Origin of the sequence: Streptomyces sp. NPDC051217 (genome assembly GCF_044455465.1) — a bacterium.
GTDB lineage: Bacteria > Actinomycetota > Actinomycetes > Streptomycetales > Streptomycetaceae > Streptomyces.
Genome location: NZ_JBITEV010000012.1, coordinates 177,487 through 235,157, shown reverse-complemented (window position 1 = coordinate 235,157; position 57,671 = coordinate 177,487). Strand labels below are relative to the sequence as shown.

29 protein-coding genes and 4 pseudogenes (2 of these 33 only partly in view) are annotated in these 57,671 nt (G+C 69.1%); 26 read left to right on the top strand and 7 right to left on the bottom strand.

Annotated features, from left to right (window positions below; translation table 11 throughout):
- The 3 genes and pseudogenes from ACIBBB_RS25760 to ccrA form a co-directional block, all read left to right on the top strand.
- A pseudogene (locus ACIBBB_RS25760) lies at window positions 1-4,640 on the top strand (beta-ketoacyl synthase N-terminal-like domain-containing protein); its annotated part reaches 874 nt to the left of the window's first position; the annotation flags it as partial.
- Between the two features lie 29 nt (window positions 4,641-4,669).
- Complete coding sequence (locus tag ACIBBB_RS25755; protein WP_398985870.1) at window positions 4,670-11,236, top strand: type I polyketide synthase; 6,567 nt, start codon at window positions 4,670-4,672, stop codon at window positions 11,234-11,236.
- 44 nt (window positions 11,237-11,280) lie between these two features.
- Window positions 11,281-12,597, top strand: a complete 1,317-nt coding sequence (gene ccrA / locus ACIBBB_RS25750; protein WP_398985868.1) for a crotonyl-CoA carboxylase/reductase — start codon at window positions 11,281-11,283, stop codon at window positions 12,595-12,597.
- 1,002 nt (window positions 12,598-13,599) lie between these two features.
- Here ccrA and ACIBBB_RS25745 read toward each other — a convergent pair.
- Window positions 13,600-14,328 carry a TetR/AcrR family transcriptional regulator gene (locus ACIBBB_RS25745; protein WP_398985867.1) on the bottom strand — a complete coding sequence of 243 codons (729 nt, stop codon included), beginning with the start codon at window positions 14,326-14,328 and terminating at the stop codon, window positions 13,600-13,602.
- A gap of 257 nt (window positions 14,329-14,585) precedes the next feature.
- Here ACIBBB_RS25745 and ACIBBB_RS25740 point away from each other — a divergent pair, with 257 nt between their 5' ends.
- From ACIBBB_RS25740 to ACIBBB_RS25675, 14 genes and pseudogenes are all read left to right on the top strand, one after another.
- Window positions 14,586-16,808 (top strand): MMPL family transporter, encoded by a 2,223-nt coding sequence (locus ACIBBB_RS25740; protein WP_398985943.1) that lies wholly within the window; start codon window positions 14,586-14,588, stop codon window positions 16,806-16,808.
- A 107-nt stretch (window positions 16,809-16,915) separates the two neighbouring features.
- Window positions 16,916-17,698 (top strand): SDR family NAD(P)-dependent oxidoreductase, encoded by a 783-nt coding sequence (locus ACIBBB_RS25735; protein ID WP_398985865.1) that lies wholly within the window; start codon window positions 16,916-16,918, stop codon window positions 17,696-17,698.
- 169 nt (window positions 17,699-17,867) lie between these two features.
- A complete protein-coding gene (locus ACIBBB_RS25730) occupies window positions 17,868-18,200 on the top strand; it encodes a putative quinol monooxygenase (protein WP_398985863.1) in 333 nt (110 codons plus the stop codon).
- Between the two features lie 24 nt (window positions 18,201-18,224).
- Window positions 18,225-18,398: a hypothetical protein gene (locus ACIBBB_RS25725; protein WP_398985861.1), complete on the top strand. Its 174-nt coding sequence runs from the start codon at window positions 18,225-18,227 to the stop codon at window positions 18,396-18,398.
- Window positions 18,399-18,484: 86 nt separating this feature from the next.
- Window positions 18,485-18,880, top strand: coding sequence for a phosphopantetheine-binding protein (locus ACIBBB_RS25720; RefSeq protein WP_398985859.1), 396 nt, complete (start codon window positions 18,485-18,487; stop codon window positions 18,878-18,880).
- A gap of 25 nt (window positions 18,881-18,905) precedes the next feature.
- The gene (locus ACIBBB_RS25715) at window positions 18,906-23,282 is read left to right on the top strand and encodes an SDR family NAD(P)-dependent oxidoreductase (protein WP_398985941.1); all 4,377 of its coding nucleotides are present in this window, start codon (window positions 18,906-18,908) and stop codon (window positions 23,280-23,282) included.
- 197 nt (window positions 23,283-23,479) lie between these two features.
- Window positions 23,480-26,575 (top strand): amino acid adenylation domain-containing protein, encoded by a 3,096-nt coding sequence (locus tag ACIBBB_RS25710; RefSeq protein WP_398985857.1) that lies wholly within the window; start codon window positions 23,480-23,482, stop codon window positions 26,573-26,575.
- Complete coding sequence (locus ACIBBB_RS25705; protein ID WP_398985855.1) at window positions 26,572-27,795, top strand: cytochrome P450; 1,224 nt, start codon at window positions 26,572-26,574, stop codon at window positions 27,793-27,795. Before ACIBBB_RS25710 ends, ACIBBB_RS25705 begins: the two co-directional genes overlap by 4 nt.
- Window positions 27,796-27,891: 96 nt before the next feature.
- Complete coding sequence (locus tag ACIBBB_RS25700; RefSeq protein WP_398985853.1) at window positions 27,892-28,098, top strand: MbtH family protein; 207 nt, start codon at window positions 27,892-27,894, stop codon at window positions 28,096-28,098.
- A 446-nt stretch (window positions 28,099-28,544) separates the two neighbouring features.
- A pseudogene (locus tag ACIBBB_RS25695) lies at window positions 28,545-28,725 on the top strand (hemolysin III family protein); the annotation flags it as partial.
- Window positions 28,726-29,145: 420 nt separating this feature from the next.
- Window positions 29,146-29,349, top strand: a complete 204-nt coding sequence (locus ACIBBB_RS25690; protein ID WP_398985851.1) for a cold-shock protein — start codon at window positions 29,146-29,148, stop codon at window positions 29,347-29,349.
- 317 nt (window positions 29,350-29,666) lie between these two features.
- The gene (locus ACIBBB_RS25685; RefSeq protein ID WP_398985849.1) at window positions 29,667-31,178 is read left to right on the top strand and encodes a DEAD/DEAH box helicase; all 1,512 of its coding nucleotides are present in this window, start codon (window positions 29,667-29,669) and stop codon (window positions 31,176-31,178) included.
- A 46-nt stretch (window positions 31,179-31,224) separates the two neighbouring features.
- Complete coding sequence (locus tag ACIBBB_RS25680; RefSeq protein ID WP_398985847.1) at window positions 31,225-31,629, top strand: CBS domain-containing protein; 405 nt, start codon at window positions 31,225-31,227, stop codon at window positions 31,627-31,629.
- 55 nt (window positions 31,630-31,684) lie between these two features.
- A complete protein-coding gene (locus ACIBBB_RS25675) occupies window positions 31,685-31,996 on the top strand; it encodes an SCO5918 family protein (protein ID WP_398985845.1) in 312 nt (103 codons plus the stop codon).
- Between the two features lie 107 nt (window positions 31,997-32,103).
- Here the strand turns inward: ACIBBB_RS25675 and ACIBBB_RS25670 are convergent, their stop codons facing one another.
- Complete coding sequence (locus ACIBBB_RS25670) at window positions 32,104-32,463, bottom strand: hypothetical protein (RefSeq protein WP_398985843.1); 360 nt, start codon at window positions 32,461-32,463, stop codon at window positions 32,104-32,106.
- 387 nt (window positions 32,464-32,850) lie between these two features.
- On the opposite strand from ACIBBB_RS25670, the gene ACIBBB_RS25665 reads away from it, so the two are divergent.
- Entirely contained in the window at window positions 32,851-35,061 is a 2,211-nt protein-coding gene (locus ACIBBB_RS25665; RefSeq protein WP_398985841.1) for an RHS repeat-associated core domain-containing protein, read from the top strand.
- 727 nt (window positions 35,062-35,788) lie between these two features.
- On the opposite strand, the pseudogene ACIBBB_RS25660 reads toward ACIBBB_RS25665, so the two are convergent.
- Window positions 35,789-36,946 (bottom strand): annotated as a pseudogene (locus ACIBBB_RS25660) (tyrosine-type recombinase/integrase); the annotation flags it as partial.
- 105 nt (window positions 36,947-37,051) lie between these two features.
- Between ACIBBB_RS25660 and ACIBBB_RS25655 the strand changes: the two are divergent.
- Window positions 37,052-37,561, top strand: a pseudogene (locus ACIBBB_RS25655) (helix-turn-helix domain-containing protein); the annotation flags it as partial.
- 300 nt (window positions 37,562-37,861) lie between these two features.
- Here the strand turns inward: ACIBBB_RS25655 and ACIBBB_RS25650 are convergent.
- The 4 genes from ACIBBB_RS25650 to ACIBBB_RS25635 all read right to left on the bottom strand — a co-directional run bounded on the left by ACIBBB_RS25650 (window position 37,862) and on the right by ACIBBB_RS25635 (window position 39,763).
- Window positions 37,862-38,242, bottom strand: coding sequence for a hypothetical protein (locus ACIBBB_RS25650; protein WP_398985839.1), 381 nt, complete (start codon window positions 38,240-38,242; stop codon window positions 37,862-37,864).
- On the bottom strand, window positions 38,239-38,496 hold the full coding sequence (locus ACIBBB_RS25645; RefSeq protein WP_398985837.1) for a hypothetical protein: 258 nt from the start codon (window positions 38,494-38,496) through the stop codon (window positions 38,239-38,241). Before ACIBBB_RS25645 ends, ACIBBB_RS25650 begins: the two co-directional genes overlap by 4 nt.
- 278 nt (window positions 38,497-38,774) lie before the next feature.
- A complete protein-coding gene (locus tag ACIBBB_RS25640) occupies window positions 38,775-39,137 on the bottom strand; it encodes a DUF6907 domain-containing protein (RefSeq protein ID WP_398985835.1) in 363 nt (120 codons plus the stop codon).
- Window positions 39,138-39,388: 251 nt separating this feature from the next.
- Window positions 39,389-39,763 (bottom strand): thioesterase II family protein, encoded by a 375-nt coding sequence (locus tag ACIBBB_RS25635; RefSeq protein WP_398985833.1) that lies wholly within the window; start codon window positions 39,761-39,763, stop codon window positions 39,389-39,391.
- A gap of 672 nt (window positions 39,764-40,435) precedes the next feature.
- Here ACIBBB_RS25635 and ACIBBB_RS25630 point away from each other — a divergent pair.
- The 7 genes from ACIBBB_RS25630 to ACIBBB_RS25600 form a co-directional block, all read left to right on the top strand.
- Window positions 40,436-40,660, top strand: a complete 225-nt coding sequence (locus tag ACIBBB_RS25630; protein ID WP_398985831.1) for an MbtH family protein — start codon at window positions 40,436-40,438, stop codon at window positions 40,658-40,660.
- A 147-nt stretch (window positions 40,661-40,807) separates the two neighbouring features.
- Window positions 40,808-41,518 (top strand): LmbU family transcriptional regulator, encoded by a 711-nt coding sequence (locus ACIBBB_RS25625; RefSeq protein ID WP_398985829.1) that lies wholly within the window; start codon window positions 40,808-40,810, stop codon window positions 41,516-41,518.
- Window positions 41,519-41,611: 93 nt separating this feature from the next.
- Window positions 41,612-43,198: an amino acid adenylation domain-containing protein gene (locus tag ACIBBB_RS25620; protein ID WP_398985827.1), complete on the top strand. Its 1,587-nt coding sequence runs from the start codon at window positions 41,612-41,614 to the stop codon at window positions 43,196-43,198.
- Window positions 43,199-43,233: 35 nt separating this feature from the next.
- A complete protein-coding gene (locus ACIBBB_RS25615) occupies window positions 43,234-43,464 on the top strand; it encodes an acyl carrier protein (protein ID WP_398985825.1) in 231 nt (76 codons plus the stop codon).
- A 145-nt stretch (window positions 43,465-43,609) separates the two neighbouring features.
- A complete protein-coding gene (locus tag ACIBBB_RS25610) occupies window positions 43,610-44,797 on the top strand; it encodes an NAD(P)/FAD-dependent oxidoreductase (protein ID WP_398985823.1) in 1,188 nt (395 codons plus the stop codon).
- Between the two features lie 43 nt (window positions 44,798-44,840).
- Window positions 44,841-53,498, top strand: coding sequence for an amino acid adenylation domain-containing protein (locus ACIBBB_RS25605; protein ID WP_398985821.1), 8,658 nt, complete (start codon window positions 44,841-44,843; stop codon window positions 53,496-53,498).
- Window positions 53,495-57,671: the beginning of an amino acid adenylation domain-containing protein gene (locus ACIBBB_RS25600; RefSeq protein ID WP_398985819.1), read on the top strand. 4,697 nt of this gene lie beyond the right edge of the window; only the first 4,177 of its 8,874 coding nucleotides appear in the window; it begins with the start codon at window positions 53,495-53,497; its stop codon lies beyond the right edge, outside the window. The genes ACIBBB_RS25605 and ACIBBB_RS25600 overlap by 4 nt, the downstream gene beginning before the upstream one ends.

The window sequence follows — 57,671 nt, the reverse complement described above, 5'->3', positions numbered from 1 at the left end:
CGGCGGTGAATCAGGACGGTGCGTCGAATGGTCTGACGGCGCCGAACGGTCCTTCTCAGGAGCGGGTGATCCGGGGGGCGTTGGCGAGTGCGGGGTTGGGGTCCGCGGATGTGGATGTGGTGGAGGCGCATGGTACGGGGACGACGCTGGGTGACCCCATTGAGGCGCACGCGTTGATGGCGACGTATGGGCAGGGCCGGGTGGAGGGGCGGCCTTTGTGGCTGGGGTCGCTGAAGTCGAACATCGGGCACGCGCAGGCCGCGGCGGGTGTCGGCGGCATCATCAAGATGGTCGAGGCGATGCGGCACGGTGTGATGCCTCGGTCGTTGTACGCGGACGATCCGTCGCCGCATGTCGACTGGAACGCGGGTGCGGTGCGGTTGTTGGCGGAGTCCGTGCCATGGCCGGAGGAGGGCCGTCCGCGCCGTGCCGCGGTGTCCTCCTTCGGATTCGGCGGGACCAACGCGCACGTGATCATCGAAGCGGGCGAACCGGAGGCCGAGTTGCCTGCCACACGGCCCTCCGGGACGGACGTTCCCGTCGTATGGCCGATCTCCGGCAGTGATGAGACAGCACTGCGTGCCCAGGCCGCCAGGCTCCATCGTCACCTCAGCGAGCGGCCCGAGTACGACCTTGTGGATGTCGGCTACTCGCTGGCCACCACCCGGGCCGCCCTGGCGCACCGCGCCGTCGTACTGGGGTCCACCCGCGAGGAGTCACTGGCCGGCCTGACCGCACTGGCCAACGGCGACGATATGCCGGACCGGCCGCCGGGCAGAGTCGTGAACGGAGGCAGGACCGCTTTTCTGTTCACCGGCCAGGGAGCCCAACGGGCCGGTATGGGAAGGGAGTTGCACCAGGCCTTCCCGGTGTTCGCCAAGGCGTTCGACGCGGTGTGCGACCTGCTGGACCCGTCGCTGCCACGCCCGTTGCGGGAAGTGATCGAAGCCGGTGACGGGCTGGACGAGACCGGCTACACCCAGCCGGCGCTCTTCGCGGTCGAGGTCGCGCTGTTCCGCTTGGTCGAATCGTGGGGAATACGCCCGGACTTCGTCGCCGGGCACTCGATCGGCGAGGTGACCGCGGCCCATGTGGCGGGGGTGCTGTCCCTGCACGACGCCTGCACGCTGGTGGCGGCCCGTGCACGGCTGATGCAGGCGTTACCGGCCGGTGGCGCGATGGTGGCGGTGGAGGCGACCGAGGAAGAGGTGCTGCCCCTGCTGGCCGACCGTGACCGGGTGGGTGTGGCGGCGGTGAACGGCCCACGGGCGGTGGTGGTTTCCGGCGAGGAGGCCGCCGTGCTGGAGGTGGCCGCGGAGCTGCGGGCGCGAGGCTCCAGGACCCGGCGGCTCGCGGTGTCGCACGCGTTCCACTCACCGCTGATGGAGCCGATGCTGGAGGAATTCGGCCGGATCGCCGCCGGGCTGGACTACCGGCCACCGCGCATCCCCGTCGTGTCCAACCTCACCGGCGAACTCGCCGATGACGCCCAACTGGCGAACGCCGACTACTGGGTCAGGCACGTCAGTGAGCCCGTCCGCCTCGCCGACGGACTGCGGACGCTCTCGGAGCACGGCGTCACGACGTTCGTCGAGATCGGCCCCGACGCGGTTCTGACCGCGCTCGCCCACGACACCCTCGAAGCGGACGACGGCGAGCACACCGCACTGGCGCTGCTCCGGCGCGAACGGTCCGAGCCCGGCACCCTCCTGCACGGGGTGGGCAGGCTCCACGTCCGCGGCGTTCCGGTGGACTGGCAGGCTCTCCACGCCGGGAGCGGTGCGCGCCGCGTAGACCTGCCCGCGTACGGCTTCCGGCGCGAACGTTACTGGCTGGACACGGCCACGGTCCATGCCGCCACCGGACCCGGGCCGGACCCCACGGGCCATCCGCTCCTCGGCACGGCACTGGCTCTGGCGGGCGGCGAAGACCTCCTGTTCACCAGCCGCGTATCGACGCGTACCCACCCGTGGCTGGAGCACCACACGGTGCTCGGGAACGCCGTCCTTTCCGCCGCATCCCTCGTCGAGCTGGTCCTTCGGGCCGGGGCCGAGGCCGGAACGCCGGTGCTGGAGGAACTGTCGCTGACCGCCCCGCTCGTGCTGCCCACCGGGGGAGCGGTACAGCTCCAGGTGCGGGTCGGCGGAACGGACGCCGAAGGACGGCGTTCCGTCACCGTGTACGCGCGCCCCGAAACCGAGCACGGACAGGCACCGTGGACCGCGCACGCCCAGGGCGGTCTCGGCCCGGACAGCGCGGTCGCGACCCGGCCGGACGGCGGCGTCGCCCGTGACGCGGCCACCGCCACCGAAGTCCGGCTGCCCGCCGAACTCGGCGGGGAAGCGGACCGGTACGGGCTGCATCCGGCGCTCCTCGACCAAGCCCTCCTCGGCCACCGCTTCCCCCGGGGGGAAGGCACCGTGACCGTACCCGCCGCATGGCGCGGCGTGCGGCTGCACACCGCGGGCGCCACCGCGGTACGGGCCGTGCTGACCGAGACCGGCGACCGCACCGTCGCCGTGGAACTGACGGACGAACAGGGCCGGCCGGTGGCCGGTGTCGAGTCCCTGACGTACCGGGAGATCCCCGAGGAACTCTTCGAGGCCACCCCGGGCGGGGCGGACGATGTGCTGCTGCGGGTGGAGTGGACGCCCGCCGCCGTGACCGGGCCCGCGGAACCGACGGGCTGGGCGGTCCTCGGCACCGAGGAGTACCCGGACCTCGCCGCGGTCGGCAGCGCCGCCGACTCCGGTGTGCCGGTCGACGCCGTGCTCGTTCCCTGGGCCCCGCCCGACGACGGCGGCACATCCGCAGCCCTGCACGAAGCCACGCGAGGCGCGCTGGCCGTCGTGCGGCAGTGGCTGGCCGACGAACGCCTCGGTGGAACCAGGCTGGTGGTGGTGACCCGTGGCGGCACGGCGGCCGGCGAAGGAGACCGGGGGGACGTCACCGACCTGTCGGCCGCGGCGGTCCGTGGACTGCTGCGCTCGGCACAGCCGGAGGCTTCCGGACGGATCGTCCTGGTGGACGCGGATCCGCACGCCGACCGGCTCTCCGATCCGCTCGCGGATCTGCGCGCCCTTCCGGGCCAGGATCCGGAGGCCGCGACGTTCCTCGGCGTGCCGTTCGCTCTCCTGACCTCACTCCTCGCCTCCGGCGAGCCCGAGGCGGCCGTACGCCGGGACCGGCTTCTCCTGCCCCGACTGACGCGGGTGCCCGCTGCCACCGGCCGTGACGTCCCGGTCCTCGACCCCGACGGAACTGTGCTCGTGACCGGCGGGGGCGTCGGCGACGGCGGGTTCTTCGCGCGGCGTCTGGCCGCCCGTCACGGCGTGCGCCGCCTGCTGTTCGTCGGCGATCAGGGTGACCGCGAGCCCGGTGCGCGGGAGCTGACCGCGGATCTGGCGGCGCTCGGCGCCGACGTCACCTTCGAGACCTGCGACCTCGCGGACCGACAGGCTCTCGCGGCGGTTCTGGCGCGAGTCCCCGGCCGGCACCCCCTCACCGCGGTCGTCCACGCCACGGACATCGCGGACAGCGGCACGGTCCATGAGCTGGACCCCGACCGCCTGGACGGCGCACTGCGGGCGGCCGACAGCGCGCGGCACCTGCATGAGCTGACCGAAGGCTCCCCCCTGGCCGCCTTCGTCCTGTTCTCGTCCACGGCCGGGACCGTCGGCGAGCCGGGCGGGGTGTGCCGGGCCGCGGCGGACGCGTACCTGGACGCCCTCGCCGTACGACGCGCCGCGCGCGGGCTGCCGGCCCTGTCACTCGCCTGGGGCCCGCATGAGCTGACCGGGCACGGGAACGGCACCGGCCGGGACCGATCGCCCGGCGCCGCCTTCCGGCCGCTGACGGCCGAACTCGCGGCGGCGGCCTTCGACGCCGCACTGGGGGTGACCGGTCCCGGCCGGACGCCGGACACGCCGGCTCCGGATCCGGTGCTGCTGGCCGCCGTGGCCGCCCCGTCCGCACTGCGCGCCCGCGACAACGGCGTCCCGCCGCTGTTCCGCACCCTGGTCCGGGGGCCGCTGCGCCCCGCGCCCGAGGCGGCGCACCCCGACAAGGGGCCCGGCCCCGGGGCCTGGGCGCTGCGGCTGGCCGCGCTGGACGACGACGAGCGCCACACGCTCGTACGGCAACTGGTCCGCACCGAAGTGGCCGCCGTGCTCGGACACACCGACCCCGGCGCCATCGGTCTCGAACGATCCTTCCAGGAGGCGGGGTTCGACTCGATGACCGCCGTCGACCTGCGCAACCGGCTCACCACGGCCACCGGGCTGCGGCTGCCCGCCACCCTCGTCTTCGACCACCCCACGCCCGCCGCGCTCATCCGGCTCGTCCTCGACGAGGCCGCCGCGGCGGAGCAGCCGGCCGGGACACCGTCCAGAGGGTCCCTCCTCACCCAGCTCAAGGCACTGGAGGCGACCGTGGCCGGACTCGGCCCACGCAGCCAGGATCTGGACCGGACCATGATCACCACACGGCTGAAGACCCTCCTGGCCAGACTGAGCCCCTCCGCCGCGGAAGAAGGGTCCCAGCACGGCTCCGAGGACGCTCTGAGCAGGATCGCCGGCTCGTCGGCCGACGAGATCTTCGACTTCATCGACACCGAACTCGGCCGCGGGCCGGGCCGGTGACGGCCCACCGGAAGGAGAGCGGGGAGCACATGTCCAAGGAAGAGAAGCTGGTCGACTACCTGAAGTGGGTCACCGCCGACCTGGAGAAGACGCGTCGGCGCGTCACCGAACTGGAGGCGGGCCGGCAGGAACCCGTCGCGATCGTCGGCATGTCCTGCCGTTTCCCCGGCGCGGAGAGCCCCGACGAGCTGTGGCAACTGGCCGTCGGGGAACGCGACGAGATCTCCGACTTCCCCACGGACCGCGGTTGGGACGTGGACGCCCTCTACGACCCGGACCCGGCCAAACCCGGCAGCATGTACATCCGTCAGGCCGGATTCCTCAAGTCCGCGACCCGTTTCGACGCGGCCTTCTTCGGCATCTCGCCGCGCGAGGCGCTGGCGATGGACCCCCAGCAGCGCGTGCTTCTGGAGAGTGCCTGGGAGGCACTGGAACACGCCGGCATCGACCCGCTCTCCCTGAAGGGCAGCAGAACCGGGGTCTTCGCCGGCCTGGTGGAACAGAGCTACCTGGACCTGGACAGCCCCGAGGAGTTCGAGGGCTACGGCATGACCAGCAAACTCAGCTGCATGGCATCCGGCCGCATCGCCTACGTTCTCGGCCTCGAAGGTCCCGCGGTGTCCATCGACACAGCCTGCTCCTCGTCGCTGGTGGCCCTGCACCTGGCGGCCCAGTCGGTGCGGTCGGGGGAGTCCGCACTCGCGCTCGCGGGTGCCTCGTACATCTCCGCGCACCCCTGGGGATACGTCGACGCCAGCAAACAGGGGGCACTCTCCGAGAACGGCCGCTGCAAGCCGTTCGCCGCCGCGGCCGACGGCATCGGCTGGTCCGAGGGCGTCGGTCTGCTCGTACTGGAGAAGCTCTCCGACGCGCGCCGGCACGGCCACCGGGTGCTGGCGGTCGTGCGCGGCAGCTCCGTCAACCAGGACGGCGCGTCCAACGGACTGACGGCACCGAACGGGCCGTCGCAGGAGCGGGTCATCCGCCAGGCGCTCGCCGCCGCCGAGCTGACTCCGGGCGAGGTCGACGCCATCGAGGCCCACGGCACCGGCACCCGGCTCGGCGACCCCATCGAGGCCCAGGCCCTGCTCGCCACCTACGGTCAGGCACGGCCGGAGGGCCGGCCGCTCCTCGTCGGCTCGCTGAAGTCCAACATCGGACACGCCCAGGCGGCCTCGGGCGTCGGCGGTCTCGTGAAGATGGTGCAGGCCATCCGGCACGGCATCCTTCCCAGGACGCTGAACATCGACGAGCCCACCCCGTTCGTGGACTGGTCGGCGGGTGAGGTCGAACTGCTCACCGAGACGCGGCCGTGGCCAGAGACCGGAGCGCCCCGGCGCGGGGCGGTGTCCGCCTTCGGCGCGAGCGGCACCAACGCCCACGTCATCCTGGAACAGGCCCCGCCGCAGGAACCGGCGGAACCGGCGGAGACGGGCGCACCGGCCGTCCACCGAACTTCCGCCCTGCCGACGGCCGCCCTGCCGTGGCCGGTGTCGGCCAGATCCCCGCGGGCACTGCGCGCGCAAGCGGCACGCCTCGCGTCGTACCTGCGGGAAAAGACTACGGAGGAGGACCACCGCCCGCTGGATCTGCCCTACTCCCTGGCCACCACGCGCGCCGCCCTGGAGCACCGCGCCGTGATCGTCGCCCGCGGCAGGGAGGAGGCTCTCTCCGGCCTGGACGCGCTGGCCGCCGACGAGTCCGCGAGTACGGTCGTCCGAGGCGTCGCGGGTGAGACCGGCAGGACCGTCTTCGTCTTTCCCGGACAGGGCAGCCAATGGGCCGGTATGGCGACTTCTCTGCTCGACACGTCGGAGGTGTTCGCCGGACGGATCGCCGAGTGCGCCCAGGCTCTCGAACCGTTCGTGGACTGGTCACTCGAAGACGTGCTGCGCGGCGCCGAGGGAGCGCCCTCGCTGGAACGACTGGACGTCATACAGCCGGTGCTGTTCGCCGTCCACATCTCTCTGGCGGCGCTGTGGCGCTCCTACGGACACGAACCCGCGGCCGTCGTCGGACACTCCCAGGGCGAGATCGCCGCGGCCTGTGTCGCGGGCGGGCTGAGCCTCGGCGACGCCGCGCGTGTGGTGGCCCTGCGCAGCCGGATCGCTCTCTCGCTCCAGGGCGCGGGAGGCATGGGCGCGGTCGCGCTGTCCCGTGAAGAGGTGGAACGGCGGCTGCGTACCTGGGACGGCCGTCTGTCGGTCGCCGTGGAGAACGGCCCCAGTTCGGTGCTCGTCAGCGGCGACCGGGAGGCCCTGGGGGAGTTTCTCGCGGAGTGTGCCGCCGACGGCACCCGGACCAAACAGCTCCCCGCAGACTTCGCGTCCCACTCCGCCCAGATCGAGCCCGTCCGGGAGGAGCTGCTGGCGGCCATGGCCCCGGTGCGGCCCCTGGCGGGTTCTGTCCCGTTCTTCTCCACGGTGACCGGTGACTGGCTGGACACCACCCGTCTGGACGCGGCGTACTGGTACGCCAACATGCGGCAGCCGGTGGAGTTCGCGGGCTCCGTCCGGGCCCTGGCCGAACAGGGCTACGGGGTCTTCACGGAGGTCAGCGCCCACCCGGTGCTGATCTCGTCGCTCCAGGAGAACCTGGGCGACGGCGTCGTCGTCACCGGCACCGTCCGCCGGGACGAGGGGGGCATGGACCGCTTCCTCACCTCGCTCGCCGAGCTCCAGGTGCGCGGCGTCCGGATCGACTGGGTGGGCGCCTTCGCCGGTTCAGGGGCGCGGCAGGTCCCGTTGCCGACGTACGCCTTCCAGCACGAGCGTTTCTGGTACTCCACCGGCACCCGCGCGCTGGACGCCGCCGGACTGGGGATGGCCTCGACACAACACCCGCTGCTGGGCGCCGCGGTGGCCGTGGCGGGGACCGACGAGACGCTGTTCAGCAGCCGTGTGTCTCTCGGCGGCCACCCGTGGCTCGCCGACCACGAGGTGTCGGGCACCGTCGTACTGCCGCCGTCGGCGCTGGTCGAACTGGCGATACGAGCCGGTGACGAGGTCGGCTGCACCGCCGTCGACGAGCTGGATCTGCTGACACCGCTGGTACTGCCCTCGCAGGGCGGGGTGCAGACACAGGTGAGGGTGGGGCCGCCGGAGGAGCGGGGACGCACGGTCGCCGTGTACGCCCGGCCCGAGGACGGGGACATGGAGTGGACCAGGCACGCCGAGGGGCGACTCAGCCTGCGTGGACCGGCCGCCGTCGCTCCGCTCGGCCAGTGGCCGCCGGCGGACGCCGGGGACGTGACACTGGACGGCGCCTACGAGCGGCTCAACGAAGCGGGTCTCGGGTACGGGCCGCGGCTGCGGTCACTCACCGGCCTGTGGAGATCGGCGTCGGGGCCGGAGGTGTTCGCCGAGGTGTCGCTGGACGAGCAGACCGTGGCGGACGGGGCCCGGTTCGGACTGCACCCGGCCCTGCTCGAAGGAGTGGTGCAGGCGGCGCTCCTCACTGGCGCCGGCGTTGGAGCGGGGTCCGGTGTCCGGCTCGCGGCCCGGTGGAGCGGTGTCCAGTTGTACGCCACGGGCGCGACGGCGTTACGGGTACGACTCACCCCTGGGGAGGACGGCGCGCTGGCCGTCCTTCTGGCGGACCGGACCGGACAACCGGTCGCGACGATCAGCTCCCTGGTCCTCGTTCCCTTCACGGCCGGCGAACTGGACAGCGCCCGCAGAAGGGACCATGACGCGCTGTTCCGCACCGACTGGACGCCGATCGCCGCCTCCGAGCCCGTCGAGCCCGTTCGCTGGGCGGCCATCGGCGCCGGGGACTACAGCGACACCGGTGAACTGGCCAAGGCCGTCGAGGCGGGCAGCCCTGTGGACGCGGTCCGCTGCGACATCGGTGTCCCGGCGGTCCCCGCCGACGGGGACGGGGCTACCGCCACCGATCCCGTGGCCGCCGCGTACCGGCACACACACCGGGTGCTGGCCCTGGTCCAGGACTGGCTGGCCGACGAACGACTCGCCGGTATCCCTCTGGTCCTGGTCACACGCGGTGCGGTGGCCGCCGGATCCGGGGCGGTGACGAATCCGGCCGCGACGGCGGTGTGGGGACAGATCCGCTCGGCACAGTCCGAGAACCCCGGCCGCTTCGTGCTGATCGACCTCGACGACGTCAATGACGTCAATGACGTCAACGACCTCGGCGACCACGGGGCTCCCGCCGCCCCCGCCACCTCGGCGGCGCTCTCCGCCGTGGTGCGCTCCGGCGAGCCCCAGGCCGCGATCCGGGCCGGCCGGGTACTGCTGCCGCGTCTGCGGAGGCTGCCCGCCGACACCCCGACAGCACCGTCGGGCCGCTGGGCGCCGGACGGCACCGTGCTGATCACCGGCGGTACCGGCACGCTCGGCGCGCTGTTCGCCCGTCATCTGGTGACCGAGCACGGGGTGAGCGATCTGCTGCTCACCAGCCGCCGCGGTCCCGACGCCCCGGGAGCCGGGCGACTGGCGGCCGAACTCACCGCTCTCGGCGCCCGCGTCACCGTCGCGGCCTGCGACGCGTCCGACCGGGCCGACCTGGCCGGGCTCCTGTCCCGTATCCCGGCGGACCGGCCGCTGACCGCGGTGGTCCACGCGGCGGGCGTCCTGGACGACGGGCTGATCATGTCCGTCACCCCTGAGCGTCTGGCCAGAGTCCTGCGGCCGAAGATCGACGCGTCGTGGCATCTGCACGAGCTGACCCGCGACCTCGACCTGTCGGCGTTCGTGCTGTTCTCCTCGCTCGCCGGTGTCATCGGCGGCGCCGGTCAGTCCAGTTACGCCGCCGCGAACACGTTCCTCGACGGTCTCGCCGAACACCGGGCGGGCCTGGGACTACCCGCGACCTCGCTGGCCTGGGGGTTGTGGTCACAGACCGGTATGACGGGCGATCTGAGCGCCGCGGACGTGGACCGCATCGCACGCTCCGGCTACCCGCCCATCGAGTCCGACCGGGGACCCTCGATGCTCGACGCCGCGCTCGCCTCCGGCCCGGCCACGGTGCTCGCGGCGCCCCTGGACCTCACGGCCCTGCGTGATCAGGCCCAACTGGCGCCACCGGTGCTGGGCGCACTGCTGCGGGTCGTCTCCCGCCCCTCCGTACGCGACACCGACGCGGCCACGGACACCTTCGGCGCCGACCTGGCGGCTCTGCCGGAGGAGGAGCGGCGCACCCGGATCCTGGAGACCGTACGTGCCGAGGCAGGGGCCGTTCTCGGGCATGTCGGTCCGGGAACGGTCGATCTCGACCAGCGCTTCTCCGACATGGGCTTCGACTCCCTCACGGGCGTCGAGTTCCGCAACCGCCTCAGCGCCCTGACCGGACTGAGACTGCCGACGACCCTGGTGTTCGACCATCCCACCCTGGCCGCGCTCACCGACTTCTTTCTCGACCAGCTCGGCGGGACGGGGCCGGACACGAGGGCCGACCAGCCGTCCGTGGACTTCGCCGCCGAGATACGCCTGGCCGACGACATCCGGCCGGCCGGCGAGGTCCTCCGCGTGGTCGAGGATCCCCGGGAGGTACTGCTCACCGGTGCCACCGGATTCCTCGGTGCCTACCTCCTGCGTGACCTGATGCGGACGACCCGGGCCCGGGTGCTCTGTCTGGTCCGCGGACGCGACGGGACGGACGCGCTCGCCCGGCTGCGTACCAATCTGGAGTGGTACGGCCTCTGGGACGACATCGACCCCGGCCGTCTCCGGGTCGTCGTCGGCGATCTCGCCGAGCCGGCCCTCGGCCTCTCCCCCGAGGACTTCGACGCTCTGTCCCGTTCGGCCGAGGCGGTCTACCACTGCGGAGCCGCCGTCAACTGGGTACGGCCGTACGCCACCGTCAAGGCGGCCAACGTGGGCGGCACCGAGGAGATCCTCCGCCTCGCGGCCCGGCACCGCACGGTGCCCGTCCACTTCGTCTCCACCCTCGGCGTATACGTCGGCCAGGACACCGGCGGGGTGCCCCTGCGGACCACCGACCCGACCGGCCCCGGCAGCACGCTGCCCACCGGCTACACCCAGAGCAAGTGGGTGGCCGAGCAGATCATCGGTCTCGCCAGGGACCGCGGTCTTCCCGTCTCCCTCTACCGGGTCGACCTCATCGCCGGCGACGAGGAGACGGGCGCCTGCCAGACCCGCGACTTCGTCTGGCTCAGTCTGAAAGGCATGCTGCAGGCGGGCGCGGTTCCCCGCGACATCCCGGTGACCTTCAGGCTGATGCCGGTGGGATACACCAGCGCCGCGATCCTGCACGTGTCCCGGAAGCCGGATGCCGCCGGGGGCACGTTCCACGTGTGCAACCGCAGCGGTATGGCCTTCGGCGAGATGGTCCGGGAACTGCGGGACTACGGATACCCGCTCCCCGAGCGGGACTGGAACACCTGGCGTGACCTGGTGACCGCCGCTCCGGACAACGCGCTCCTGCCGCTGCTCGACGCCTTCGAGGTCATGACCGACAACCCTGACTCCTTCTACCCGCCTGTCGACGACAGCGAGACGGCGTCGGCGCTGGAGGGCAGCGGCGTTTCCTGCCCGCCGGCGAGCCGCGAACTGTTCAGAAAGCATGTCGACTTCTTCACCCGGGTGGGGTACTTCCCGCTCCCCCCGAACTCGTGACGCGCACGTCGCGCCGGACATCCTCCTGTCGAAAGGACCGCTCAATGTCTGATCTGCTTCAAGCTGTCGTCGCCGGTGCCGAGCCGGAGGAACTGCTCTCACTCGACCTGCCGTCGACCTACCGGGCCGCCCATCTGCTCAAGGACGAGGTCGGAATTTTCGAGGACGAGGTCGACAAGGATGTCCGCAGGTCACTGCATGTCGGTGAGGTGGACATGCCCGAGCTGGCTCCCGACGAGTGCATCGTCGCGGTCATGTCGGCGGCGATCAACTTCAACACCGTCTGGTCGGCGATCTTCGAACCGGTCCCGACCTTCTCCTTCCTGGAGAAGTTCGGCAGGCGGGGCTGGCACGGCGCACGGCACGACCTCCCGTACCACCAGCTCGGTTCGGACGGTTCGGGTGTGGTCGTACGCGTCGGGGCGGGCGTCAAGAACTGGAAGCCCGGCGACAAGGTCGTCATATCGCCCATCCACGTGGACGAGGAGGATCACGCGACCTACGACGACGCCATGATGACCGAGACCCAGCTGGCCTGGGGCTTCGAGACGAACTTCGGCTCGCTCGGAGAGTTCTGCCTGGTCAAGGCCAACCAGTTGATCAAAAAACCCGCGCACCTCTCCTGGGAAGAGGCGGCGGCGAGCACTCTGTGCGCGGCGACCGCCTACCGGATGCTGGTCGGCCCGCACGGGGCCACGATGAAGCAGGGCGACGTCGTCCTGATCTGGGGAGGCGCCGGCGGCCTGGGCTCCTACGCCATTCAGTTCGTCAAGAACGGCGGCGGTATCCCCGTCGCGGTGGTGGGATCGGAGGAAAGGGCGCGACTGGTTCGCGCGCAGGGATGCGAGCACGTGATCAACCGCTCCGAACTGAACTTGCCGGAGGGGGGCTTCCGCAGCCCGAAGGCAGGCAGGATCCTCGGCGAGGCCATTCGCTCGTTGGTGGGCGAAGACCCGCAGATCGTCTTCGAATTCGTGGGCGCCGAGACCTTCGCCACCTCTGTGTACGTGGCCAAACGCGGCGGCAGCATCGTCACCTGCGGCTCGTCGACGGGCTACCAGCACGAGTACGACAACCGGTACCTGTGGATGAGGCTCAAGCGCATCATCGGGTCCCACGCCTTCAACTATCACGAAGCCGCGCAGACCAACCGGCTGATCGGTCTGGGGATGATCCATCCGACGCTGTCCCAGGTCTTCTCCCTGGACGACGCGGGCGAAGCGACACGCGCTGTCCAGACGAACCAGAACGTGGGCAAGGTGGCCGTCCTGTGCGCGGCGCCGTCCGAGCACCTGGGGATCGACGACCCCGGGCTGCGTGCCAGGATCGGCGAGGACAAGATCAACCTGTACCGGCAGTAGCACGGTCCGCCGGTCGGGGACGGCCCTCACCGCCCCCGACCGGCCGTCCCCGCCTCCGCAAACACCTGCTACGGAGCCGGCGCACGGCTGCCACTTGCATGACGGACGGCCGACTCTGAGTTACGAGCTGCCACGCTGACCTCCCTCGTCCTCCCACGAGTAATCAGGTCCTGCCATCGGCGGGGGCCAGGCTCGGCGCCGTTCGGGAACCTGCCGATGTGGCCGAGCGACGACGGCCCGCGTAAAGGACTCGCGGTCATCGATGATGTCCCGCACCACTACGAGGGTTGGGACTATGACCCCGCAGACGAGGCCGACGAGTACCACGTGTGGCCCGCGAGCGAGGCTGCAGTGGCGATGGAGCGCGAGCAGTGGACGATCTTCGTCAGGTACCAGGCTGGTGAAGCCGGGACGGTCGAGCATCCGGGGACCGGAGGGGTCGATGCCACGACGAACTGGAATTGCTTCTCGCGCCATTCCGTCAGGCGCCGGACGGTGCTCGGCGGTTTGTGGGTGAGGTGCGGTTGGACGGCGGAGACCGCTACCGGGCCGAGGGGGTCGACCACCGGTTCCGGTGGCGCCCGAGCAGGTGAGGCCGCCGTCGATCATGATGCCGGGCCCGCGATACTCGGTTGCTGCGCTGGAGAGTGACTTGGCGAGTGCGTGATGGTCACCTGGAATGACAGCTTCTCTGGGCACGGTCGCTTCTACACGTTCGACAAGCTTGGCAACCGGCTTGAGTTTCTTGAACCTGTCCGAGGTTGCTGACGTAAGCATCACGGACCGTCGCGCGTGCTGCGACGGGCGTTCATCACCAGTCGATTCGTCGGGGCCTGCCTGGATCAGCGGGCATCGGTCAGCAGACCCCGGTGCGGCCGGTCCGGTTCGCGAGCACCGCGACCACGAGCACTGACCAACTTCATCCCTCCGTGGCAGAACCGGGGGGTACCGGGCTGACGAAGCACTGCAACCTGTGGGGTTCTCGCACGAGGACTGTCTGTGTCAGGGGGAGGGGACGCGTCGGTGGATGTCTTGGAGCATGTGGCGCATCGAGGTGCGGAAGAAGTCGTCCTGATGCCCGGCGAGGAACGGGGTGTGGCCGAAGACCTCCAGGACGACGAGGCCGTGCATGTGCCCCCAGGCGCTGAGCATGAGAGCGGTCGCCGGGGCCGGCAGGTGACCAGGTTCGCCCGCTGAATGGTCCAGGAGTGCGCGGACGCTGGGGGCGAGGGCAGGGGCGTCGATCGCGGCGAGTTGGTCTGTGGTGAAGCCGGCGAACATTTCTTGCTGGAAGACCGCGCTCATGCGCTGCATGGCCTGGGTGGTCGGTCCGTCGACGGGGGCCTTGTAGTGCCACAGCGGGGCCCCGTAGAGCAGTTGGAAGCGTTCGGGATGGGCGATGGCCCACCGGCGGTATCCCTCCGCGGCCACCACCAGCCGCGGCGGGTCCGCCTCGTGCGGCGCGGTGTCGACGGCTTCTTGTACGGCCTCGGCGAGGTCGTCGTATGCCTTGGTGATGAGGGCGGTGACCAGGGCGTCCCGGTTCGGGAAGTAGTGATAGAGGGCCTGCACGGTCATCTGCAGGGTGCGGGCTACGGCGCGCAGTGACAGGGCGTGCGGCCCGTGCGCGGTGATGTGGCGCTCCGCAGTTTCGACGATTTCCCGGGTGGCGGCGGCTCTGCGCCGTTCACGCAGGGTGGGCAGAGCCGCGACAGCCATCTGAATGGACATGAACCAACCGTACGACGACCGGACTTAGCCTCACAGAAGAACGCCGCAAGCTGTCTGAAAAATCTAACACTGCCAAATTCTGAGTGCTGCCCCTAGCGTCGTAAGTGCAAGGCGGTGGTCGAGGGGGCCCTGTCGGCGGCTGCCGTCTCTCTTCGATGCTTACGCCTGCGCCCGGAGAGTCGGTTTTGTGCTCTCTGTCCGTTTCTGTTGCTGTCGATGTGTCGGCGCCTGTCTGCGTTGTACAAAGGGGTTCTCGCGTGTTTGCTCGCTTTGCCGAACTGGCGATTCGCCGCTCCCGGCTGATCCTTGTCCTAGCTGTGGTGGCTCTGGTGGGCCTGGGACTGCTCGGGGGTGGGGCGTTCACCAAGTTGAAAGGGGGCGGCTTCGACGACCCGACCTCGCCGTCGAGCCGGGCCGCGAAGGTCATCGATGAGAAGTTCGGTGGCGAAACGAACTTGATCCTGCTGGTGCGCGCCGCGGAAGGCCGCATCGACGCCGGGGGCGCACAAAGCGCCGGCCGGGCGCTGGTCGGGGATTTGAAGCAGGAACCGCACCTGAGGAACGTCGTCTCCTTCTGGGATACGAACGCCGAATCGCTGCGCTCGAAGGACGGCCGCGAAGCGTTGGTGCTGGCCCATGTCCAGGGTGACGAAACGCAGTTGGCGAAGAACGCCAAGAGCGTCATCGACAACTACACCGGCTCCAAGGAGGGCGGCCTGCAGGTGCAGGCCGGGGGAGGGGCCGCGGTCGGTAGTGATCTGGGCGAGCAGGTCGTCGACGACCTTGTCCTGGCCGAGGCCATCGCCATCCCCCTCACCCTGATTCTGTTGCTGTTCGTCTTCGGTGGCGTGGTTGCGGCCCTGCTGCCGCTGGCCATCGCGCTGCTCGCCATCGCCGGCTCGTTCGCGCAGCTCTCCCTGCTTGGCAGCCTCACCGACGTGTCCAACACCGCCACCAACCTCACCACCGCCCTTGGGCTGGGTTTGGCCATCGACTACGCCCTGCTGATGGTCAGCCGCTTCCGCGAACAGCTCACCGAGGGTGCGAGCGTGGAGGACGCGGTGCGCCGGACCGTGCACACCGCGGGCCGCACGGTGGCCTTCTCCGCCGCGACCGTCGCCGCAGCCCTGGCCACTTTGCTGGTGTTCCCGCAGTACTTCCTGCGCTCCTTCGGCTACGCAGGTGTCGGCGTCGTCGCGATCGCAGCGGTGAGCACCCTGCTCGTCCTGCCGGCCCTGTTCGTCGTGCTCGGCCACCGCGTCAACGCCGGACGCCTGCCCTGGGCGAAGCGCCCCCGCACGACCAGCCGGGCGCCATTCTGGGGCAGGCTGGCGACAAAGGTCATGCGCCGACCGGCCCTGACCGCACTGCCCGTCCTCGCGGTGCTCCTGATCGCTGCGGCCCCGCTGCTGAACATCACCTTCGGCACGCCCGACGAGCGGGTACTGCCCATCGAAGCGCAAAGCCGACAGGTGGCCACCTCCCTGCAGGACAACTTCAACGGCGCCGACGACAGTGCCCTGCACATCGTCATCGACCAGAGCGTCGGCCAGGAACCCTTGACCGCGTATGCGGGGCAACTGTCCGAACTGAGCGGCGTGGCACGGGTCGAAACCGCCGAGAGGGCCTTCACCGACGGACAGCTGGCCACCGGTCTCCCGGGCAACCCTGCCCTTGCCGTCGACGATGCGCAGCGCATCAGTGTCGTCAGCGATCTCACGCCGAAGTCCGACGCCGCTCAGGATCTGGTCGCCACGGTGCGCGCCCTTGAGCCACCCGCCAACACCACACCGCTGGTGGGGGGTGTGGACGCCGAACTGGTGGATTCCAAGGAGTCCATCGGCGACCTGCTGCCACTCGCCGTGCTGCTGGTGGTGCTCGCCACGTTCGTGCTGCTGTTCCTGTTCACCGGCAGCATCGTCCAGCCGCTGCGCGCCCTGCTGCTGAACCTGGTCAGCCTGGGAGCGACCCTCGGCGTTATGACCTGGATCTTCCAGGACGGCAACCTGTCCGGGCTGCTCGGCTTCACCCCACAGCCGATGGAAATGGCCATGACCGTGCTGATGTTCTGCATCGCCTTCGGCCTGTCCATGGACTACGAAGTCTTCGTCACCAGCCGCATCAAGGAACTCCACGACGCCGGCGAGGACAACCACAACGCCGTCACCCACGGCCTCGGCCACACCGGACGCATCGTCAGCGCCGCAGCCTGCCTGCTCGCCGTCAGCTTCCTCGCCTTCGGCACCGCCCAACTCAGCTTCATGCAGATGTTCGGCCTCGGCAGCGGACTGGCCATCCTCATCGACGCCATCGCCGTACGCGGCGTCCTCGTACCCGCCTCCATGCGCGTACTGGGCCGCATCGCCTGGTACGCCCCCGGCCCGCTGCGCACCTTCCACCAGCGATACGGCCTCAGCGAAACCGACCCCACCGTGCCCGCAGACCCGGCGCCCCGATCCCCGTACGCGACCCACACCTGACCGGCCGCGGCCGCCCCTTCCCGCTGCGCACAGCGGCAGCGGGAAGGAGCGGCCTGGCCACACAGCACGCGCCCTCGCAGCCCCTGGCGAAGAGAAGGGAGAACTTGGTGAACCAGCCCAACTCCGGACGTGTGGCCGTCATCACCGGCGCTGGCAGCGGCATCGGAGCCGCCACCGCGCACCGCTTCGCCACCGACGGCTACACCGTTATCCTCATCGGCCGCACCCAAACCACCCTGCACGAGACCGCCGAACACAGCCCCCACCCCGCGCGGATGCATCCCATGGTCGCGGACACCTCCGACATGCAGGCCATCACCTCGGCTCTCGATACCGCCGCCGACCAGCACGGCCGCATAGACGTGCTGATCAACAACGCTGCCGCCTCGGGTATCGGCTCCATCGAGCAGACCAGCCCCGAGGACTACCGCACGATCACAGGCGCCATCGACGGCACCGTCTTCACCTCCAAAGCCGCCCTGCCGTACCTGCGCGCCACCCGCGGCAGCATCATCAACGTCGGGTCCAACGCCGCCCTGGGCGGCGACTGGGGACAAGCCGTCTATGACATGACCAAGGGCGCCATCAGGAACCTCACCAACGCCATGGCCCTCGACCACGGCCACGAGATCCGCGTCAATGCCATCCACCCCGGCGCGATCCTCACCAACCCCTTCCTGCACGACACCTTCACCGAAGGAGGTGCCCCGCACGCCCAGTTCGCCGAGCGGGTGCCCATGGGCCGTGCCGGCGAGCCGGCCGAGGTCGCCGCGGTCATCGCCTTCCTCGCCGGAGCCGACGCTGGATACATGAACGGCGCCCACATCTGCGTCGACGGCGGGCTCACCGCCTCCAACGGCCAGGCCAACTTCTACGCACACACCAGCTGATCACCACGAGCGCACACTTCACGGCGTGCACGCGAGGGCTGCGGGCAGACCCAGCCCGCCAGCGCAGCCGTATAGCCAGCCAACGCCACGCCAATCAAGTGCAGCCGCGCTCTTGCCCCTCGAACGCCGCCTCACGGCCTACAGAGGACCACATCACCGGAGGATCTACATGCTGCTCACCGTCATCAAATTCACCGTACGCCCCGAGCAGAGCACGGCTTGGGACGCTCTGCGGAAGGACTTCGCTGAGGCGACCCGAGCCGAAGAGGGGAACATCCTGTTCGAGTGGTTCAAGAGCCTGACCGATCCGCACCAGTACCTGCTCATCGAGGGATACGCAGGCCCCGAAGCGGCCCAGGCGCACACAAGTTCCGAACACTTCGGGAAAGCCATGGCCGTGATGCCCGATCTGCTCACGAGCACTCCTGAGATCATCAGCGATCAGATCGCACAGGATGGCTGGACCACATTGGACGCCGGGGCTGCAGATCGTTCGGTGTAACTCCCGATCATGGAAGATGCATCGATGACCAGTGGGAGCGTGACCGAGCGCGAAGCCGTCGAGCCGGTAGCGGATGTGTCGGCGAAGGCCGTGGACAACCAGCTGATCGATGAGCTGGTGCACCGGGCCCAGGCCTCCCCTGCAACCACCACCGCTGCCACACCGCACTGGGCGGACACCCGCCCATCAGCCGTGTGAACAACCCTGCGAGTCAATACAGCTAGCCAGTGGTCGGAACCACCTTCGGTGCCCTTCCGGATGCCGACGTTCACTGTGGAGGGTTGATGGTCCCCGACCGGATACCGCTGACGCCGAACGGCAAGCTGGACCGGCTGTCGGTCTTCCCGCCCGGGCGGGAAGACCACCGGTTGCTGCCCGACCCGGTGGACGCGCCGCCCCATATGGCCCGCACCGAGCGCGAGGAACGTCTCTGCTGCCTCATGGCCGACGCGCTGGGCGTGCCAGAGGTCGCGCCGGAGGCGAACTTCTTCGCGTTGGGCGGCAACTCGCTGCGAGCGACCCGTCTGATCGGACGGATCCGGAACGAGATGGGAGTGGAGATTCCCATGCGCGCCGTCTTCGAATACGCAACCGTCGCCGAGTTGGCGGCCCGCTGGGACGACATCGCCTCGGCAGCCCGTCCGCGGCTGCGGCGGATGGCCAAGGAGACCGAGTCATGAATTGTTCGTCGTTCCGGCCGGTCCGATGACCCCGGGCGTACCGAAGCTTGTTCCCGAAACCCCGTATCTTTGGCGTGCACGGCGGCCGGGAAGCCGGCGTCGCCTCGTATGTTTCCCCCACGCAGGGGCTGGCGCCGCGGCTTACGCGGACTGGGCCCCGCTCCTCCCCCCCGACGTCGAGCTGGTCGCGGTGCAACTACCGGGACGGCAGAACCGGGTGGCCGAGCAGCCGTTCACCGAGGTTCCTCCGCTGACGGCAACGTTGTCTCAGGCACTACGGCCAGTTCTGGACGGTCCGTTGACGTTTTTCGGACACTCCTGTGGCGCGATGCTGGCTTACGAGACGGCGAAGGAGTTGCGCCTCCGCGGATATCGGGAGCCGGATCACCTTTTCCTCTCCGCGCAACCCGCACCGGGCGCCCGGGGTGTCCGGCAGCTCCACCAGCTTCCGGACGACAAGTTTCACCGGGGGGTGGCCGCACTCGGCGGCATCGACCCGGAGATCCTTGAGGACGAGTACATGATGAGCTCCCTGCTGCCGCTCCTACGCGCCGACTTCGCGCTGTGGGAGCAGTACCGGCCGACCCCCGGTGCGCCGCTGGACTGCGGGATCACCGCGCTCGTCGGCGAGAGCGACCCGCGCGGGACGCCGAGGAACGTACGGGGATGGAGGGACTGCACGACAGGGCCGTTCGAGCTCCGCACCTACCCGGGCGGTCACTTCTATTTCCTCCATGCGCTGGCCCCGGTGATTGCGCTGGTCGCCGGCGAAACGCCGGTGCGGCGTCGTAAGAAGGGAGAAGCTGACGGTAAGAATCTCGACGATATCGTCGCCGCGGTCCCAGACGTCCCCGGCGTGACCGAGGCGTACGCCGTCGAGCGCGAGCGCATCCGGACCGCTGTGCGGTCGAGGTCCTTGAAGCCGACCGCTCCTGCGGTGGACGGTGTGACGACGATGGCCGAGCTTGACGGTGGTGATTCGAGCATCCCGCCGGACGCACCGACTACGCTTCAGGAGGCGTTGCGGGCAGCAGCCGAACTGGCGCCGGATAAGGGAACAATCTTTATCACCCAAGGTAACGACGACGTGCTGCAGACGTACCCCGAACTGCTGTCCGAGGCCGAGCACACGCTCGCTGGCCTTCGCGCGGCGGGTCTCCGCCCGGGGGATGCCGCGCTGTTCCAGTTCCAGGACAACCGCGAATTTCTGATCGCATTCTGGGCCTGCGTGTTGGGCGGTTTCCTACCGACGCCGGTCGCCGTAGCTCCGACGTACGAGAGGCCCAACGAGGCCAACCGGAAGACGTACAGTGCGTGGATCCTGCTGGGACGCCCACCGCTGCTCACTGACACCGCCACGGCGGGTTCGCTGGCGGCGGTGCGGAAGCTGTGGGACGAACCCGGAGCGCGTGTGCTCACGGTGGCGCAACTCCGGGCCGACGTACGCGACTCCGACTGGTATCCGGCCACTGGCGAGTCGCCGGTGTTGAACCTGCTCACCTCGGGCAGCACCGGGCTCCCCAAGTGCGTTCAGCACACGAACGCGAGTGTCGCGGCCCGGACATACGCTGTCGCTCGGCACTGCGGCCTCGCCTCCGACGACGTGAGCCTCATCTGGATGCCGTTCGACCACGTGACCGTCGCCATGTACAACGTGCGTGACGTGTTCTTGCGCTGCCTGCACGTCAACGCGAAGATCGACCACTTCCTCGCAGACCCGCTGCTGTGGTTCGACTGGGCGGACCGCTACGGCGCGACGAACACCTGGGCGCCGAACTTCGCGTTCGCCATGGTGAACGCGTCTGCGGAGGAGATCTGCACGCAGCGCAGCTGGGACCTGTCCCGCCTGCGCGAGATCACCAATGGCGGTGAACCGGTAGCGTTCGCGACCAGCCAACGGTTCCTGGAACTGCTCGCGCCGCACGGGTTGTCAGCCGACGCAATGACGCCCTCTTGGGGCATGTCCGAGACCTGCTCCGGCGTGACCTACTCCCGGCTGCGCCGCAGGGACCCCTCTGTCGGCACGGTCGCCATCGATCGGTCGTCACTGGGCGGCGACATCCGCACCGTGGATCCGGCCGACGGCGGTGCAATGGTGCTGTGCCGGGTCGGCCAGCCCATCCCGGGCGTGCGGATCCGCGTGGTCGACGACACTGGCGTGGTGCTGCCCGAGGGCCGGCTTGGTGAGCTGCTCATACGTGGACGCACGATGATGCGCGGCTACTTCGCCAACGCCGAGGCCAACCTCGAGTCGTTCGCCGACGGCTGGTTCCGCACGGGGGATCTGGCATTCGTCTACGAGGGCGAAGTGATCATCGCTGGCCGACGCAAGGACCAGATCATCGTGCGCGGCATCAACTACCCAGCGCACGAGCTCGAACAGATCGTTGAACAGGCGGACGGTGTCCAGGTGACGTACGCCGCGGTGGCCGGTGTCGGGGAACCGGGCGCCGATTCCGAACAGATGGTGGTCTTCTTCGTACCGCAGCGGTGGGAAGCCAACGCCGTCGCTCGGATCGTCGACGAGATCCGCGCGCGGCTCGTCCGCGAGTCCGGTCTCGGTCCCGACCTGGTCGTCCCCGTGACCGAGGCGGAGTTCCCGAAGACCGCGAGCGGGAAAATCCAGCGCAGCGCGCTGGTGACGGCGTTCCGGGCCGGCGCCTTCGCCGACCGGGTCGTCGCCGGGCGGACCCGGAACGAGGACGACACGTGGATCTTCCGGCGGCACTGGACCGAGGTGCCGGCAGTTACCCCGGGCAGCGAGCCTGCCGGACCCTGCCTGGTCCTGGCGGAGGACTCCGACCTGCCGCGGCTCGACGTGCTGGTGCCGCACCTCGCGGCGAGCCGCTCCCGGGTGCGCGCGGACGAGCGCAAGGAAATGCATCGGCTGCTGACGGCCGCTACCGCCGAGCTCGGACCATTATCCACCATCGTGTATGCCCTGCCGCTCGCCGGCGAGGGAGCGCCGCCGTCGCGGTTCGCCATCGTCACAGCCGAGCTGGCCGCGATAACCGGATGCCTGGCCGACGGCGAGTTCGGCAACCCGCTCGTCCTGGTTGTCACGGCGGGAGCGGTGCACGCTGCCGTTGGCGACCGGGTCGACCTCGGCTCCTGTGGCGTGCCGGGCCTCGTGCGCACCGCAAGGGCCGAGACAGCCTCGGTCGTCGTCCGGCAGCTCGATCTGCCCGCCGACCCCCGCGCGTGGGCTCCTGCGCTACGAGGCGAGTTGGCCGACCGCGAATACGCCGGGATCGTGGCGGTGCGGCAGGGCCGGCGATGGCGGCCAAAGCTCGTGCCGGTGCACGAGGCTGAGTCTTCCGCCAAGCCGCCCGTGACCGAGGGCGGGCTCTACCTGGTAACCGGTGGCCTCGGCGGAATAGGACACGATCTGCTGAGCTATCTCCTGGCCGTGTTCGGCATCCGGGCCGTGGTAATCGGGCGTTCGCACCCAGACGCGGACCGGCTCGTCGAGCTGACGACGCTCGGCGACGTCCAGTACCACCAGCTCGATGTCGGCGACACGGCCGCGGTAGATGCCGCGGTAGCCTCAGCCGAGCGACGGTGGGAGCGCCCACTCGACGGCGTCTTCCACCTGGCGAGCGCAGACCCCACGGGCCAGTGGGCGGACCTGGAACGGCACACTCTGGCCCAGGAGTCGGCGTCGGCGTTCGTCGAGCAGTATCACCCCAAGGTCGCTGGCACGCTGAGCCTGGCAGAGGTGCTCGAAACGCGTCCCGAGGCGTCGCTGGTGCTGTTCGGCTCGGTCAACGGTGAGTTCGGCGGCCATTCGTTCGGAGCGTATTCGGCGGCCAACAGTTTCCTCGTCGGTTTCGCCGACCATTGGCGGTACGAGCGGGGCCGTGAGGTGCGGTGTCTGGCGTGGAGCATGTGGACCGGCATTGGGATGAACCGGGGGCAGCCAGTCGGCCCCGCCCGGCGTCGCGGATTCCGATCCATCGACCCCACCGACGGCCTCCGGTTGTTCCTGGAGGTCTTCGGGCTGCCCGACCACTATCTCGTCATCGGGCTCGACGCGGCGAATCCGGCGATCGTCGAGGACCTGGTGCCGGACCGGCTGGACGTCGCCGAGGTGGTGGGGATCTCCACCGCGATGGGCGCCGACCCGGCGGTACACCGGCTGGCAGTCACGCCACCCGTCGGCGAGTTGGAGCGGCGGGTTTGCGCCATCTGGTCCGATGCCCTAGGCCGCCGGGAGGTGGGCCGGGACGAAACTTTCTTCGATCTTGGCGGCAACTCCCTGCACGCGATCCGGCTGCTCGCCATGGTCGCTGACCGTCTCACCGTGCGGATTCCGATTCAGGAACTGTACGAGAATCCAACGGTGGCGGGAATGGCAGCGGCGATCACCCGACTCACTCCGGAAGTCGCCGCCGATGCTTGATCCTTTCCCGACCCGGCGGCGAGTGGCCGGGAATTATCAGAACAACTTGCCGACGAGATCCGGGCCATCCCGCCCCGGAGACCCCCGAGGTCTTTGCCCCGACGCGTCTGCCGCCCTTACCCCGCGTGTCAAGACAGGCATCGCAGACCGTTTCCAAGTACCCGTGCCGGATCCGCGACCAGGGAGGTCCACACCTCATGACCACATCAGCAATGGACGGGTCCTTCACCGCGCCGACCTCACCGGCCCAGGACCGCATGTGGGTGCTGGAGGAGTTGGCCGGTAACGCCGCGCGGTACAACATCCAGACAGGGCTGCGGTTCCACGGCACCCTGGACGTGACGGCACTGCGACAGGCAGTCAACGATGTCGTCGCCCGGCACGAGCTCCTGCGCACGACCCTGGTTTACGACGGCGAACGACATCAGCGGATTGCGCCCGCAATCGCCGTGGATCTCGTCGTGGTCGATGCGGTCGACGGCGATGCCACTGACCGCCTCGCCGAGATCGCCCGTGACGAACTGGCAAAGCCCTTCGACGTTTCCCGAAGCCCGGGAAGCCGGTGGCGTCTTATCCGATTCACCGCTGAACATCACGTTCTGCTAGTCACCCTGGACCACATAATCGCCGACGGATGGTCGCTGCAGGTACTCCATGACGATCTCTGCGAAGCGTATCGCGCACGCTGCGATGGCGGAGAACCTGACTGGCCGGAACTCCCCATCCAGTACGCGGACTACGCTGCGTGGCAGCGCGAGTGGCTGGCCGGTTCGGAGGCGGACGCGCAAGTCGAATATTGGCGCGGGCAGCTGGCGGAGTGCGAACAGCTGGACCTGAGCACGGTGGGCGACGAGCGGGGCCACGTCCCGGGAACCAGCCGCCGACGGTTGCCGCTCGACCTCATCGACTCCCTCGAAAGGTTCGCCCGTCAGCAGGGCTCGTCACTCTTCATGGTGTTGCTGTCCGGGTACGCGGTTCTTCTGCACCGACTCACAGGGCGACGCGACATTGTCATCGGTTCGCTACTCCACGGCCGGACGCAGCCGGAGACCGAGCTACTTGTCGGGTTCTTCGTGAACACGGTCGCGTTGCGCGCGGATCTGTCCGGCATGCCGTCGTTCACCGAGACTCACCGTCGGATACGCGAGACGATCCTGCAGGCGTACGGCAACCAGGACGTCCCGTACGAGCGTGTGGTCGCTGAGCTGAACCCGGTGCGGCTGCCGGGACGACAGCCGTTCTGCGACGTCATGTTCCAACTCGCCGACGTAGAACGGCCGACCAGGACGCTGCCGACCGTTCGGATCGAGCAGCTCTCCTTGCAGAGGCCGCCGGCTGACGCTGACCTGGTTCTCACCGTGCTCAACGAAGACGGAGGATATGTCGGCGTCTGGAACCATGACGAGCGGATGCTGCCCGCGGACGTCATCCGTGCCCTCCAAGACCAGTTCGAACTGCTGCTGCGGGCGGGGGTAGGTAGTCCGGATCGCCCGATCACCCAGTTACCGACCGTAGCGCCTCGCCAGCGTGAGTGGCTCAGCGCTGTTGCAGGCACTGCCTCCAGCGTCGATGGTGATTGGCACGCTGCGGAGCTCTTCAAGACCCAGGCCGCGCGAACGCCACACGCGGTCGCGCTGGTCGGTGACCATGGCACACACTCGTACGCGCAGCTGGACCAGCGGGCCGACTGTTGGGCGGCAGCATTGCGCCGCCGGGGCATCGGGCCCGAGTCGATTGTCGGTCTGTCGATGCCCCGGGGCGCCGACACCGTCACGGCGATCTTGGCTGTGTGGAAGGCCGGGGCCGCGTATGTGCCGCTCGATCCCCAGTTTCCACACCAGCATCTCGCTTACCTGATCGAGGACGCAATGCCCGGCCTGGTCATCACGGCCGACATCGCGTGCCGGTTCGCCGGCGTGCCAGTGGTGGAAGTGGCCGACCTCGATGCCCACACCGACCGCCTGACCTTTCACGAACGTCCGGCCGTGATGTCCGACACTCTCGCGTACCTGATCTACACCTCTGGATCCACCGGCCGCCCGAAGGCCGTGGCCGTTGAGCACCGCGGTCTCGGCGTCGTGGTCGCCGCGCAACGCCGGACGTTCGGGCTCGGCCCGGGTGACCGGGTGCTCCAGTACGCTTCGCCCAACTTCGACGCTTCGGTGTTCGACATGCTCCAAGCATTCGGATCCGGTGCGGCGCTGCACTGCCCGGGGCCGGACGCGGTGCCTGTCGCCGACCTTGCCGACTACCTCGGAAAGCAGCGCATCACGTACGCCACGTTGACCCCGTCGACTCTGGCGGCGATTTCTCTGGATCGTCCACTGCCCGACCTCGGCACGCTGGCACTGGCCGGCGAGGTGTGCCCGCCCTCGCTGGCCGACGCCTGGTCGGCCAGCCGACGCCTCTTCAACCTCTACGGAACTACGGAGGCCTCGATCTGGTCGACGTGGCATCCCGTGACGCCGATCGAAGACCAGCGGGTGCCAATCGGACAGCCTGTGCCCGGAGTTACCGTTCGCGTGCTTACCGCTGACCTGGAGTGGGTTCCGCCGGGCTTCACCGGCGAGCTGTTTGTCGGCGGAGAGGTGGTCGGCCGTGGCTACCTGCGCTCGCCGGCACTGACCGCGGAACGCTTCGTGCCGGATCCCTACGCGGATGCTCCCGGAGCGCGCCTCTACCGCACCGGCGACCAAGCCCGAGTCCTGCCGGACGGGACTATTGAATTCCTCGGCCGGTCCGACCATCAGGTGAAGGTACGGGGGTTCCGCGTCGAACTCGGCGAGATCGAAGCGTTCCTGGCGAGCCATACGGACGTCCGGCAGGCCGCGGTGGTGCGCCACGAGGACGCGCTGCTGGCGTACGTCGTCTCGGGCGCTCCCGGTCGTCTCGCCGAGGGAGATGTGCTGGACTACTGCCGAGCCGGGCTGCCGGGCCATTGTGTCCCGTCAGCCGTGATCGTGCTGCCGGAACTGCCGTACAACATGAGCGGCAAGCTGGACCGCGGCGCGCTCCCGCTGCCCGGAACCTTGGTCCCACCGGCCGGCCTCGCCACGACCTCCCCACTTGCCACCGAGGTGGCGCAGGTGTGGGGCGAAATCCTGAGTCGTTCTGGTATCAGGGCATCGGAAAACTTCTTCACCATCGGCGGTCATTCGCTGGCCGCGACCCGCGTGATCACCATGCTCCGCGAGAGCCTCGGCGTGCGCCTTCCGGTCCGGCTCCTCTTCGAGCACCCGGTGTTGGCGGACTTCGTCGACGCCGTGCGCAGCGCCGCGGGGGAGCCGTCTTGACGCCGGCCACCGTCCCGTCGTCCTCGGAAGTCGCGGGGCCGATGGATCTGGGAGATCCGGACCTGTACTCCCACGGAGACCCGGTCGCTGCCTGGCGGCTTCTGCGCGCTGAGCGGCGGCCCTACTGGAACGAACGGTCTGACGGTACCGGATTCTGGGCGGTGCTGACCCATCGCGATGCGCTGGCGGTCTACCAGGATCCTGCGCTCTTCACCTCAGAGCGCGGCATGCGGCTCGACCTCGATCAAGCAGCCAACGATGCGGCGGCCGGTCGCATGTTGATCGTCACGGATCCCCCGCGCCACCACCAGATACGCGTCGTGCTCGGCAGTGCCTTCACGCCGCGTACCGTGGCCCGGCTGGAAGCCAGCGTGCGCGACATCGTGGCTGCTGACTTGGACGCGGCCATCGACGCCGGGACGGTGGACTTCGCCGAAACGGCGGCGCGGTTGCCAGTGTCGGTCATCTGCGACCTACTCGGCGTTCCCGAGAAGGACCGGGAATTCATGCTCGCCCAGACAGGTCTGGCCTTCGGCTCCGAGGGCACCGCCGACCCGTACTCCGCGGCGGCCGCGCACGCGGACCTCATGGACTATTACGGCGACCTGGTCGCTTACCGGAGACGGGCGCCCGGCGACGACCTGGTCACGGCAATGGTCGAGGCGCGGGTGAACGGCGAGCCGCTGACCGACGAGGAGATCTTTCTCAACTGTGACGGCCTGATCTCGGGCGGCAACGAAACGGCGCGGCACGCTGCCGCCGGCGGCGTGCTGGCGCTAGCCAATCACCCGGACCAGCTACGCCGCTTGGCGGACGACCCCGGGATCCTGCGGACTGCCGTCGGGGAGATACTCCGTTGGACCAGCCCCGCCCTGCACGTCATGCGGACGGCCACCGTCGGCACCAACCTCGCCGGTCAGCAGATCCGGGCGGGCCATCGCATCGTGGTGTTCAACGCGGCCGCCAACCGGGACGACGAGGTGTTCGAGGAGCCGGATCGCTTCGATCTGGGCCGATCACCGAACCGCCACCTGGCGTTCGGCAACGGGACGCACCACTGCTTGGGCAGTGCCTTGGCCGCCCTCCAGCTGACCGTCCTGTTCGGCGAGATCGCTCGCCGGGTCGCCGCGATCGAGCCGGCCGGGCCCGCGCGGCGATTGCGCTCGAACCTCATATGGGGCTACACAAGCGCGCCCATTCGCCTGACCGCGCGTCGATAGCGGTCCTCGTTCAGCCGGAAGGAAAGCTGAAGGCGCCCTCGACGAGTCTTCCCGGCACACGGACACACCAACTCTCCCTCCGAAAGGCACACGCCGATGTTCGACCGCGACGACATCTCGTACAGGGTGGTTCGCAACGACGAGGAGCAGTACTCGATCTGGCCCGTGCCCCGCGACCTCCCGGCGGGCTGGCACGCCGAAGGGGCCGAAGGCACCCGGCAGGAGTGCCTCGACCACATCGGAAAGGTTTGGACCGACATGCGCCCGGCGAGCCTGCGGCTGCGTATGGCCGAGGCCGACTGACGTTCACCTCATGAGTCCACGTACGCGACTTCATGGGGACGGCGCCGGGGGCTTTCGCCGCGCCGGCCAGCTGCGGCCAACCCATGCACAGGCGCCGACTCTGGCGAGATCAGAGAGCAGCCGGGTCTCGTTCCGATGTTCCTCAACCCCCGATTCCCCCGGGCGACCCGACCACCAACGCTGGCTGCAACCACCGACTTCCGCGCCTTGTCTTCATCGTCATGACAGCCAATCGAAGGCCACGATCCACCCCGAACGAGCGGGAGTTGCGGTTATGGAAGGTCGGCCGTGCACTGACCCTCTCCTTCGTCACTGCGGTCCTGTTCACCGGCGGCGTCTTCTACGGGCTGGTGATGCTGCTCGACTTCAAGGAGATCGACACCACCGCCAAGCTCGATGCGAAGACGGTCTTCGACCTAGTGAAACTCTCCTTCGGGGTGATCGCCGGGGCGGCCGTGCTCACACTGATCGTGGCCGGCGGTCTCCTCTACAGCGCGGGCGCAGTCGTCTATGTCCTCCAGCGCCCCGACCCCTCACCTCGCCGGTTCGGCTTCCACGAGGTTCCAGGCGCTGACCGTGGCAGCCTTCACCGCGCACTACATCGTCATCATCCTCGCCATCTACTGACTGCCGCTCCGACCTGTGTCGAGACCGGCCACGGGCCGATGGGGCGGACGCCGGGCGAGACGGCGACACCGGATTAATTGTGCCCTCCGAGCCCTGAACAGCGCTGCTTTTCCTGAAACGCTACTCTCCGAGCGGGGCAATATCTATAACCGCGAGATGAGGGTTTAACGCTCGGTGCGGGGAGTGTTTTTACGGCAACCAGCGGAGCGAAGTCATTCACCGCACACGGGTCGCTACCTCATGCTACTGTCGATCCCAGTTGCAGTTGTGGTTCCCAAAACTTCAAGCTTCCTCGTGGACATTTTCGGCCGACGGAAGCTTCATTGTATTTCCGGTTGTTCTCCGGGCAGGGCATCATCGCGGCGACCCGGAATCCGTGCATTACGGGTTCCGGCGTACTGCCCCTAAAGGAGATATGACATGGCGTCAGGTACTGTGAAGTGGTTCAACGCGGCTAAGGGTTTCGGCTTCATCGAGCAGGACGGTGGCGGCGCTGACGTGTTCGCCCACTTCTCGAACATCACCGCCCAGGGCTTCCGTGAGCTGCTCGAAGGCCAGAAGGTCACCTTCGACATCGTGACGGGCCAGAAGGGCCCGACGGCTGAGAACATCGTTCCCGCCTGACGTGTACTCGGTGGCTGGGGCCCGCACCCTTCGGGGCGTGGGCCCCAGCCACGGGCATTTCCCACAGCGGTGTCACCTGTGGAACAGCGCCACCGGCTGCCCCATCCCAGGTGGGCACCTTTTCAGAGCTGTACCGGTCGACGTATGACATTTCACGTCCACATGACGTCACCTATTTCATCGCCTGTATCCCGCACCGGATTCAGTGCAAGCCCCATTCCTTTTTCGCATCCCAGTCGGTTCGTTCTTGTGATTCCCCGCGCTGTTCTTCGGCTGCGGGAATTCCTTGATGCGCGCCGTATCAAGGAAGGTTCTCCATGAACCCCACACGTACGAACGCCCGTTCCTCCCGCCCCCGTCGGTCCGAGGGCCCCGCTTTCGGGTCCACCGCCGGGTCGAGGCGGGGAGCCCGCTTCGGCTCGCCCGCCCCGGCCCGTTCCGGCGGGACGGGACGCTCGGGCAGCCACGGCCGACGGCCCGCAGCGGTCCAGGGAGAGTTCGCCCCGCCTAAGACGATCACGCCGGCGCTGCCCGCGGTCGAGGCGTTCGCCGACCTCGACATGCCCGCCCAACTGCTGGCGACACTGACCGAGCAAGGCGTGAGCGTCCCGTTCCCGATCCAGGGTGCCACCCTGCCCAACACCCTCGCGGGCCGCGACGCCCTGGGACGCGGGCGCACCGGCTCCGGCAAGACCCTCGCCTTCGGCCTGGCCCTGCTGGCCCGCACCGCCGGTCAGCGCGCCGAGCCCCGCCAGCCGCTGGCCCTGGTGCTCGTGCCGACGCGTGAGCTGGCACAACAGGTAACCGACGCACTCACTCCCTACGCCCGCTCGGTGAGGCTGCGCCTGGCCACCGTCGTCGGCGGAATGTCGATCAGCAGGCAGGCCAACGCGCTGCGTGGTGGTGCCGAGGTCGTCGTGGCGACGCCGGGCCGGCTCAAGGACCTCATCGACCGCGGTGACTGCCGGCTCAACCAGGTCGCGATCACCGTCCTGGACGAGGCCGACCAGATGGCCGACATGGGCTTCATGCCCCAGGTCACCGCACTGCTCGACCAGGTACGCCCCGAGGGCCAGCGGATGCTGTTCTCCGCCACCCTCGACCGCAACGTCGACAGCCTGGTCCGCCGTTACCTCACCGACCCCGTCGTCCACTCCGTCGACCCGTCCGCGGGCGCGGTCACCACGATGGAGCACCACGTGCTGCACGTCCACGGCGCAGACAAGCACCGGACGACGACGGAGATCGCGGCCCGTGAAGGCAAGGTGATCATGTTCCTGGACACCAAGCACGCTGTCGACCGGCTGACACAGGACCTGCTGAAGAGCGGGGTGCGGGCCGCCGCCCTGCACGGCGGGAAGTCACAGCCGCAGCGCACCCGGACCCTGGCCCAGTTCAAGACCGGGCACGTCACCGTGCTCGTGGCCACGAACGTCGCCGCCCGCGGCATCCACGTCGACGACCTCGACCTCGTCGTCAATATCGACCCGCCGACCGACCACAAGGACTACCTCCACCGCGGCGGCCGGACCGCGCGGGCCGGGGAATCCGGGAGTGTCGTCACCCTGGTCACCCCCAGCCAGCGCCGGGACATGACGCGCCTTATGACAGCGGCCGGCATCGTGCCCCAGACCACCCAGGTCCGCTCCGGCGAAGAGGCACTCAGCCGGATCACCGGCGCCCAAGCCCCTTCCGGTATTCCCGTGACGATCACCGCTCCGGTTCCCGAGCGGCGTCAGCGCAGCACGTCCTCACGCGGCCGGCGCAGCCCCGCTTCGGCTGCCCGGCGCATGACAGCGCGGCAGACCTCCTTCGACGCGGCGGCGTAGAAATCTCGTGATCAGGAAACTGACCCACCAACGCAGGAGGCACCTTTTGACGCTGGTTCAGATGCAGCCCCGCCCGGCGAGTGCCACTCCCGTTCACAGGACGGTGGCCGACGCCATGGACACCGGCGGACCGCAGGTCTGTGACGACATGACCGTCGAGGTCGCCCTGTCCGTCCTGGCCAGCGCCCGCACCGGGCACCTGCTCGTCTGCGACAACGACGGCCTGTGCACCGGACTTCTCACCCAGGCCCAGCTCACCGCGGCCCGTGACAGCTCCGCGTACACCGACCGGATCCAGCTGCGCGACATCCTCGGCGACCGAGGACCGTTCACCCGTCCCGTGACCCCCTTGGCCGAAGCCGAGCACACGATGGGCTGCAGCCAGGTCGATGCCCTGCCTGTCGTCGACGAACACGGCAGCGCTCTGGGCGTTCTCGCCGTTGCCCGCTGAACCGCCTCACCGCGGCAGAACCACTCCCTCTTCGTTCCTCTCCCTGTGAGGCATCATGCGCTGTGTCATCGCCCGCTTCCCGTTCGACCTCACCAAAAGCGGCGTCCTTGAATCGATGAAGGGCGTCAAGCCCGAACAGGCTTCCGGCGAGTCCGTGATCATCGGCCGCCGCACGTACCCCGTCAAGCAGGTCGGACAGGTCGTCACACGTCAGGACCGCCGAGACTTCAGCGCCGGCGAAGTACTGCGGGCCATGACCCGGCTCGGCTTCACCTGCCGCGGCCTTCCCCCGGCCGCCGCGCCCACCCGCGTCCCCACCCCGTTCCAACAGGCATCCGCGATGCTCGGCGACCCTGCGGCCCTCTGACAGACGGGCAGGCGCGAGCCGCCACCAGAACAACGAGTGAGGGTCCCACCGGAACAAGCCGGTCGGACCCTCACCGCGTACCGAGGCATTCTCGGCACGACACCGGGTCAGTCGTCGGAATAGCTGACGTCGCCGACGGTCCAGGCACTGATGTCCTCGATCGCCACGCGGTACATCCCGCCCGTCTCGGGGATCCCCACCGCACCCTGCAGAATCCGCGCCAAATGGAAATGCAGATGCGTGGGCTGCCCCTCCCCCTGCGCCGCGGCGGTGAACACGGCGGAGAAATCGTTCAGGCGGGCCGAGTCCGCCAAAACCTCCGACACCCGCTGCCTCCAAACGGCCTCGGGAGCCAGCCGCCCCGTGATGACAGCACCACCAGCGACCACGGTCAGAGACATCTGATTACTGCGCCCGGACTCCACCAGAACGGCGACGTCAACCAGCAGCTCGTCAAGCTTCGACATGAGAGACGATTGTAATCACCAGCCGTCCCACCCCCTCAAGCAGCGGTACCCCACGACAGAAGCAAGATCGACCTGAGCAGGCGACGCCGCGGCCCCCTACGTTCCCTCATCGCCAAGCTAGCCTCCGCACATACACGCAGCCTTAGGGAAGAAGGGACAGGGTCGGCCACGAGCGGGGGAACGTAGCGACCGGGACCGGATCGGCACGTTCGAAGATCCCGGTGTAGACACAGCGGCGTCGCCGAAGACGCTGGCGCGGCCGAAGAGATTGGGTACCTCCAGTTCGCGCGGCACCCCCTCGAAGAACTTGACCAGAATGAAGACCATGGCGGGGCGTTCGGCAACGGCACCGCCGTCTTCACCGACGACGGCGGCTCCACGCGCCGGTTGAAGAGGACGGGTGCCCAGTTCCTGGACGCGGCGGGCCGCCCGACCGTGGTCACGGACGAGGCGGGTTCGCGCACGACGCTCACGTACGACGAGCTGAACCAGACGCGGAAGATCACCGACCCGCTCGGCCAGTCGACGTCCCTGGACTTCGATGAGAACGGCAACCTCAAGACGCTGACGGATGCCCGGCAGAACAGCACGACGTGGGCGTATGACGACGCGGACCGTACGGAGTCGGTGACGGATCCGCTGGGTGCGCAGGCGCTGTTCGGGTACGACGCGGCGGGTCGGCTGACGAAGGCGACCAGCCGCTCGGGCCTGGCCGCGACGGCCGAGTACGACCTGCTGGGCAGGGCGAAGAACACCAAGTACGGCGTGAACGCGGCCGGCGTGGCCGAGTCCACGGCCACGTACGCGTACGACGCCGTGGACCTCCCGAAGACAATCACGGACACGCAGGCTGGCGACCAGAGCTTCGGCTACGACGCCTACGACCGGCTGAAGACGCTCACCGGCCCGACGGGTACGGTCGGCTACGACTACGACGGGGCGGACCGCCGGAAGGAGATGACGGCGGCCGGGACCACCACCGTCTACGGTTACGACAGGTCCAGCATCCTCACCTCTGTCACCTCGGGCGGGCAGGAGGTGCGGTTCGGTCTGGACGCGGTGGGCCGGGAGAAGACGGCGAACCTCCCGGGCGGCATCACACGCACCACCACGCTCGACAAGACGGGCGTGGTCTCGGCGATCGACTACGCCTGCGGCGCCGCCGCCGTCGGCGACCTCACCTACACCCGTGACACCCGGGGCCTCCAGACCGGCCTGACGGGCAGCCTGGCGTCGGTCGCTCTGCCGGCGGCCGAGACGGGGGCGGTGTTCGGCAAGGACAACCGGGTCACGTCCCTGGGAGGCCGCTCGTTCACGTACGACGCGGACGGGCAGCTCAAGTCCGACGGCAAGAGAACGTACAACTGGAACGCGAGGGGCCAGCTCTCGGGCGTCACCCCCACCGGGGGCGGCTCAGCCGCGCTCTTCGGCTACGACCCCCTCGGTATCCGCAGCTCCAAGAAGCTGGGCGACACGACGCAGAAGTACCTGACGGACGGCTCGAACCCGCTGGTGGAGCAGGACGGTGCCGGCGCTGCGAAGGCGACGGTCGCCACGTCGGGTCTGGACGAGTACCTGACCCGCACGGAGAACGGTGCGACGCAGGTCTACCTGACCGACGCGCTGGGCACGGTGGTCGGCCTGGCGAACGCGGACGGCACGGTCGCCACCAGCTACACGTACGACCCCTACGGCCAGCCGACGACATCCGGGGCGGCCTCGACCAACCCGTACACCTTCACGGGCCGCGAGTCCGACGGCACGGGCCTGCTCCACTACCGCAACCGCTACTACGACCCCGAGTCCGGCCGCTTCATCTCCCAGGACCCGATCGGCTACGCGGGCGGCACCAACCTCTACCAGTACGCCCTCAGCTCCCCGACGACCTACACAGACCCCACCGGCAACAGCCCGCTCCTGGCCGACTGCGTCATCGGCGGTCTCAGCGAAGCAGGCATGGACTGGCTGGGGCAGCGCCTCTCCGGCCGCAAGGTCAACTGGGGCCAGGTCGGCACCTCCGCTGCATGGGGCTGCGCCGACGGCATGATCGGCAAATGGGCAAGTCTCGGCAAGATCGACAACACCAAGTCGGCGATCCCCGGCCCCGGCTGCAAAGCGAAATTCCCCAACAGTTTCACGGCGGAGACCCCGGTCCTCCTCGCGGACGGCACCCGCAAACCGATCAAGGACATCCAGATCGGCGACCAAGTCCACGCCACCGACCCCGAAACCGGAGAAACGGGCCCCCGACCGGTAACGGCCCTCATCAAGGGCACAGGCGACAAACAACTGGTCGACATCACCCTCGACACCGGCAAAACCAGCACCCTCACCGCCACCGACGGCCACCCCTTCTGGGCCCCGGCCCTCGGCCGCTGGATCGAAGCCGACGAACTCACCACCGGCCAATGGCTCCAGACCAGCACCGGCACCTGGACCCAAATCACCGCCCTCACCCACCACACCAAGTCAACGACGGTCTACAACCTCACCGTCGACGACCTCCACACCTACTACGTACTTGCGGGCGAGACTCCGGTACTCGTACACAATTCGGGTGGACTCTGTCCGAAAATCCTGGACGAGACCTACAAGTAGGCGAGTACGCCGGCAAAGCTGGAGCATGTTATCGATCCGGAGAAGCATGGCTTCGCGGACCTAGTCGCTCGTTCTGGCGGCCGTGAGCAGGCAATGCGGCGTATCGTGGACAGTCTGGGAGATGTAAGCGACCTTCCGGCAGTGGGGCGATTTGAAGTGGGTCGAGTCATTGATGGTGAGAACGTGACTATTCGAGGAGCTGTCGTAAACGGCGTTCCGAGAGTCGGCACGGCGTTCAACCCCGATAAGTTCCCTGGAGGCAAGTAGGTGCGGGTTCCCGTTGAACCCCGCCCGCTGACTGCTAAGGAGCGGGCGGTAACGGAGCGGATTCTGCAAGTGGATTTCCCTGGAGCGGCAGAGCTCCGTCATCAACTTGATCAGGTTCGGGTGGTGGCCCTATGGGGATCCAATTCTGCGAGTGTTGACCTCCGAGTCACGGATGACGCACTTCGTGCTCCTATCCCAACTGGGGTTGCGCCGGTAACTTGCACGGTTATTGACGAGGAGGGTGAGCTTGTTGGCGAAGTCATTCTCTGGACTGAATCGGGCATGTTTTCCGGGCTTGAATATGCCTGGTATGGCGATGAGCCCCCGACTTCGCTCCCAGAGGTGGACCGAATGGTCATGTCATAGAATCTGATCGGGACTACTTCCGAGCATGAATGGGAAGCGCCGCCGGAATCCGGCGGGGCTTCTGGGGTGTTTGACGGCAACGCTGACGGCAACGTCAGCGGACGACCGCTGTCGCGGGCGGATCGTCGGGGTCGTCGTCGGTTGGGCCGAGGGGCGTTGCCGAGGGTGTCGAGGGCTTGGCGTTGCAGGCGGAGCCGGACGTGGGCGTAGACGCCGGCGGTGACGCCGATGTGAGCGTGGCCGAGGAGTTCCTTGATCACGGTGAGGTCGACGCCCTGTTCGAGGAGCAGGGTGGCGGTCGAGTGTCGTAGGTCGTGGAAGCGGATGCGTCGGAGGCCGGCCCGGTTGAGGAAGCTGCGGAAGCGCCGGGGGAGGTTGGCCGGGTCGAGAGGTCGTCCTGTGGGCGTGGTGAAGACGAGGCCGCTGTCCTGCCAGGCTGACTCCGCGGTCTCGCGCTCCTTGTCCTGCCGTTCCTGGTGCTTCTTGAGGGAGTGGATGCATTCGGTCGGGAGCGCGATATGGCGCTCGGACGCCCGGGTCTTGGTGGGGAGATGCGTGAGGCCGCCGGTGCGAGTGCGCTGGAGCGAGCGCCGGATGCTGGCCGTTCCAATGGCGAGGTCGAGGTCTTCCCAGTGGAGGCCGAGGAGTTCGCCTTTGCGGAGTCCGGTGCGCAGGGCGAGTTCGTACAGCGCGTGGAGCCGGTCGGCGCGGGCCGCGTCGAGGAACTGGCGGGCCTCGACCGCAGTGAGGGGCTGGAAGCGCCTCGGCCGGTGCGTGGTGGTCTTGACGTTCCGGGCGACGTTGCGCGGCAGCTCGTCCTCGCGAACGCCGTGCTCCAAGGCGGACTTGAGGACCGAGTGCACGTACGTCACGGTCAACGGGGACAGCCGCCTCTGGCAGGGTCGCCGACCGCGCAGCACTTCTTTCGTTCGGTGTCCTGGGTGCAGCACTGGCAGGTGGTGCGCAGGCGGTCGAGGAAGGTGCGTACGTCCTTGGCGGCGAGGCGCGCGACCTTCTTGGTGCCGAGGCCGGGGATGAGGCGGAGGCGGACGCAGGTGGCGTAGCGGGTGTGGTTGTTCTCGCGGAGCCGGTGGACGGCGACGCTGCTGAGCCAGTACGTGAGGTAGTCGCCCACCGTGCTGTTTGCGGTGGCGACGGGCAGGCCGCGGTTGCTGTCGGCGATCTTCTCGGCGGCTTCTCTCCGCGTGGTGCCATAGACGCGGACGCGTTTGCGGGTGCCGTCGGCGGCTAGGTGTATTGATCACGAGCGTTGTTGACACTCGGCGGGTCTTGATCATGGCGAAGACCTCCGGTGTGGTGGAGGTGTCTAGGCTCCACACCACGCACGGAGGTCTTCGTGTCCCACCGTAATGCCCGGTTGACCGTCTTCGGGAGGCGGTTGCTGGTCGAAGGTGTCGCGTCAGGCCGTCCGGTTGCCCATGTGGCCGCTGAGATGGGCGTGTCGAGGGCCACGGCCCACAAGTGGATGCGTCGGTGGCGGGCCGAAGGCGAGACCGGGCTGTACGACCGGTCCAGCCGTCCGCGCACGACGCCGCACCGCACCCCGGCCGATGTCGAGGCCCGGGTGTGTGACCTGCGCCAGGCCCGCAAACTCGGCCCCGCCCGGATCGGCCCGGTCCTGGGCCTGCCCGCCTCGACCGTCCACCGGATCCTGACCCGCCACGGCCTCAGCCGGCTGTCGTGGCTCGACCGTCCCACCGGGACCGTGATCCGCCGTTACGAACGCGAGCGTCCGGGCGAGCTCGACACCGGCTGCTCGGCGGCCGGTGTTCTCCTGACGGCGACTGGTCGCAAGCCCGAACCTCAGGACGGCGGCAGGCGCGTTGGCCCGCGCCCGCCCAGCGCCCGGTCGGCACCATTTCGGTGCCGACCGTCGGCGCATTCTGAGCCCGATGAGTTCCGTGCCCCAACCGCCCCGGCCCTGGCACTGCCCGCTTACCTCGACGAAGAACCCTCACGCAGGCTGGGCGGGCGTAGCCGTGGTGCAGCCGCTCGGAACTAGACAACCGGTGGTCGTGAACGGTTCGTCAGTGTCGAAGAGTTGGGCGCACCGGTCTGCTGGTGGACCGTGCCAGGTACACGGAGTACCCGAGTGCCTGTTCCCCTTCCTCGGGGGCCTCCGCCTGGCGCTCGGCACGGGCGCGGCTCATGGAGTGAGGTCCAGGACCCGGACCGGCTGGTCCTCCCACCGTTTGGGCATGGTGGTCGCCACGATCGCTCCGTCGGGACGCTGCGGGGCGGGCTGCGCCGCGTACTGGGCGTGGGCGATGGCCCAGGTTGCCTGGCGGGCCACAGTCAGGGCGGCCGGCAGGTCCAGCTCGAGGACGGCGAGGCCCGGCATTGCTGCCAGGTGTTCGGCTGTGCCAGGACGCGCCCGGTCGGCTTCTACCAGCGCACACACCGGCGCGTACAGGTACCAGCCCGGTTCGGCATGTGCGCGGTGGATCAGCCGGGAGGCCAGGATGTTGCCCTGTCCGGCGGCGGCCATCGCCGTCTCGTCCAGGACGATGTGCACCTCCTTGCTCACTGGCCGCCTGCCTCGGCCAGGCGCCTGTCCAGTTCGCTGTCGAGGCTCCGTTCCTCGGCCGTGTCCGGGTTGTAGCCGCTCCACTCCTTCAGCAGGGCCCGGGCCTGCTCGGCGCGCTCGGCCCGCTCCTGGGGGGTGAGCAGCGTCTCGGCGAGACGGGCGAGGTATGCCCGCACCGACAGGCCCTCCGCGGCGGCGACCGCCGCGAACCGGTCTCTTGCTTCTTCAGGGATACGGACATTGGCGTCAGTCATGGGTGCGATCCTTTCCACCTCTTCAGGGTACGGGTACGTACCCGTACCCGCCAAAGATGCTGTGCGGGTCGGCACGGCGCCTATCCCGACAACCGTCGCCTCGGCGTGGCCGGCGGAAGCCGATCTCGAACGGCGCTTCGCAGCCGGGAGACTAGCCGCCCGGAGGGATGGCCGCCGGCCCTGGTCAGAAGGAACCTTCCGTCGGAGCGCCGGCGCCTCTCGGGCGTCACGCCCGGCGCTGATCGCCCGCGACGGCTCGTCTACCTGCCGTGGGGTGCTTACCGGGCGGGGACGGCGGTGCGCCACTGGCGGAGTACGGCAGCCGCCCGTTGGAGCTGGTCGATGAAGTCGTCGACTTCACCGCGGTGGGTGGCTTCGTACTCCGGCGGCGGGAATCCCTCGCCGAGGTCGAAGGTCAGCTCCAGCACGGGTCCGCGCAGGCCTTCCTGCGGGTTCTCGTAGCTGACCAGGTTGAACAGGACGCGCGGCTGCCCCTGGACGGGGGTGATTGCGCAGTCGGCGGACACGTGGATCAGTCCGTCCTCGACGGTGATGTCCATGGGATCGGTGTGCAACTCGTTGCACCACGGCGGGCAGGCGATCGGCCCGCGTATCGGCTCACGCGTGTCCTCTGAAGTCATGACGTCGACCGTACGAGCGGCACCAGGGGGCACGTTCCCGCACCAGACGTACGCCCGCACTGGTCGGCGGGCCGCTGGACGGACTGTCGCTCAACGTCACGTGCCGCGGAGTCGACGACGGTAATCGCCCTGACCACCGAGCTCTCCCGGCGGCCCGCGTGAACGGCCCCGGCGAACCTCGACCCGGCGTCAGCTGTCGCTTCTACTGCTCCGGCGATACGTCCTGATGCCCGCTGGCGCCGCTGCCTCGGTTAGCTGGGCGGCGGTGTTCTCGAGCCGTAGCAGCGTCCACTCGACTTCGCCCCGCCACCCGGGCTCCGCGCCGTCGTGCCGGCTTTCGGCGTCGGCGCGGATGTTGGCGGCGAGGGCGCGGAGGTGGACGGCGGGCGCGCCGCGCTGACGAACAGGTGCGCCACCCCGTTGCACCCGGTGTCGGTGATGCGCCGGGTGAGTTCGTAGGCGAGCGCCGCGCCGAGGAAGCAGTGCCCGAACAGGGCGACGGGTCCCGAGCCCGCGGCCTTCAGCGCGGCCGGAAGCAATCCTTCCGCCGCGGCGTGCAGGTCCCGGTACGGCTCCTCGTCCAGTCGGCGCTCGCGTCCGGGCAACTGGAGCGGCGTGGCCACCATCCCGCTCAGGCCCATCCCGTTCTACGGGCGGAAGAAATTCGCTCCGCCCCCGGCGAACGGAAGACACAGCAACGGCATCCCGTCGCGTTCCGAAGTCGTCGGCTTGGTCACTGCATCGCCTCCAGGCGGGGACTACCGGACGGCTCGGAAGTGTCGTCCGGGGCAGATGGACGGTGGATGCCGAGCCGTGCGAGTGCTGGCTACCACGACGGTATGGAGTCAGTCAGGAAATTGTCTGCTTTCGTTGCGGCGCGAGCGCAGTGGCCGCCGCACGACGGAGTTCGGCCGGGACGGGGCTCTTCCGACGTCTTTCCCGTTCGGGAGACCGGGCCCTGGCGGGCCACCCGCGCAGGCCCGTAATTAAACGCGCCTTCTCAATCGCCTCGGCGGGAGGAGATTGGCTGAACCCGAATTCGAGTAGACCGTCCACGGACCACCGCTCGGCCATCGTGGCACAGAACCCCAGCGGGATACCCGTCCGGGCGGACGACCGGAACGTCGGCATTTCCGCTGTCCTTGCGGCATCGGCGGTCGAGTCCTAGCGTGGCGTCAGCATTCCAGGGTGGCCGCGGATGCCGGGTGTCCTGTCGACAGGACGACGCCGATCTGTGAACCCGCGCCCAGCCCTGACGATTTCCGATTTCCAGACACCCCCCCCGTGACGATTCAAGGATGGTGACAGTGAGCACGAACCCTTTCGATGACGAGGACGGCCTCTTCTACGTCGTGATCAACGATGAGGACCAGCACTCCCTGTGGCCGGTGTTCGCCGAGGTGCCCGCAGGCTGGCGGGTGGTCTTCGGCGAGGCGGCCAGGGCCGAGTGCCTGGAGTACGTCGAGCGGAACTGGACCGACTTGCGCCCGAGGAGCCTGCGGGAGGCCATGGCGGCGGACTGAGGGTCGGTCGGATTCCCCGGAGGAACGGACCACGATGTTCGTACAGTCGGCCCTCGCATGTACCGAGAGCCCGATGCGCGGCGGGTCAACGAGTCGCGCCCAGACAAACACTCCGGTTGGGAGAGTGAAGATGGTGGGGGGCGTCCTGTGAGAACCGCGAGCGGTTACCAGGCGGGGCCGGTGGACACCGGCGGTGAGCTCGCGCAGGGCGATGTGGTTCTGTCTTTCCTGGGGGAACAGGCGCAGGTGCACAAGACGGGGATGACCTTCCCGCAGAACCTGTCGGAGCGGTCCTGGGAGCGGATCGGGGCCAGCCTGCGCGAGCTGACGAACTCCTCGGTGTGGTGGCTCGCCGACTGGTTGACCTTCGGGGAGACCACCTATGGGTTGCGGCGCTACCGGGAGGCGATCGAGAGAACAGGGCTCGACTACCAGACCCTGCGCAACTATGCCTGGGTGGCACGGCGGTTCGAGCACCACCGCAGACGGGACAGCCTCAGCTTCGCCCACCACGCCGAGGTGACCCGCTTGTCGCCACCGGAGCAGGACTACTGGCTGGGCAAAGCCGAACAGCAGAAGTGGTCGCGTAACGAACTCCGCAGGATGGTTCGCGCCAGCCTGGCCGAGCAGTCCGACAAGACCCGCATCCCCCCGAGCAGCGGCGACGAGAAGCAAGAGGTACCCCGGCCGGCCGAATCCGCGGGCGCTGACAAGCACCGGCGGAAGGTCACCACGCTCACCATCGAGCTGTCCGCCAGTCAACTGGACACCTACTCGAAAGTGGCCGCCGCGCACGGTCTGCCCGTCGACAAGTGGGTGGCCCAGGTGCTCGACGCCGCCGATCGGCGCACCGCCTAGCAGGCGCACCGCCCAGAGTGCCGGACAAGCCCCGTTCCCCGTGGTGTGCCGGCGGCTCGCCCGACCGGACACCTCGCATATCGGAGTCAGTTGATGATCCTTCAGGGAAAGCGCCTTGCTCTGCCCTCGGCGCCCGTCGTCCACAAGCAGTTCGAGGCGCACGTGGCAGCCACCCCGGACGCCGTCGCCGTCTTCTGTGCCGGACGGCGGGTGACGTACGGGGAGCTGAACGCCAAGGCGAACCGGTTCGCGCACTTCCTCGCCACGCGCGGACACGGCCGAGGTGCGAAGGTCGGCGTCTGTCTCGACTACTCGGTCGACATGGTCGTCGCCATCCTCGGGACGCTGAAGGCCGGCGCGGCCTACGTACCGCTCGACCCGTCCTACCCGGCGGCAAGACTCCAGCTGCTGCTGGGGCAGATGCCCGATCTCGCCCTGATCGTGGCCTCCCCGGCGACGGTCGGGCTGGTCGAGTCGACGGCCGGCGAGGTCATCGACCTTGAGCGGTTGTCCGATCACTTGGCGGGTCTGCCGGTGACCAGTCCTGACGTCCCGGTCACCGGGGACGACGTGTGCTACGCGGTATTCACGTCCGGGTCGACCGGTACACCGAAGGTGACCGCGGTGCGGCACGAGGGCTGGTTCAACCTGTTGAACTGGCTGATGCTCGAGTACCGCCTGCACCGCGGGTCGAACAATCTGGTCGTCAGCGCGTTCGGGTTCGACCTTTCCCAGCGCAGCCTCATGATGCCGTTGTTCTGCGGCGCCACCCAGTACCTGATGGCGAGCCGGAACTTCGACGCCGCGATGGCCTACCGCATGCTGACGGAGCACGAGATACGCACGGTGCACTGCGCCTCAAGCACGCTGTACCTGTTGGTGGACTGGGAGACCGCACGTGGCGGTGAGGCGCTCGCCGGGCTGGACTACGTGCTGTTCGGCGGGGAGCGGCTGCACGTCGAACGGATCGTGGACTGGGCGCGGCGCGCGGGGAACACGTGCACCCTCCTGCACCAGTACGGCGTCGCCGAGTGCACGGATGTGGCGTCGTCCTACGACCTCGCCGAGTACCGGCCCGGCGAACACGACATCGCACCGGTCGGCAGGCCGGCCTACAACACCGACCTCCACCTCCTCGACGAGCGGATGCGCGGTGTCGGGGCGGGGGAGTACGGCGAGATCTGCATCTCCGGGACCAGCGTCGGCGCGGGCTACCTGGGCGGCACAGGTCCCGAATCGGAGCGGTTCACGACGGTCGTGGTCGACGGCGTGGCGCGCAGGCTGTACCGCACGGGCGACCGCGGCTATGTGACCCCGGACGGGGAACTCGTCGTGGTCGGCAGGATGGACGCGCAGGTGAAGGTGCGGGGTATGCGGATCGATCCCACCGACATCGAGCGTGCGCTCGGCAGGCTGGCCGGGGTCCGGGAGGCCGCCGTGGTGGTCAGGTACACCGACTCCGGCGAGGCCGAGCTGATCGCGTTCGTCGTCCCGGAGGGGGACGACCTCCCCGAGAACGACGTGCGCACCCGACTCCTCGCGACGCTGCCGCGGAACATGGTGCCGGCCAGGTTCACGAACATCCCGCGGATTCCGTTGAGCCCGCACGGGAAAGTGGACCGCGCGGCGCTGATTGAAGCATTCCGGAACGAATACACCGGTAGCGGCACGATGGCATAGTCGAAGGACCTTGAACAACACCCGAGAGGAATGTGATGATTGCCGATGAAGTGCGCGCCATCTGGTGCCGGGAACTCCGGCGTGATGACATATCGGTCGACGACGACTTCTTCGCCCTGGGCGGCCAATCCGTGATCATGGCCAAGATCCAGGGTGCTTTCATCGAAGAGCTGGACGTCGAAGTCCCGGTGGACCAGATGTACCTCAACCCGACGGTGGCTTCCATTTCCGCGTACATCGAATCCCTGGGTGCGGTAACCCCATAGCGTCAGGCGTGCTTGATGCCGTGTCGTTCAGATGCATACTCGGCAACGGTTTTTTTATCCGCTGCTTCGGCGGCGCGTGCCATTACAAAGGGTTTCCGGCTGAGGCCGCTTTGGAATCCGAAACTATCTGGTATAGGGAGGCGCCATGTACGACGTTATTGTCATAGGTGCCCGTTGTGCGGGTTCGCCGGCGGCCATGTTGTTCGCCCGGCAGGGGTACCGGGTCCTGCTCCTGGACAAAGCGCGGTTCCCGCAGGACACGCTGTCCTCGCACTACATCCACCAGCCGGGCGTGGCGCTGCTCGGTCGCTGGGGGCTGCTCGACGAACTCCGAGACGCGGGCTGCCCGCCGATCGATCACGAGAGCTACGAGGGGCCCGGTGTCCGGCTGGACGGCTTCTCCCTGCCGGTCGACGGCTACCGGACGACCTATGCTCCGAGGCGGTTCGTGCTCGACCCGATCCTCGCGGGCGGTGCCGTGGCGGCCGGTGCGGAGTTCCGGGAGGGCTGCGCGGTCAACGACCTGGTGTTCGAGGACGGCCGGGTCGTCGGGGTGCGGTACACGACGCCCGGGGGCGCCGAGGCGACGGACCGGGCGCGGCTGGTCGTCGGCGCGGACGGCATGAGATCGCTGGTGGCGCGCAAGGTCGGTGCGCGCAACGTCGTCGAGCACCCGCGGATGTCCTGCGTCTACTACAGCTACTGGGCCGGGGTTCCCGCGGGCTTCGAGGTGTACGAGCGGCCGGGGCGCTGGATCGTCGCGGTCCGCACCAACGACGACCTCACGCTGATCATGACCTACTTCCCGCAGGACGAGTTTCCCGAGGTCCGCAAGGCGGTGGAACCCGCCTACCTCGAAGCCGTCCGCTCGACGTCCCCCGAATTGTACGAGCGGATGTCGGCGGGCAGGCGTGCGGAGCAGATGTACGGCACGGGGCACCAGGAGAACTACTTCCGCAAGGCCTACGGACCCGGATGGGTACTGCTCGGTGACGCGGTGCACCACAAGGACTCCATCACTGCCCGCGGTATCACCGACGCCTTCGTCCAGGCCCAGTCACTCCCCGAGCACATCGGGGACGGGTTGCATGACGACGCGGCGCTCGAGGAGGCACTGAAGCGTTACGAGGACGACGTGGAGGACACCTTCTCCGACGTCTACCAGGGCGCGCTCAACGTGGCCGAGCTCAAGCCCGAGGGGCGAACGGAGATGCTACGGAAACTGGTCGGTCACCAGGAGCTGATCGACCGGTACTTCTCGACGGTGTCAGGCGCGTGTTCCATCGACGACTTCTACAACGCCGAGCTCCTGGCTGTACTCGATCAGAACTGAGCGGCGGATTGCTCCCTGCTAGCTCTACCGATTTGGAGACACAATGATCCCGTTGTCGTTCGCGCAGCGCCGGCTGTGGTTCGTGGACCGGTTCGAAGGCCCTTCGCCGACGTACAACGGCGCTTTCGCCCTGCGGCTGACCGGCGAACTGAGCGTGGGTGCACTGGAGTCGGCGCTCCGCGATGTCATCGACAGGCACGAGGTCCTCCGTACGGTGATCGTCGAGGACGACGACGGCGTCCCGCACCAGCAGGTGCTGCCATCCGGCCAGAAGCCGTTCGACCTGCCGGTCGTCGAGGTCGCGAAGGAGGAGGAGCCGGCGGTGGTCGGCGAGGCGGCCACCAGGACCTTCGACCTGGCCGCCGACATGCCGGTCCGCGCCAGGCTGGTGCGGTGCGGACCGCGCGAGCACACCTTGGTGCTGGTGATGCACCACATCGCCGTGGACGGGGAGTCCTTCGGGCCGCTGTTCCGCGATCTCATCACGGCCTACGCGGCCCGCAGAGAGGGCAGGGCCCCGGCGTGGGAGCCGCTCCCGGTGCAGTACGCGGACTACACGCTGTGGCAGCGGGACGTGCTCGGTGACGAGTCCGATCCGCACAGCCTGGCGGCCAAGCAACTGGAGTACTGGCGGCAGACCTTGGCGGATCTGGCACAGCCGCTGGCTGTACCCACCGATCGCCCGCGCCCGAAGGCGAAGAGCCACCGCGGCGATATGGTCCCGTTCTCGATCGACCCGGACCTGCTCCGGTCCGTGGAGAAGCTGGCCGCGCAAGCGGACACCACGGTCTCGATGGTCATGCATTCCGCGCTGGCGGTCCTCCTGCACCACCTCGGCTGCGGTGACGACGTGCCCATCGGCGCACCGATCGCTGGTCGCACCGATGAGGAGCTGCGAGACCTCGTCGGGTTCTTCGTCAACACCTGGGTGCTGCGCGTAGACCTCTCCGGTAACCCGACCTTCGGCCAGCTGCTCCAGCGGGTGCGGGAGCGGGCCCTCGCCGCGTACGACAACCAGGACATGCCGTTCGAGCGGTTGGTGGAGCTGCTGAACCCGGACCGGTCCACCGCCTACAACCCGTTCTTCCAGGTGATGCTCGCCTGGCAGCCGCCCGTGCCGGAGATGGACTTCCCCGGCCTCGACGCTCAGGGCGAGAAGCTCGAGACCGGAACGGCCAAGTTCGACCTGTTCTTCGACATCATCCCGAACGGCTCGGGCGGAGCGAGTTGCCGGCTGGAGTACGCCACCGACCTGTTCGACAGGGACACGGTCGAGGGCCTCGCGAACCGGTTCGTCCGCGTGCTTGGCCGGCTCGCGGCCGACTCGGGGAGCCGGATCGGCGGTATCGACGTGCTCGACGCAGCCGAGCGGGACCGGGTGCTCACCCGGTTCAACGACACCGTCACAGCGGTGTCCGAGCTGACGATCCCGGAGTTGTTCGAACACCAGGTGGCCAGGACGCCGGACGCCCCGGCGATCGTGTGCGACGACCGGACGCTGACCTACCGGGAGCTCGACGACCGGGCGAACAGCGTCGCGTGGGAGCTGGTCCGGCGTGGCGCCGGGCCGGAGGATCTGGTGGTGCTGGCGTTGCCGCGCACGGAGGACCTGGTGGTCGGCCTGCTCGGCATCCTCAAGTCCGGTGCCGGGTACCTGCCGATGGATCCGCAGTACCTCGGCGGGCGCGCGGAGACCGTGCTGTCCGAAGCGGCTCCGCGGTTCGCGGTCACCGACACCGAGACGTGGCGGGACCTGCCGCAGAACGGCATGTCGGCCGTCAACCTCGACGACCGCGCCCAATGGGCCTCGCCCGAGGGGCCACCGGACAACGCGGGCCGGATCTCGCCGTTGGGTTCGGACAACCTGGCATACGTCATGTACACCTCCGGCTCCACGGGCAAGCCGAAGGGTGCGGCGATCACCCACCGCAATGTCGTCAACGGGGTGCGGGAACTGGTGCGCGTCCTGGACGCGCCGCCCGGGTGGCGGATGCTGGCCGGCACCTCGGTGAACTTCGACGTCTCGGTCTTCGAGCTGCTGTCCACTCTGTCCACCGGCGGCACGGCCGAGGTGGTGCCGAACGCGCTGGCACTCGCCGAGCGGGACTCCTGGGACGGCCACGTGATCAGCGTGGTCCCCTCGGTGCTCGGGGAACTGGTCGGCCACCTGGAGAAGGCGACGGACGTGCGTACGGTCGTCTTCGCCGGCGACGTGCTCCCGGCCCGACTGGTGCGGCAGGTACGCGAGTTCCTGCCCGGCGTGCAGGTCGTGAACTCCTACGGGCAGAGCGAGAGCTTCTACGCCACAACGTTCTCCCTCGCGGCGTCCGAGGAATGGGCGGACACCGACGTCGCGCCCATCGGTACCCCGCTGGGGAACATGCGCGCCTACGTGCTGGGCCCGGGACTTGCCCCGGTGCCGCAGGACGTGATCGGTGAGCTGTATGTGGTCGGGACGTGCCTCGGCCGCGGCTACCACGGCCGCCCCGGCATGACCGCCGAGCGCTACGTGGCGAACCCGTTCGGCCCCGCGGGCGAGCGGATGTACCGCACGGGCGACCTGGCCCGCTGGAACCCGCGGGGTCAACTGGAGTGCGTCGGCAGGGCCGACGGCCAGGTGAAGGTGCGTGGCTTCCGCATCGAGACCGCCGAGGTCGAGGCGGCGTGCATGCTGCACCCCGGGATCAGCCAGGCGGTGGTGACCAGCCAGGAGGCGCCCTCGGGCGGGCGGCGGCTCGTCGCGTACGTGGTGCACGTCGGCGACGGCGCCGTTGGTGACGACGGCGCCGGCGGTATCGGTGATGTGGCGGACGTGCTGGCCGGTGCTTCGGCCGCCGAGCTGCGCAAATTCGTCGCGGCACGGCTGCCCGACTACATGGTGCCGTCGGCCTTTGTGACCCTCGGCCGGCTGCCGCTCGGGCCGACCGGCAAGCTGGACCGTTCGGCGCTGCCCGAACCGGAGTTCGTGGGCGAGGAGTACCGGGAGCCGCGCACCGAGGCCGAGGCGATCATCGCCGCGGCGTACGCGGACGTACTCGGCGTGGACCGGGTCGGTGCCGACGACGACTTCTTCGCCGTGGGCGGGGACAGCCTTCGGTCCATCCAGGTGGTCGCGCGGGCCCGGGCCCGGGGCCTGGACCTCACCACACGGGAGATCTTCGAGTGCCGCACGGCGGCCCGGCTGGCCGAGGTGGCCTCCGCCCGCCGGGACCGGGCGCCCGCGCTCGCGGAGGACGAGGGTGGCGGTGTCGGCCCGATGCCGTTGCAGCCGGTGGCGCGCCATGTGTTCGAGCGCGGCGGCGGGCTGAACCGATTCGCCATGGCGATGGCGCTGGAGCTGCCCGCGGGCATCGACGAGAGCGGGCTGGCCGCGACGCTGGACACCGTGCTCGACCGGCACGACCTTCTGCGCGCGCAGCTGGTGCGCGGCGACGGGCTCTCCCTCGTCGTGCGTCCACAGGGCACCGTACGGGCGAAGGACCTGATCCGCCGGGTCGACTGCGACGGCCGGTGGGACGAGCCGTCCTCGCTGCGGGAGGCGAAGGCGGAGCTGGACGAGGCGACCGGACGGCTCGACCCGGAAGCCGGGATCATGGCGGACTTCGTCTGGTTCGCCGCGAAGCCGGGCGCGGGCCGGCTGCTCGTGATACTGCACCACCTGGTGGTGGACGGTGTCTCCTGGCGGATCCTCATGTCGGACTTCGCCGAGGCGTGGCAGCAGGTCCGGTCCGGCCGGTCGCCCGAGCTGTCCGCGGTCGGGACGTCGGCCCGCCGCTGGGCGTCGGCGCTGCGGACCGAGGCGCTCTCCCCGGAGCGGGAAGCGGAACTCGCGTACTGGCGGGACCTGCTTGAGGCGCCGGACCCCCCGCTGGGCACGCGGGCGTTCGACCCGGCGGCGGATGTGATGTCCACGGTCGACACCGTGCGGGTGCAGTTGTCCCCCGAGGTCACCGAGGCGGTGCTGACCAAGCTTCCCGCGGCGTTCAAGGGCACCGGGACCGATGTGCTGCTCGCCGCGCTCGCCCTGGCGGTGAACCGGTGGGTCGGTGCGGACCGCTCGACCCTGGTCCGGTTGGAGGGGCACGGCCGTGAGGAGGAGATCGTCCCCGGGGCCGACCTCTCCCGGACCGTCGGATGGTTTACCAGCATGTACCCGGCCCGGGTCGATGCGCAGGGGGTGGACCTCGCCGATGTGCTGGCGGGCGGCCCCGCGGCCGGCAAGGCGATCAAGCTGGTCAAGGAGCAGTTGCGCGGGATCCCGGACAAGGGCGTGGGCTACGGACTGCTGCGCCATCTGAACCCGGAGACCGCCCCGCAGCTCGCCGAGTACCCGGTGCCGCAGATCGGGTTCAACTACCTCGGCCGGATCTCCGACGCCGACGTGCCCGAGCACCTGCGCGCGGACGGCTGGGGACCGGCGTCCTGGTCCGCCGAGCTGGTTCCGATGCCCGACCCGGATCTGCCCGCGCTGTCCGCGCTGGAGGTCAACTCGGTCGCCACGGACACCGCCGACGGCACCCGGTTGCAGACCGTCTTCATGTTCCCCACCGGGGTGCTGTCCCGCGAGCGGACCTCCGAACTGGCCGAGCTGTGGGTCGAGTTGCTGCACGGTATGGCCGCGTACGCCGCACGCCCGGACATCGGCGGACTCACACCCTCCGACACCCCGCTGGTCTCGGTACGGCAGGACGAGATCGAGACCTGGGAGGAGCGCTACGGACGGCTGGTCGAGGTGTGGCCGCAGGCACCGGGGCAGTCCGGGCTCCAGTTCCAGGCTGCGGTCGCCGACGGCTCCTTCGACGTCTACCACATGCAGTTCGTGCTGCATCTGTCCGGACACGTGGATCCGGCACGCATGCGGGCGGCCGGGCAGGCGCTCCTCGACCGGTATCCGAACCTGCGCTCCGCGTTCCTCATCGGAGCCGACGGCGATCCGGTGCAGGTCGTGGCGGAACACGTCGCCCTACCGTGGCGGCACATCGATCTGACCGGTCGGAGCGAAGACGAGCAGGACACGGTGCTCGACAAGGCCCTCGCCGAGGACCGGGCCGACCAACTCGATCCCGCCCGGCCTCCGTTGTTCCGCCTGGCTCTGCTCACCTGCGGGCCGCGGCAGGTCAAACTCATCATCACGGCGCATCACACCGTGTTCGACGGCTGGTCGTCGCCGCTGGTGTTCAAGGAACTGATCCAGCTGTACTCCGGGACCCTCGAACTCGCTCCGGTCCGAAGCTACGGTGACTACCTGGCCTGGCTGTCCACACGGGACCGGGAGGCGTCGGCTGCCCGGTGGAAGGCCGAACTCGCCGGATTCGAGCAGCCGACCCTCGTGGCCCCGGACACTCCCCTCAAGGAGCAGGCGTCCGCCCTCGGGCGGGTCGAGGTACCGCTGTCGATCGACAAGGGGCGTGCACTCGCCCGGCGGGCCGCGGAACTCGGGGTCACGCTGAACACGCTCCTGCAGGGCGCGTGGGGGATCCTTCTCTCGAAGTTGACCGGGCAGCAGGACGTGGTGTTCGGCGCCGCCGTCAACGGTCGCCCCGCGGACCTGCCGGGCTCGGACGAGATGGTCGGCCTGTTCGTCAACTCCCTGCCGACCAGAGTGTTCTGCCGACCGGACCACAGCGTGGCCGACATCATCACCGGGCTGCAGGACCGGCAGACCGCGCTGCTCGACCACCACTACTACGGGCTGGCCGACATCCACCGCGACGTCGGGCTGCCCGCCTTGTTCGACACGATGATCGCGTTCGACAACTACCCGGTCGACCGCGAGGGCATCGTCGACGCGAACACCTCGGCGGGCTTCACGATCGACGCCATCCGGCCGTTCGCGGGCTCGCACTACCCGCTCAGCCTCAACTCCTCCGACCCCTACCTGCGGCTCTCCCTCGACTACCAGAACAACCTCTACGACCGCGACGCGGCCGTGGTGATCGCCGCCCGGCTCGTCCGGGTGCTGGAGCAGATGCTCGCCGACCCGACGGTACCCGTCGGCGCCGTCGGGGTGCTCAGCGACCAGGAGCGCGAGTGGTTGGTGCGGCGGGTCAATGACACGGCGCATCCGGTGGCCGCGGACACGCTGCCGGACGCGTTCGAGGCCCAGGTGGAGCGTGACCCCGATCGCGTCGCGGTGATCGGGGAGGGGGAAACGCTGACCTACCGGGAGTTCAACCGGCGTGCCAACCAGCTGGCGCACTGGCTGGTCGAGCGCGGTGCGGGCCCCGGACAACTGGTCGCGGTGCGCATCCCTCGTTCGGTGGATCTGATGGTGGCGACCTACGCGGTGGTCAAGGCGGGTGCGGCGTATCTGCCGGTGGGCACCGATCTGCCCGAGGAGCGGGTGCGGCACATGCTTGACAGCGCGAAGCCGCTGCTGGTGCTCGACGAAGAACTTCCGACAGTGTCCGGCTACCCGTCGGCGAATCCGGAGCGTGCGCTCTCGCCGGACAACGCCGCGTACGTCATCTACACCTCCGGCTCCACCGGCCGCCCCAAGGGGGTGCAGGTGCCACACCGGGCGATCGTGAACCGACTGCGCTGGATGCAGCACGAGTACGGGCTCACCTCCGAGGACCGGGTGCTGCAGAAGACGCCCTCGTCGTTCGACGTGTCGGTGTGGGAGTTCTTCTGGCCGTTGCTCGAGGGCGCGGCGCTGGTGGTCGCGCAGCCCGACGGGCACAAGGATCCGGCTTATCTGGCCCGGTTGATACGCGAGCAGTCCGTCACCACCTGCCACTTCGTGCCGTCGATGCTCCAGGTGTTCCTGGACGAGACGGCCGCCGCCGGGTGTGCCGACGAGCTTCACCGGGTGTTCAGCAGCGGTGAGGCCATGCCCCGGGAGACCGCGGACGCCTTCGCGCGCACCCTGCCGGGCGTCGAACTGCACAACCTGTACGGGCCGACCGAGGCCGCCGTCGACGTGACGTACCACGCCTGTGCCCCGGAGGACTCCGGTCCTGTGCCGATCGGCGTGCCGATCTGGAACACCCAGGTGTACGTGCTGGACACGGCGCTGCGCCCGGTCCCGCCTGGAGCCGCCGGTGAGCTGTACCTCGCCGGCATCGGGCTCGCGAGTGGCTATCTCGGTCAGACCGCGCTGACCGCGAACCGGTTTGTGGCGTGCCCCTACGGCGGGTCGGGCGCCCGGATGTACCGCACCGGCGATGTCGTGCGGTGGAACCAGGACGGTCGGCTCGAATACATCGGCCGAACCGACTTCCAGGTGAAGATCCGCGGTTTCCGTATCGAGCTGGGCGAGATCGAAGCCGCGCTGTCCCGCCATCCGGCCGTGCGGCAGGCCGCGGTGATCGCCCGCGAGGACGCCACCGGTGGCCGGCAGCTGGCCGGTTACGCGGTGGTCGATTCCGAGGTGGCGCCAGGAGTGGCGCGGTTCCGCGAGCTGGAGGGCGCCGGGCGTCTCGCCGGGGTGGAACTGCACGAGCTGCCGAACGGAATGCTGGTGGCGGGGCGCAACAAGTCGAACATCACCTATCTGTACGACGAGATCTTCCAGCGCGGTGAGTACGCACGCGGTGGTGTGAGCGTCGACGACGGCGCGTGTGTCGTCGATGTGGGCGGGCACGTGGGGATGTTCGGGCTGTGGGCCGGGTCGGTGGCGCGCGATGTGCGGGTGTACGCGTGCGAGCCGATGCCGGAGTCGGCGGAGTTCTACCGGATCAACGCATACCTGCACGGCCTCGATGCGGTGGTGACGGACTGCGGGATCTCGGAGGCCGCGGGGCGCGCGGAGTTCACGTACTACCCCGAGATGTCGTTGATGTCAGGGCGTTTCGCGGACGAGGCGGCGGAGCGGGAAACGCTGCGCCGGGTGATCGCCAACGAGCGTGGCACACAGGGCGCCGGAGAGGACCAGCTGACCGAACTGCTGGCCGAGCGGCTGGCGAGCACGCGGGTCGACGTGGAACTGCGCACCGTGTCGCAGGTGATCCGGGACCACGGGCTCACCGCGGTGGATCTCCTGAAGGTCGACGCGGAGAAGAGCGAGCTGGCTGCCTTGCGAGGGATCGAGCCGGAACACTGGCCGATCATCCGCCAGGTCGTGGCCGAGGTGCACGACATCGACGACCGGGTCGCGGTCGTGACGAAGATGCTGACGGCCGAGGGCTTCCACATCGTCGTGGAAACCCCGCAGGGGCTTGAGGGCACCGGAATGTGCCAGGTGTACGCCACCCGCGCCGGCCGCGACGCTCCGGCTCCGGCCACCCCGGTGCCCGCCGGGTGGCACAGCCCGGCCCAGCTCACTCTTGATGTGCGCGCGCATCTGGAGCGGCAGCTGCCCGACTACATGATTCCCACTCACCTGATGATCCTCGGCGGGCTTCCGCTGACGTCGAACGGCAAAGTCGACCGCAACGCGCTCCCCGCACCCGACCATGCCGAAGCCGCGACCGGACGAGGGCCGCGCAACCACAACGAGGAAGTCCTCTGCCGGCTGTTCGCGGAACTGCTCGGTGTGAGGGAGATCGGCATCGACGCCGACTTCTTCGCCCAAGGCGGGCATTCGCTGCTGGCTACTCGGCTGATCGGCCGAATCCGCAATGAGCTCAACGTCGACGTGAAGGTCACGACGGTGTTCCGCAATCCGACCGTTGCCCAGCTGGCGGAGCAGATCGAGAAACTGGCCACGTCGAAACGTCCCCAGCTGCGACGGATGACCGTACAGGAGAAGCGTCGATGATCCCGTTGTCCTTTGCCCAGCGCCGGATGTGGATCCTCCACCGCCTGGAGGGCCCGTCAGCGACCTACAACCAGCCGTTCGTGCTGCGCCTGGAAGGGCCGCTGGACACGGCGGCCCTGGCCGCGGCGGTGACGGATGTCGCGACCCGGCACGAGAGCCTGCGCACCCTCGTCGTCGAGGACGCGGACGGCACCCCGGAGCAGCGGATCCTGCCTCCGGAGGAGGCAGCCCTCCCCTTCCGGGTGGTCGACACGGCCGCGGACGCGGTGGACCCCGCGGTGCACGAGGCCGCATGCGAGGTGTTCGACCTGGGCACGGAGCTTCCCCTGCGGACGACCGTGTTCCGGATCGCCCCGCAGGAGCACGTCGTGGCGTTCGTGTTCCACCACATAGCCGCGGACGGGGCGTCGATGGCGCCGTTCCTGCGCGATCTGATGACGGCGTACGCGGCTCGCCACCAGGGGAGGTCGCCCGAGTGGACGCCGCTCGCGGTGCAGTACACGGACTACGCGCTGTGGCAGCGGCAGCTACTGGGTGACGAAACCGACCCGGAGAGCGTGGCCGCGCCGCAACTTGCCTACTGGCAAAAAGAGTTGGCTGCGGTGCCGCAGCCCATGCAACTGCCGTTGGACAGACCACGGCCGACGGTGGCCGGCCACCGCGGCGGCGGTGTCCCCTTCGAGTTGGCACCCGAGCTGCTGTCCAGGCTGCAGAAGCTGGCAGTGGACCGCGGTGCCACGGCACCGATGCTGGCTCAGGCCGCGCTGGCGGTGCTGCTGAACAAGCTGGGCGCGGGGGAGGACGTGACGATCGGCAGCCCGATCGAGGGGCGCGCCGACGAGCAACTCGGTGATCTGATCGGGTTCTTCGTCAATACCTGGGTGCTGCGTGCCGATCTGTCGAGGAACCCGTCGTTCGGCGAGCTGCTGGAGCAGGTGCGGGACAAAGCCCTCGCCGCGTACGACAACCAGGACATACCGTTCGAGCGGCTGGTGGAGCTGCTTGCCCCGGACCGCTCCACCGCATACCAGCCGTTGTTCCAGACAGCGCTGGGCTGGCAGTTCGTGTGGCCGGAGATCGAGATGCCGGGTCTGCGGGTCACCCTCGTCCCGGCGGGCACCGGCACCGCGAAGTTCGACCTGTTCTTCAACATCGTCCCGAACGCGTCCGGGGGTGCGTACGGAATGCTGGAGTACGCGACGGACCTGTTCGACCACCCCACGGCTGTCCACATCGTCGACCGGTTCGTGCGCGTCCTGGAGCAGGCGCTCAAGGACCCGACGGTGCCGGTCGGCGCCATCGAGGTACTGTCCGCGCAGGAACGGGACTGGTTGGTGCACGGGGTCAACGACACGGCGCATCCGGTGGCCGCGGACACGCTGCCGGACGCGTTCGAGGGCCAGGTGGAGCGCGAGCCCGACGGTGTCGCGCTGATCGGCGAGCAGGAGACCCTGACGTACGGGCAGTTCAACCGGCGTGCCAATCAGCTGGCGCACTGGCTGGTCGAACAGGGCGCGGGCCCTGAGCAGTTGGTCGCGGTGCGTATCCCGCGGTCGGTGGATCTGATGGTGGCGATCTACGCGGCGCTCAAGGCGGGTGCGGCCTATCTGCCGGTGGACACCGAGCTGCCCGAGGACCGGGTGCGATATCTGCTGGGCAGTGCCAAGCCGCTGCTGGTGCTCGACGAAGAGCTTCCGGACGTGTCCGGGTACCCGGACACGAACCCGGAGCGGGTGCTGTCGCCGGACAACGTCGCGTACGTCATCTACACGTCGGGTTCTACGGGTGCCCCCAAGGGTGTGCAGGTGTCGCACCGGTCGGTCATGAACATGCTGACCTGGCGTCGGACCTACTTCGAGATCGGTGCTGAGGACCGGGTGCTGGTGAGCTCGTCGCCGAGCTTCGACGCGTCGGTACCGGAGTCGTTCACGCCGCTGCTGGCCGGTGCGGCCGTGGTGATCGCGCGTCCGGACGGGCAGCGGGATCCGGCGTACCTGGCCGAGTTGATCCGGCGGGAGGGGGTGACCGGCGTCTTCTTCGTGCCCTCCCTGCTGGAGGTGTTCGTCGCTGAGCCTTCGGCGGCGGAGTGCACCAGTCTGCGCTGGGTGGAGGCCGGAGGCGAGGCGTTCCCGGCCGAGCTGGCCAACAAGGTCGTCAGCCTGCTGCCGGGATGCGCCGCGCACAACCTCTACGGCCCCACCGAGGTGGCGGTCGAGGTCACCGCGCGGAAGCACACACCGGGTGCGGACCGGCTGCCGATCGGCGCGCCGGTGTGGAACACCCAGGTGTACGTGCTGGACGCCGCGCTGCGTCCCGTCGCGCCCGGCGTGGCAGGTGAGCTGTACCTGGCCGGCACCGGCCTCGCCAGGGGCTACCTCGGGCAGCCGGACCTGACCGCGCACCGGTTTGTCGCCTGCCCCTTCGGTGCGCCGGGAACCCGGATGTACCGCACCGGGGACCTGGTGCGATGGAACAAGGACGGCCAGGTCGAGTACATCGGCCGCACCGACTTCCAGGTCAAGATCCGGGGTTTCCGGATTGAGTTGGGTGAGATCGAGCACGCGCTGGCGATGCACCCCGGTGTGGCGCAGGCGGCAGTCGTGGTGCGTGAGACTCAGCAGGGCGACAAGCAGCTTGTGGGCTATGTGGTGCCCAAGCCGTATGCCGCGGTGGCTGATGCCGACGCTCAGGTGGATGAGTGGCGCGACCTGTACGACGACAATTACTCCGAGTTCGACGATGGGCTGGGCGAGGACTTCCGAGGCTGGAACTCCAGCTACACCGGTGAACCGATCCCGCGTGAGCAGATGCTGGAGTGGCAGGACGGCGCGGTGGCACAGGTGCTGCGGTTCGCGCCGCGGCGGGTGCTGGAGATCGGTATAGGTTCCGGTCTGCTCCTGGGGAAGATCGTCGGCCACGTCGAGGAGTACTGGGGCACCGACATCTCGGCCACGGTGGTGGACCGGGTCCGGGCGCAGGCCGGACAGGCCGGATACGGCGACCGGGTCCGGTTGAGCGCCCAGCCGGCCGACGACATGTCCGGGCTGCCTCATGGTCGGTTCGACACCGTATTCCTCAACTCGGTGGTGCAGTATTTCCCGAGTATCGAGTACCTGGACCAGGTGCTGCGCCAGGCGATGGACCTCCTCGTGCCGGGCGGCCGCGTCATCGTCGGTGACGTCCGCAACGCCGCGACATGCCGCGTCATGCAGACCGCGGTGCAGCGTGCGGCGCACCCTCACGCCTCGCACGACGAGCTGCGGACGCTGGTCGAGAAGGCGCTGCTCGCCGAGCAGGAGTTGGTGATCGCCCCGGAGTGGTTCACCGAGCGGGCAGGAGACGTCTCCGCCGCGGTCGATATCCGGTTGAAGCCCGGGCAGGGGCAGAACGAGCTGACCCGGCACCGCTACGAGGTCGTCCTGCACAAGCAGCCGGCCGACGTGCTCGACCTGGCCGGCGTGCCGTCGGTGCCGTGGGGCCGGGACGTGTATGACCTGGCCGACCTGGGCGGCTGTGCGGACCGGGCGGGCGGAACGGTGCGGGTGACCGGGATACCCAATGAGCGTCTGGTCGAGGAGGTCGCCCTGACTGCTGCGACAGGTCTCCTTGAGCCGGCGTCCCGGCTCGGTAAACCGGTCGATCCGCAGGAACTGCTCCGGTGGGCACGGGAGCACGGTCGGGACGCGGTTCTCACCTGGTCGGGAGAGGACACGCGGTGCTTCGACGCGGTGCTGCTGCCCGACCGGCGGACCGGGCAGCGGAATGTCTCGGGCTCGTTCGTGACCGGCGGAGCGGGCGGGCGGGTCCGGGCGAACGCCCCCGCGCTGGCCAGGTCGGTCGGTCCGTTGCTCGTCGAGCTGCCCGAGTACCTGCGTGGGCGGCTGCCCGACTACATGGTCCCTCCCGCGTTCGTGGCGCTTTCGGAGCTTCCGCTGACTCCGAGCGGGAAACTGAACCACCGAGTGCTGCCCGCGCCGGACGACGCGCGGGTATCGACCGGCCGGGCACCGCGCAATCAGGTTGAGGAGTCCCTCAGCGCGCTGTTCGCCGAAGTGCTCGGCGTGGACCGCGTCGGCATCGACAACAACTTTTTCGTCAGCGGCGGAGACAGCATTCGCTCCATCCAGATCGTCGCGCGGGCCAGGGCGCGTGGCGTGGAGATCAGCACGCGGG

Excerpts from the sequence above, each read along its gene's own strand:
- ACIBBB_RS25620 (WP_398985827.1), top strand. The coding sequence starts at position 41,612 with ATGATCCTTCAGGGAAAGCGCCTTGCTCTGCCCTCGGCGCCCGTCGTC.
- ACIBBB_RS25635 (WP_398985833.1), bottom strand. The coding sequence starts at position 39,763 with ATGGTGGCCACGCCGCTCCAGTTGCCCGGACGCGAGCGCCGACTGGAC.
- ACIBBB_RS25720 (WP_398985859.1), top strand. The coding sequence starts at position 18,485 with ATGGTCCCCGACCGGATACCGCTGACGCCGAACGGCAAGCTGGACCGG.
- ccrA (WP_398985868.1), top strand. The coding sequence starts at position 11,281 with ATGTCTGATCTGCTTCAAGCTGTCGTCGCCGGTGCCGAGCCGGAGGAA.
- ACIBBB_RS25710 (WP_398985857.1), top strand. The coding sequence starts at position 23,480 with ATGACCACATCAGCAATGGACGGGTCCTTCACCGCGCCGACCTCACCG.
- ACIBBB_RS25685 (WP_398985849.1), top strand. The coding sequence starts at position 29,667 with ATGAACCCCACACGTACGAACGCCCGTTCCTCCCGCCCCCGTCGGTCC.
- ACIBBB_RS25690 (WP_398985851.1), top strand. The coding sequence starts at position 29,146 with ATGGCGTCAGGTACTGTGAAGTGGTTCAACGCGGCTAAGGGTTTCGGC.
- ACIBBB_RS25745 (WP_398985867.1), bottom strand. The coding sequence starts at position 14,328 with ATGTCCATTCAGATGGCTGTCGCGGCTCTGCCCACCCTGCGTGAACGG.
- ACIBBB_RS25725 (WP_398985861.1), top strand. The coding sequence starts at position 18,225 with ATGACCAGTGGGAGCGTGACCGAGCGCGAAGCCGTCGAGCCGGTAGCG.
- ACIBBB_RS25730 (WP_398985863.1), top strand. The coding sequence starts at position 17,868 with ATGCTGCTCACCGTCATCAAATTCACCGTACGCCCCGAGCAGAGCACG.
- ACIBBB_RS25670 (WP_398985843.1), bottom strand. The coding sequence starts at position 32,463 with ATGTCGAAGCTTGACGAGCTGCTGGTTGACGTCGCCGTTCTGGTGGAG.
- ACIBBB_RS25715 (WP_398985941.1), top strand. The coding sequence starts at position 18,906 with ATGACCCCGGGCGTACCGAAGCTTGTTCCCGAAACCCCGTATCTTTGG.
- ACIBBB_RS25615 (WP_398985825.1), top strand. The coding sequence starts at position 43,234 with ATGATTGCCGATGAAGTGCGCGCCATCTGGTGCCGGGAACTCCGGCGT.
- ACIBBB_RS25610 (WP_398985823.1), top strand. The coding sequence starts at position 43,610 with ATGTACGACGTTATTGTCATAGGTGCCCGTTGTGCGGGTTCGCCGGCG.
- ACIBBB_RS25605 (WP_398985821.1), top strand. The coding sequence starts at position 44,841 with ATGATCCCGTTGTCGTTCGCGCAGCGCCGGCTGTGGTTCGTGGACCGG.
- ACIBBB_RS25640 (WP_398985835.1), bottom strand. The coding sequence starts at position 39,137 with ATGACTTCAGAGGACACGCGTGAGCCGATACGCGGGCCGATCGCCTGC.
- ACIBBB_RS25645 (WP_398985837.1), bottom strand. The coding sequence starts at position 38,496 with ATGACTGACGCCAATGTCCGTATCCCTGAAGAAGCAAGAGACCGGTTC.
- ACIBBB_RS25700 (WP_398985853.1), top strand. The coding sequence starts at position 27,892 with ATGTTCGACCGCGACGACATCTCGTACAGGGTGGTTCGCAACGACGAG.
- ACIBBB_RS25755 (WP_398985870.1), top strand. The coding sequence starts at position 4,670 with ATGTCCAAGGAAGAGAAGCTGGTCGACTACCTGAAGTGGGTCACCGCC.
- ACIBBB_RS25675 (WP_398985845.1), top strand. The coding sequence starts at position 31,685 with ATGCGCTGTGTCATCGCCCGCTTCCCGTTCGACCTCACCAAAAGCGGC.
- ACIBBB_RS25630 (WP_398985831.1), top strand. The coding sequence starts at position 40,436 with ATGGTGACAGTGAGCACGAACCCTTTCGATGACGAGGACGGCCTCTTC.